This is a genomic window from Paraburkholderia dioscoreae (genome assembly GCF_902459535.1).
Lineage (GTDB): Bacteria > Pseudomonadota > Gammaproteobacteria > Burkholderiales > Burkholderiaceae > Paraburkholderia > Paraburkholderia dioscoreae.
The window spans coordinates 3,943,060-3,999,830 of record NZ_LR699553.1; the positions used below are offsets into that span (position 1 = coordinate 3,943,060).

Annotated in this window: 52 protein-coding genes and 1 tRNA gene (1 of these 53 running past the window's edge); 19 read left to right on the top strand and 34 right to left on the bottom strand. The window is 63.2% G+C overall.

Features of this window, described 5'->3' with window-relative positions; all coding sequences use genetic code 11:
* The 5 genes from prmA to PDMSB3_RS17780 form a co-directional block, all read left to right on the top strand.
* Positions 1-533 carry the 3' portion of a 50S ribosomal protein L11 methyltransferase gene (prmA, locus tag PDMSB3_RS17760; RefSeq protein ID WP_007180350.1) on the top strand. It extends 370 nt beyond the left edge of the window, so 533 of the gene's 903 nt are visible here — the last part of the coding sequence; its start codon lies off the left edge, out of view; its stop codon occupies positions 531-533.
* 48 nt (positions 534-581) lie between these two features.
* Entirely contained in the window at positions 582-1,874 is a 1,293-nt protein-coding gene (locus tag PDMSB3_RS17765) for a zinc-ribbon and DUF3426 domain-containing protein (protein WP_165187090.1), read from the top strand.
* A 73-nt stretch (positions 1,875-1,947) separates the two neighbouring features.
* Positions 1,948-2,448 carry a thiol peroxidase gene (gene tpx, locus PDMSB3_RS17770; RefSeq protein WP_007180348.1) on the top strand — a complete coding sequence of 167 codons (501 nt, stop codon included), beginning with the start codon at positions 1,948-1,950 and terminating at the stop codon, positions 2,446-2,448.
* 94 nt (positions 2,449-2,542) lie between these two features.
* Positions 2,543-3,481 carry a carbohydrate kinase family protein gene (locus PDMSB3_RS17775; protein WP_007180347.1) on the top strand — a complete coding sequence of 313 codons (939 nt, stop codon included), beginning with the start codon at positions 2,543-2,545 and terminating at the stop codon, positions 3,479-3,481.
* Positions 3,482-3,507: 26 nt separating this feature from the next.
* Positions 3,508-3,984: an outer membrane lipoprotein gene (locus PDMSB3_RS17780; RefSeq protein WP_007180346.1), complete on the top strand. Its 477-nt coding sequence runs from the start codon at positions 3,508-3,510 to the stop codon at positions 3,982-3,984.
* A 268-nt stretch (positions 3,985-4,252) separates the two neighbouring features.
* On the opposite strand, the gene PDMSB3_RS17785 is transcribed toward PDMSB3_RS17780, so the two are convergent.
* The 7 genes from PDMSB3_RS17785 to PDMSB3_RS17815 all read right to left on the bottom strand — a co-directional run bounded on the left by PDMSB3_RS17785 (position 4,253) and on the right by PDMSB3_RS17815 (position 12,570).
* On the bottom strand, positions 4,253-4,870 hold the full coding sequence (locus tag PDMSB3_RS17785) for a histone H1-like DNA-binding protein (protein WP_007180345.1): 618 nt from the start codon (positions 4,868-4,870) through the stop codon (positions 4,253-4,255).
* A gap of 30 nt (positions 4,871-4,900) precedes the next feature.
* Complete coding sequence (locus PDMSB3_RS17790) at positions 4,901-5,227, bottom strand: hypothetical protein (RefSeq protein WP_007180344.1); 327 nt, start codon at positions 5,225-5,227, stop codon at positions 4,901-4,903.
* An 86-nt stretch (positions 5,228-5,313) separates the two neighbouring features.
* Positions 5,314-6,549, bottom strand: a complete 1,236-nt coding sequence (locus PDMSB3_RS17795; RefSeq protein WP_035518486.1) for a ribonucleotide-diphosphate reductase subunit beta — start codon at positions 6,547-6,549, stop codon at positions 5,314-5,316.
* 634 nt (positions 6,550-7,183) lie between these two features.
* Positions 7,184-10,189 carry a ribonucleoside-diphosphate reductase subunit alpha gene (locus PDMSB3_RS17800; RefSeq protein WP_165187092.1) on the bottom strand — a complete coding sequence of 1,002 codons (3,006 nt, stop codon included), beginning with the start codon at positions 10,187-10,189 and terminating at the stop codon, positions 7,184-7,186.
* Positions 10,190-10,729: 540 nt separating this feature from the next.
* On the bottom strand, positions 10,730-11,326 hold the full coding sequence (ampD, locus tag PDMSB3_RS17805) for a 1,6-anhydro-N-acetylmuramyl-L-alanine amidase AmpD (protein ID WP_165187094.1): 597 nt from the start codon (positions 11,324-11,326) through the stop codon (positions 10,730-10,732).
* A complete protein-coding gene (locus PDMSB3_RS17810) occupies positions 11,323-11,643 on the bottom strand; it encodes a PP0621 family protein (RefSeq protein WP_007180340.1) in 321 nt (106 codons plus the stop codon). The genes ampD and PDMSB3_RS17810 overlap by 4 nt, the downstream gene beginning before the upstream one ends.
* Before the next feature lie 9 nt (positions 11,644-11,652).
* Positions 11,653-12,570 (bottom strand): cytochrome C assembly family protein, encoded by a 918-nt coding sequence (locus PDMSB3_RS17815; RefSeq protein WP_007180339.1) that lies wholly within the window; start codon positions 12,568-12,570, stop codon positions 11,653-11,655.
* Between the two features lie 81 nt (positions 12,571-12,651).
* On the opposite strand from PDMSB3_RS17815, the gene ffh reads away from it, so the two are divergent.
* Both ffh and PDMSB3_RS17825 read left to right on the top strand, forming a co-directional pair.
* Positions 12,652-14,019: a signal recognition particle protein gene (gene ffh / locus PDMSB3_RS17820; protein WP_007180338.1), complete on the top strand. Its 1,368-nt coding sequence runs from the start codon at positions 12,652-12,654 to the stop codon at positions 14,017-14,019.
* Positions 14,020-14,173: 154 nt separating this feature from the next.
* Positions 14,174-14,725 carry a hypoxanthine-guanine phosphoribosyltransferase gene (locus tag PDMSB3_RS17825; protein WP_007180337.1) on the top strand — a complete coding sequence of 184 codons (552 nt, stop codon included), beginning with the start codon at positions 14,174-14,176 and terminating at the stop codon, positions 14,723-14,725.
* A 116-nt stretch (positions 14,726-14,841) separates the two neighbouring features.
* Here the strand turns inward: PDMSB3_RS17825 and PDMSB3_RS17830 are convergent, their stop codons facing one another.
* Both PDMSB3_RS17830 and PDMSB3_RS17835 read right to left on the bottom strand, forming a co-directional pair.
* The gene (locus PDMSB3_RS17830; RefSeq protein ID WP_007180336.1) at positions 14,842-15,441 is read right to left on the bottom strand and encodes a MarC family protein; all 600 of its coding nucleotides are present in this window, start codon (positions 15,439-15,441) and stop codon (positions 14,842-14,844) included.
* Positions 15,442-15,453: 12 nt separating this feature from the next.
* The gene (locus PDMSB3_RS17835) at positions 15,454-17,190 is read right to left on the bottom strand and encodes a proline--tRNA ligase (RefSeq protein WP_165187096.1); all 1,737 of its coding nucleotides are present in this window, start codon (positions 17,188-17,190) and stop codon (positions 15,454-15,456) included.
* A 305-nt stretch (positions 17,191-17,495) separates the two neighbouring features.
* Between PDMSB3_RS17835 and PDMSB3_RS17840 the strand changes: the two genes are divergently transcribed.
* Entirely contained in the window at positions 17,496-18,245 is a 750-nt protein-coding gene (locus PDMSB3_RS17840; RefSeq protein WP_007180334.1) for an RNA pyrophosphohydrolase, read from the top strand.
* Between the two features lie 77 nt (positions 18,246-18,322).
* Positions 18,323-18,880 (top strand): CNP1-like family protein, encoded by a 558-nt coding sequence (locus PDMSB3_RS17845; protein WP_007180333.1) that lies wholly within the window; start codon positions 18,323-18,325, stop codon positions 18,878-18,880.
* Positions 18,881-19,016: 136 nt separating this feature from the next.
* On the opposite strand, the gene proB is transcribed toward PDMSB3_RS17845, so the two are convergent.
* The 4 genes from proB to rplU form a co-directional block, all read right to left on the bottom strand.
* Positions 19,017-20,135 carry a glutamate 5-kinase gene (gene proB, locus PDMSB3_RS17850; protein ID WP_007180332.1) on the bottom strand — a complete coding sequence of 373 codons (1,119 nt, stop codon included), beginning with the start codon at positions 20,133-20,135 and terminating at the stop codon, positions 19,017-19,019.
* A gap of 69 nt (positions 20,136-20,204) precedes the next feature.
* Positions 20,205-21,326 (bottom strand): Obg family GTPase CgtA, encoded by a 1,122-nt coding sequence (gene cgtA, locus PDMSB3_RS17855; RefSeq protein WP_007180331.1) that lies wholly within the window; start codon positions 21,324-21,326, stop codon positions 20,205-20,207.
* A gap of 223 nt (positions 21,327-21,549) precedes the next feature.
* Positions 21,550-21,813 carry a 50S ribosomal protein L27 gene (gene rpmA, locus PDMSB3_RS17860; RefSeq protein WP_007180330.1) on the bottom strand — a complete coding sequence of 88 codons (264 nt, stop codon included), beginning with the start codon at positions 21,811-21,813 and terminating at the stop codon, positions 21,550-21,552.
* Between the two features lie 25 nt (positions 21,814-21,838).
* Positions 21,839-22,150: a 50S ribosomal protein L21 gene (rplU, locus tag PDMSB3_RS17865; protein WP_007180329.1), complete on the bottom strand. Its 312-nt coding sequence runs from the start codon at positions 22,148-22,150 to the stop codon at positions 21,839-21,841.
* 246 nt (positions 22,151-22,396) lie between these two features.
* Here rplU and PDMSB3_RS17870 point away from each other — a divergent pair, with 246 nt between their 5' ends.
* The 9 genes from PDMSB3_RS17870 (at position 22,397) to yacG (ending at position 30,536) form a co-directional block, all read left to right on the top strand.
* Positions 22,397-23,389 (top strand): polyprenyl synthetase family protein, encoded by a 993-nt coding sequence (locus PDMSB3_RS17870; protein ID WP_007180328.1) that lies wholly within the window; start codon positions 22,397-22,399, stop codon positions 23,387-23,389.
* Between the two features lie 49 nt (positions 23,390-23,438).
* Positions 23,439-23,515 (top strand) — tRNA-Pro (locus PDMSB3_RS17875).
* A gap of 200 nt (positions 23,516-23,715) precedes the next feature.
* Positions 23,716-25,014: an HlyC/CorC family transporter gene (locus tag PDMSB3_RS17880; RefSeq protein ID WP_007180327.1), complete on the top strand. Its 1,299-nt coding sequence runs from the start codon at positions 23,716-23,718 to the stop codon at positions 25,012-25,014.
* A 130-nt stretch (positions 25,015-25,144) separates the two neighbouring features.
* Entirely contained in the window at positions 25,145-26,440 is a 1,296-nt protein-coding gene (locus PDMSB3_RS17885) for a GspE/PulE family protein (protein WP_007180326.1), read from the top strand.
* Positions 26,437-27,666, top strand: a complete 1,230-nt coding sequence (locus PDMSB3_RS17890) for a type II secretion system F family protein (protein ID WP_007180325.1) — start codon at positions 26,437-26,439, stop codon at positions 27,664-27,666. Before PDMSB3_RS17885 ends, PDMSB3_RS17890 begins: the two co-directional genes overlap by 4 nt.
* Before the next feature lie 27 nt (positions 27,667-27,693).
* Positions 27,694-28,650, top strand: coding sequence for a prepilin peptidase (locus PDMSB3_RS17895; RefSeq protein WP_007180324.1), 957 nt, complete (start codon positions 27,694-27,696; stop codon positions 28,648-28,650).
* Between the two features lie 3 nt (positions 28,651-28,653).
* Entirely contained in the window at positions 28,654-29,256 is a 603-nt protein-coding gene (coaE, locus tag PDMSB3_RS17900; RefSeq protein ID WP_007180323.1) for a dephospho-CoA kinase, read from the top strand.
* Between the two features lie 193 nt (positions 29,257-29,449).
* On the top strand, positions 29,450-30,205 hold the full coding sequence (zapD, locus tag PDMSB3_RS17905; protein ID WP_007180322.1) for a cell division protein ZapD: 756 nt from the start codon (positions 29,450-29,452) through the stop codon (positions 30,203-30,205).
* A 133-nt stretch (positions 30,206-30,338) separates the two neighbouring features.
* Entirely contained in the window at positions 30,339-30,536 is a 198-nt protein-coding gene (gene yacG, locus PDMSB3_RS17910) for a DNA gyrase inhibitor YacG (protein ID WP_007180321.1), read from the top strand.
* A 77-nt stretch (positions 30,537-30,613) separates the two neighbouring features.
* Here yacG and PDMSB3_RS17915 read toward each other — a convergent pair whose 3' ends face one another.
* From PDMSB3_RS17915 to secA, 4 genes are all read right to left on the bottom strand, one after another.
* Positions 30,614-31,042 carry an NUDIX domain-containing protein gene (locus tag PDMSB3_RS17915; protein ID WP_007180320.1) on the bottom strand — a complete coding sequence of 143 codons (429 nt, stop codon included), beginning with the start codon at positions 31,040-31,042 and terminating at the stop codon, positions 30,614-30,616.
* Between the two features lie 8 nt (positions 31,043-31,050).
* Positions 31,051-31,920, bottom strand: a complete 870-nt coding sequence (locus tag PDMSB3_RS17920; protein WP_007180319.1) for an ATP-binding protein — start codon at positions 31,918-31,920, stop codon at positions 31,051-31,053.
* Positions 31,921-31,974: 54 nt separating this feature from the next.
* Positions 31,975-33,216 (bottom strand): bifunctional glutamate N-acetyltransferase/amino-acid acetyltransferase ArgJ, encoded by a 1,242-nt coding sequence (argJ, locus tag PDMSB3_RS17925; protein WP_007180318.1) that lies wholly within the window; start codon positions 33,214-33,216, stop codon positions 31,975-31,977.
* Positions 33,217-33,367: 151 nt separating this feature from the next.
* Entirely contained in the window at positions 33,368-36,178 is a 2,811-nt protein-coding gene (secA, locus tag PDMSB3_RS17930; RefSeq protein WP_007180317.1) for a preprotein translocase subunit SecA, read from the bottom strand.
* A 291-nt stretch (positions 36,179-36,469) separates the two neighbouring features.
* Here secA and PDMSB3_RS17935 point away from each other — a divergent pair, with 291 nt between their 5' ends.
* Entirely contained in the window at positions 36,470-36,955 is a 486-nt protein-coding gene (locus tag PDMSB3_RS17935; RefSeq protein ID WP_035518485.1) for a DciA family protein, read from the top strand.
* Between the two features lie 71 nt (positions 36,956-37,026).
* On the opposite strand, the gene lpxC is transcribed toward PDMSB3_RS17935, so the two are convergent.
* The 17 genes from lpxC to mraZ form a co-directional block, all read right to left on the bottom strand.
* The gene (lpxC, locus tag PDMSB3_RS17940) at positions 37,027-37,944 is read right to left on the bottom strand and encodes a UDP-3-O-acyl-N-acetylglucosamine deacetylase (protein ID WP_007180314.1); all 918 of its coding nucleotides are present in this window, start codon (positions 37,942-37,944) and stop codon (positions 37,027-37,029) included.
* Positions 37,945-38,231: 287 nt separating this feature from the next.
* Entirely contained in the window at positions 38,232-38,735 is a 504-nt protein-coding gene (locus PDMSB3_RS17945) for a peroxiredoxin (protein ID WP_007180313.1), read from the bottom strand.
* Between the two features lie 252 nt (positions 38,736-38,987).
* Entirely contained in the window at positions 38,988-40,184 is a 1,197-nt protein-coding gene (ftsZ, locus tag PDMSB3_RS17950; protein WP_091798815.1) for a cell division protein FtsZ, read from the bottom strand.
* Between the two features lie 150 nt (positions 40,185-40,334).
* Positions 40,335-41,567, bottom strand: coding sequence for a cell division protein FtsA (gene ftsA, locus PDMSB3_RS17955; protein WP_007180311.1), 1,233 nt, complete (start codon positions 41,565-41,567; stop codon positions 40,335-40,337).
* A 27-nt stretch (positions 41,568-41,594) separates the two neighbouring features.
* Complete coding sequence (locus tag PDMSB3_RS17960; protein WP_007180310.1) at positions 41,595-42,347, bottom strand: cell division protein FtsQ/DivIB; 753 nt, start codon at positions 42,345-42,347, stop codon at positions 41,595-41,597.
* Positions 42,348-42,371: 24 nt separating this feature from the next.
* Positions 42,372-43,313, bottom strand: coding sequence for a D-alanine--D-alanine ligase (locus PDMSB3_RS17965; RefSeq protein ID WP_007180309.1), 942 nt, complete (start codon positions 43,311-43,313; stop codon positions 42,372-42,374).
* 5 nt (positions 43,314-43,318) lie between these two features.
* A complete protein-coding gene (murC, locus tag PDMSB3_RS17970) occupies positions 43,319-44,722 on the bottom strand; it encodes a UDP-N-acetylmuramate--L-alanine ligase (RefSeq protein WP_165187099.1) in 1,404 nt (467 codons plus the stop codon).
* Positions 44,719-45,837 (bottom strand): undecaprenyldiphospho-muramoylpentapeptide beta-N-acetylglucosaminyltransferase, encoded by a 1,119-nt coding sequence (murG, locus tag PDMSB3_RS17975; protein WP_007180307.1) that lies wholly within the window; start codon positions 45,835-45,837, stop codon positions 44,719-44,721. Before murG ends, murC begins: the two co-directional genes overlap by 4 nt.
* A gap of 246 nt (positions 45,838-46,083) precedes the next feature.
* Positions 46,084-47,361, bottom strand: coding sequence for a putative lipid II flippase FtsW (gene ftsW, locus PDMSB3_RS17980; RefSeq protein ID WP_007180305.1), 1,278 nt, complete (start codon positions 47,359-47,361; stop codon positions 46,084-46,086).
* Positions 47,358-48,872, bottom strand: a complete 1,515-nt coding sequence (murD, locus tag PDMSB3_RS17985; RefSeq protein WP_165187102.1) for a UDP-N-acetylmuramoyl-L-alanine--D-glutamate ligase — start codon at positions 48,870-48,872, stop codon at positions 47,358-47,360. Before murD ends, ftsW begins: the two co-directional genes overlap by 4 nt.
* Before the next feature lie 26 nt (positions 48,873-48,898).
* On the bottom strand, positions 48,899-50,068 hold the full coding sequence (mraY, locus tag PDMSB3_RS17990) for a phospho-N-acetylmuramoyl-pentapeptide-transferase (RefSeq protein ID WP_007180303.1): 1,170 nt from the start codon (positions 50,066-50,068) through the stop codon (positions 48,899-48,901).
* A 17-nt stretch (positions 50,069-50,085) separates the two neighbouring features.
* Positions 50,086-51,498 (bottom strand): UDP-N-acetylmuramoyl-tripeptide--D-alanyl-D-alanine ligase, encoded by a 1,413-nt coding sequence (locus tag PDMSB3_RS17995; protein ID WP_007180302.1) that lies wholly within the window; start codon positions 51,496-51,498, stop codon positions 50,086-50,088.
* Positions 51,495-53,051, bottom strand: coding sequence for a UDP-N-acetylmuramoyl-L-alanyl-D-glutamate--2,6-diaminopimelate ligase (locus PDMSB3_RS18000; RefSeq protein ID WP_007180301.1), 1,557 nt, complete (start codon positions 53,049-53,051; stop codon positions 51,495-51,497). The genes PDMSB3_RS17995 and PDMSB3_RS18000 overlap by 4 nt, the downstream gene beginning before the upstream one ends.
* Complete coding sequence (locus PDMSB3_RS18005; RefSeq protein WP_007180300.1) at positions 53,048-54,913, bottom strand: peptidoglycan D,D-transpeptidase FtsI family protein; 1,866 nt, start codon at positions 54,911-54,913, stop codon at positions 53,048-53,050. The genes PDMSB3_RS18000 and PDMSB3_RS18005 overlap by 4 nt, the downstream gene beginning before the upstream one ends.
* Positions 54,910-55,260 carry a cell division protein FtsL gene (gene ftsL, locus PDMSB3_RS18010; protein WP_007180299.1) on the bottom strand — a complete coding sequence of 117 codons (351 nt, stop codon included), beginning with the start codon at positions 55,258-55,260 and terminating at the stop codon, positions 54,910-54,912. The genes PDMSB3_RS18005 and ftsL overlap by 4 nt, the downstream gene beginning before the upstream one ends.
* Positions 55,257-56,210, bottom strand: a complete 954-nt coding sequence (gene rsmH / locus PDMSB3_RS18015) for a 16S rRNA (cytosine(1402)-N(4))-methyltransferase RsmH (protein ID WP_091798781.1) — start codon at positions 56,208-56,210, stop codon at positions 55,257-55,259. The genes ftsL and rsmH overlap by 4 nt, the downstream gene beginning before the upstream one ends.
* Positions 56,211-56,225: 15 nt before the next feature.
* Positions 56,226-56,654: a division/cell wall cluster transcriptional repressor MraZ gene (gene mraZ / locus PDMSB3_RS18020; protein WP_165187104.1), complete on the bottom strand. Its 429-nt coding sequence runs from the start codon at positions 56,652-56,654 to the stop codon at positions 56,226-56,228.
* Positions 56,655-56,771: the final 117 nt, after the last annotated feature.

A 56,771-nucleotide genomic window follows, 5' to 3' on the forward strand; every position in this document is an offset into this window, starting at 1 on the left:
CGTGGCACGATGCGCCGGACCCGGAAGCACTCGTGCTGGAACTCGATCCGGGACTCGCCTTCGGCACCGGCAGCCATCCCACCACGCGGCTTTGCATGGAATGGCTGGAGCAATCGGTGCAGCCCGGACAGTCCGTGCTCGATTACGGCTGCGGCTCCGGCATTCTGGCGATCCTCGCGAAGAAGTGCGGCGCCGATCCGGTGTACGGCATCGACATCGACCCGCAAGCGGTGGAGTCGGCACGTCATAACAGCGAGCGCAATCGCGCGGAAGTCACGTACGGTTTGCCCGACGAATGCCCCACCGGCGAGTTCGATATCGTAGTCGCCAATATCCTGTCCAATCCGCTCAAGCTGATGGCGTCGATGCTCTCGTCGAAGGTCAAGCCGGGTGGCCGGATCGCGCTGTCGGGCATTCTGGCGCGGCAGGCGGACGAAGTCGCGCAGGTCTACGCACGATGGATCGACATCAGCGTCTGGCGCGAACACGAAGGCTGGGTATGTCTGTCGGGAACGCGTCGCGAAAGCCATTAGAATAAGGCGTATTGTCCAACCAACGGCCCTTCGGCTCATCGGCTCAATATGCTCCTGGCGACGCGTTGCCCCTTCTGTGAAACCGTCTTCCGCCTGCAAACGGAACAGCTCGCGCTACGCCGCGGCCTCGTGCGCTGCGGGCATTGCCAGGAAGTGTTCGACGCGTCGAGCAGCCTGTTCGACATTACCGAAGGCGGCGACTTCTCCACCGCCAAACCGGTCGCCGCTGCCGCGGCGATCGAAGCGCTCTCGGGCGTGCGCCCGAAAGGTCCGGACTTCAGCGCCGAAGCATGGGATCCGTGGGCGCCGACACCCGATGCCGCAATCGACAACCGTCTGCGCCACAACGCCGGCAATGTGCCGCTCGCGCCGGTCTCCACCGGTGCAGGCATTGCGGTCACGCCGCGCCACGCTACGGAACCCGAATTGCCGGCCGGCGCATTCACCGCGCCCATTCCGCCTGACCACGAACCGATACTGGCGGACGCGCCGCTCGACCCCTTCGCCTATCCCGTCGATCCGCCCGTGGAAGAAGCGCCGCGCGTTTGGCACAAGACCGAGCGGGCTTCTGAATCGCCACTGGAGGAGCCGGTTCTGGATCAATCGGCTACCTTGCACGGCATCCCTGACAATGAGCCGCGTTTCGGTGCGGCCGGCATAGGCGCCGCCGGCATAAGCGCGACTGCGGGCACAGGCACGGTCGCCTTCGGTGCTTCCAGCCCCGCCGCTACCGCCGGCGCGGCGCCCGTCAGCAGCGCCCCCCCGCTCGCCGCCAGCGGCGAGCCCTTCTCCGTCCAGCCGGTCAACGACGGCGCCGATCCCTTCCCCGTCGTGCGCGAAACGCGCCCGGCCGAACCGCGGCGCATGGGCTGGATCATCGTCGGCTCGGTGGTGGCGGGGCTGTTGATCATCGCGCTGCTCGCGCAACTCGCGTGGTGGCAGCGCGAAACGGTGATGGTGTATTTGCCGCGCTCCCAGACGCTCTACGCGAAGGCCTGCTCGACGCTGGGCTGCCTCGTCACCCCACCGCACGACATCGACGGCTTGCAGGTCGAACCTTCCGATCTGCGGCAGATCGACGGCCCGCACAAGCTCGAACTGAAGATGCCGTTGCGCAACCGCTTCAATATCGCGCTCGCTTATCCGGCCATCGAACTCACGCTGCTCGACGACCAGAACAATGTCGCGGTACGCCGCGTGCTGTGGCCGCAAGACTATGTCCCGCCCGGCACGCCGATCGCGGCCGGCCTGCCCGCGCACACGACCCAGACCATGATCGTGCATCTCGACACGGGCAATGCGGTCGCTTCCAATTTCCGCGTGCAGATTTTTTATCCGTAACGCATTCTTGCGTGCCCGGCACCGACCGGGCGCGTCCACCGTCATCACTGACGAATTTTCGGAGCACAACAACATGAGTCAAGTCACGCTGGGTGGCAACCCGATTGAAGTAGCCGGCACGTTCCCGTCGGTGGGCCAGGCCGCGCCCGCTTTCTCGCTGGTCGGCAAGGATCTGAAGCCGGTTTCGCTGGCCGATTTCGCCGGCAAACGCAAAGTGTTGAATATCGTCCCGAGCCTCGACACGCCGACCTGCGCCACGTCGACCCGCAAGTTCAACGAAGCCGCCGCGAAACTGACCAACACGGCCGTGATCGTCGTGTCGGGCGATCTGCCGTTCGCCGCGTCGCGCTTCTGCACGACCGAAGGCATCGAGAACGTCGTCACCGCATCCACGTTCCGCGGCCATGAGTTCGCGCAAGCCTATGGCGTGGACGTGACGAGCGGCCCGCTGACCGGCCTGACGGCACGCGCCGTGGTGGTGATCGACGAGAACGACAAGGTCGTTCATGCCGAACTGGTCGGCGAGATCAAGAACGAGCCGGATTACGACGCAGCACTCGCCGCGTTGAAGTAACACCGTCGCATACGGACTCCAGCGCCGCGCTCCATGCGCGGCGCTGTCACATCGTCGTACCCATTCCCTTTATCGTTTTTACAGGACGCTCGCCTTGGCTACGCTGATTTGCGGCTCGCTCGCCTACGACAACATCATGACTTTCGAAGGCCGCTTCCGGGAGCACATCCTGCCGGAGCAGGTCCACATCCTGAACGTGAGCTTTCTCGTGCCGACCATGCGCCGGGAGTTCGGCGGCTGCGCGGGCAACATCGCCTACTCGCTGCATCTGCTCGGCGGCGACGCGCGCATCATGGGCACGCTCGGCTCGGTCGACGCGCAGCTCTACATGGACCGGTTCAGGCAACTCGGCCTGTCGACGGAAAGCGTGCTGGTGGTGCCCGACACCTATTCGGCCCAGGCGATGATCACCACGGATCTGGAAAACAATCAGATCACCGCGTTCCACCCGGGCGCGATGATGCAATCGCACCTGAATCGCGCCGATCAGGCCAAGGGCATTACGCTCGGCATCGTCGCGCCCGACGGCTACGACGGCATGATCCAGCATTCCGAGCACCTCGCGGCCGCGGGCGTGCCGTTCATCTTCGATCCGGGCCAAGGGTTGCCGCTCTTCGACGGTGCATCGCTGCGGCGCATGATTGAACTCGCTACCTATGTGGCTGTCAATGATTACGAAGCCAAACTGGTGAGCAACAAAACGGGTTGGTCGATCGAAGAAATCGCCGGCAAGGTCGAAGCGCTGATCGTCACGCTGGGCGAGCAAGGCGCGCAGATCCATCATGCCGGCGGCGTCGAAGAGATTCCTGCGGTCAAGGCACAGCAAGTGCTCGATCCCACAGGCTGCGGCGACGCATTTCGCGGCGGCCTGCTGTACGGCATCGAAAACAAGCTCGGCTGGGCCACCACCGGCCGGCTCGCAAGCCTGATGGGCGCGCTGAAGATCGAACACCAGGGCCCGCAAAACTACGCGCCCAGCCGGGCCGAGATCAACGAGCGGTTCAAGCAGGCGTTCGGATACGACCTGCCGTAATACCGAGAGCTATTGGAGTTTAGGGAATGAGAACAACGAGTCGCCTGATAGTGGCCGCCTTGATCGCCGGTTCGCTGGCCATGTCGGGGTGTGCGTACAACAGCAGCTCTGCGGACGTCTACACGGCGTCGCAGGCACAGCGGGAAGAAACGGTCCGCATGGGCACGGTGGACAGCGTGCGCGCGGTGAAGATCAGTTCGAACAACGGCCAGCCGAGCGGTCTGGGCGCGATCGGCGGCGGCGCGCTCGGCGCGGTTGCCGGCAGCGCGATCGGCGGCGGGCGCGGCTCGATCGTCACGGGCATTATCGGCGGTCTGGCGGGTGCCGTGGCCGGCAACTCGATCGAGAACGGCGTCGCCGTGCACGACGGCCTGGAGATCACCGTGCGCCTGGACAACGGCGACATGCGCGCCATCACCCAAAGCGCCACGGGCGAGATCTTCCGCGCCGGCGAGCGCGTGCGGCTGCTCTCCAGTGGAGGCGTCACGCGCGTCACGCACTAAGTTTCCCCTCTCGTGCGGCGAGGCTTTATGCCGCCGCGACGACCTCACACGCATGCCCTCCCCTGTGCATGCGTTTTTTTTCGCCTGCGGGTTTTGAAGCGTGCCTTAAAAGAAGGCGCCTGCGCCGGAGCAAAAAAAATCCCGTCGCCAGAAACCCGGCAACGGGACCCTGACCGAGTATCGCTCAGTCATGCTGCTACTTAAGCGCTACTCGATCATCGACACAGAGTACGATGTGCCGAAGTACTTCTACCGCTGATGCGCCAGCTTACGGACGGCTGCCCGTCGGGAACGGCCATGCTGCTGCCGGGTTCAGCGCGGTCTTCACCGTCGCCGCCGGTGCGCTCGAGACAGAAGTCGCAGCGGGTGCGGGAGCCGCCTTCTTGGCGACAGCCTTCTTCGCAGGGGCAGCCTTCTTGGCAGGAGCAGCGGCCTTCTTCGCGGCAGCCTTCTTGGCAGGCGCAGCCTTTTTAGCGGCAGCCTTTTTCGCGGGCGCAGCCTTTTTAGCAGCAGCCTTTTTCGCAGGCGCAGCCTTCTTGGCAGCAGCCTTCTTAGCCGGCGCAGCCTTCTTCGCTGCAGCCTTCTTGGCCGGTGCTGCCTTCTTTGCTGCAACCTTCTTCACTGCGGCTTTCTTGGCCGGTGCTGCCTTCTTCGCCGCAACCTTCTTCACTGCGACTTTCTTGGCTGCAACCTTCTTGGCCGGAGCAGCTTTCTTCGCTGCAACCTTCTTCGCCGGTGCTGCCTTCTTCGCTGCAACCTTCTTCACTGCGACTTTCTTGGCAGCGACTTTCTTCGCCGGAGCGGCCTTCTTAGCCGGAGCAGCCTTCTTTGCTGCGACCTTCTTCGCTACGGGTTTCTTCGCGGCGGCTTTTTTTGCAGTTGCCATCATTTTCTCCTTCAGGTTTTCAGATGAGAGTCAGTTCAAACTACACCCTTCGTCAAAACCCGCTTCCCGCGGACGCTTCTCAGGGCGCGCGCTACGAAGCGGGCTATTCATCGGCGTACGCAGGTGCTGCGCGCTTACGCTAATGAATGCGGTAAGGCGCGCCGTGCCACAAGGCACCGCGCGCCAGATCTGTTCGGCGTTGAATCTCAACGCCGGCAATTGCTTGATCGAGCCGCCGGCGATCGCGCCAGCGGCTTTTTCCGGGGGGAAGTTTGCCCATCCCACTGAAGGGTTCGCAAAGTGCCTGTCATAGTTGTGGGCCGCGAAGGCACGCGGCGCACCGGGCATGCTTTGCATCAGGCGATTCTGCTCCTAACCAAAATTGCCGCGGCCCGAGCCAACGGCATCCCCATCGATGAATGCATCTGCAGCACGAACCCGGATCACTCCCAGGTCAGCGCGCCGCCAGTCTGATATTCGATCACTCGCGTCTCGAAGAAGTTTCGTTCCTTCTTCAGGTCGATCATCTCGCTCATCCACGGGAACGGGTTTTCCTCGTTCGGGTACAGCGGATCGAGACCGATCTGCTGGCAACGGCGGTTGCAGATGAAGCGCAGATAGCTCTTGAACATCGACGCATTGAGGCCGAGCACCCCGCGCGGCATCGTGTCTTCTGCGTAACGATACTCAAGTTCGACCGCCTGCTGGAAGATCTCGCGGATTTCCGCGCGGAACTCAGCCGTCCAGAGTTGCGGGTTTTCGAGTTTGATCTGGTTGATCAGGTCGATGCCGAAGTTGCAGTGCATCGACTCGTCGCGCAGGATGTACTGGTACTGTTCCGCCGCGCCCGTCATCTTGTTCTGGCGACCCAGCGCCAGGATCTGGGTAAAGCCGACGTAGAAGAACAGCCCCTCCATCACACACGCGAACACGATCAGCGAGCGCAGGAGCGTCTGGTCTGCCTCGAGCGTGCCGGTCTTGAAGGCCGGATCGGTCAGCACGTGGATGTACGGAATCAGGAATTCGTCTTTCGCGCGGATCGAGGAGACCTCGTGATACGCGTTGAAGATTTCGCCTTCGTCGAGACCTAGTGATTCGACGATGTACTGGTAGGCATGCGTGTGGATCGCCTCTTCGAACGCCTGGCGCAGCAGGAACTGGCGGCATTCGGGCGCCGTGATGTGGCGGTAGGTGCCCAGCACGATATTGTTGGCGGCGAGGGAATCGGCCGTCACGAAGAAGCCCAGGTTGCGCTTGACGATGCGGCGCTCGTCTTCGGTCAGACCGTTCGGGTCTTTCCAGAGAGCGATGTCGCGCGACATGTTCACTTCTTGTGGCATCCAGTGGTTGGCACAACCAGCCAGATACTTTTCCCACGCCCATTTGTATTTGAACGGCACCAACTGATTGACGTCGGTCTGGCCGTTGATGATGCGCTTGTCGGCGACGTTGACCCGCGCTTCCGAAACGGCAGCCGTTCCAGCCGCAGCGTTGGTCACATGAGCGACGGGAGCGACAGCAATGTCGTTCGCGAAGACGTCTTGAGCCGAGGGAGCATGAGGAGCGGAACGCGTTCCGACTTGCGAACCGACAGCCGATCCCGCAGCGTTGCGCAACACATTCTGTTGCGTAGCGCTCGAGGGAGTTACGGCAGTGATCTCGTCATCCCAGTTGAGCATAAATGTCACCATCAATTTAGAACGGTTTGTACCATCTTTTCACGAGCGATAAAAGAGTTCGCTGATGAAAAATCCTGTTTTCGATTCGCGTTGCTACGTTCATACAACACTTTGTTCAACAGAGTGTGTGCGTCGCCTCGTGTGAAGCGTGTTGAACGTGTGTCGTCGAGGTGCTTCGCGAACTCGAAGAGCAACGTGCCGAAGCATCGTTTCGCTGCTCTATCTATCTGTATTGCGGAGCGTGCCTGTAGCGTCTTGCGACTGCTTGTATTGCGGAGCGTGCCTGTAGCGTCTTGCGACTGCTTGCCGCGATCCGGCCGGCGTGTCGATCGACCATCGATCGAAGCGTGTAGTGCGCGCACTGTGTCGCGCGCTTCGTCTGGTGCTGCCGACTGCTGACTGCTGATTGACCGGGTCACGATGGCCGCTTCGCCACTTCAGCGAACTGCGCTGCTTCGCTACCGGTGCGATGAGCGGCGCGCTTCGTACTTCACTCGCCGCGCCGCTCATCGACTCCACTTCCATTCACTTCTATCTGTCTTCTATCTGGTTCGCTGCTCGCTGCATGCGGGTCATTACCTACAACCCGTCAGCAAGCAGCGATCCTGCTGCCGGCTTCGTGCTTGCCTGCCTGTTACTGGCAAGCCTCGCACTCGTCGAAGCCAGGATCGCCCGGACGCATCATGCACACCGGACCATCCGCTTCCGGCGCTGCTTCAACCGCGACTGCTGGCGCGGCCGCTGCAGCCTGAAAGCCACCTGCGGCACCACCAGCCGCACCGTTGTTCGCACCGAAACCACCGGCTGCGCCACCCGCGGCACCGCCCGAACCTTCGCCGCCACCCGAGCTCACCGCATTCAGCGCGCCGTGCGCCACCGTCGATTTCTCGACGTGGGTCGCCGCCATCGTGCGGAGGTAGTACGTGGTCTTCAGGCCACGCACCCAGGCGAGCTTGTAGATCTCGTCGAGCTTCTTACCCGATGCGCCGCCCATGTAGATGTTCAGCGACTGCGCCTGGTCGATCCACTTCTGACGACGCGACGCCGCTTCGACCAGCCACTTCGGATCGACTTCGAACGCGGTGGCGTAGATCGCGCGCAGGTCGGCCGGAATACGGTCGATGCGCGAGAGCGTGCCGTCGAAGTACTTCAGGTCGGCGACCATCACTTCGTCCCACAGGCCGCGTGCCTTCAGGTCGCGCACCAGGTAGTCGTTGACCACCGTGAATTCGCCCGACAGATTCGACTTCACATACAGGTTCTGGAAGGTCGGTTCGATACAGGCCGACACGCCGATGATGTTCGAGATCGTCGCCGTCGGCGCGATCGCGACGCAGTTCGAGTTGCGCATGCCGTAGGTGGCGATGCGCGAACGCAACTCGGTCCAGTCCATCGACTCGCTCGAATCGACTTCCACATAACCGCCGCGTGCTTCGGCGAGCAGCTTCACCGAGTCTTGCGGGAGGATGCCGCGATCCCACAGCGAGCCACGGTAGCTGGAGTAACGGCCGCGCTCCTGCGCCAGTTCCGTCGACGCGTAGTAAGCGTAGTAACAGACCGCTTCCATCGACGTGTCGGCGAACTTGACCGCTTCTTCCGACGCGTACGGCGTGCGCAGCAGGTGCAGGCAGTCCTGGAAGCCCATGATGCCCATGCCGACCGGACGGTGCTTCAGGTTCGAGTTACGCGCCTTGGCGACCGCGTAGTAGTTGATGTCGATCACGTTGTCGAGCATGCGCATCGCCACGCTGACGGTGCGCTTGAGCTTGTCGTGGTCGAGCACGAGCGTGCCGTCGGCCTGTTCCTTCAGGTGAGCGACGAGGTTCACGGAGCCCAGGTTGCAGACGGCGATTTCAGCGTCGCTCGTGTTCAGCGTGATTTCCGTGCACAGGTTCGACGAGTGGACGACGCCGACGTGCTGTTGCGGCGAGCGCACATTGCACGGATCCTTAAACGTGATCCACGGGTGGCCGGTTTCGAACAGCATGCCCAGCATCTTGCGCCACAGTTGCGCCGCGGGGATCTTCTTGAACAGCTTGATCTCGCCGCGCGCGACCTTGTCTTCGTAAGCCGTGTAAGCCGTTTCGAACTCGGCGCCGAACTTGTCGTGCAGGTCCGGGCAGGTGGACGGCGAGAACAGCGTCCAGTCGCCGCCTTCCATCACGCGCTTCATGAACAGGTCGGGAATCCAGTTCGCCGTGTTCATGTCGTGGGTACGTCGGCGGTCGTCGCCGGTGTTCTTGCGCAGTTCGAGGAATTCCTCGATGTCCAGGTGCCACGTTTCCAGGTACGCGCACACCGCGCCCTTGCGCTTGCCGCCCTGGTTCACGGCGACCGCCGTGTCGTTCACCACTTTCAGGAACGGCACCACGCCTTGCGACTTGCCGTTGGTGCCCTTGATGTGCGAACCGAGCGCACGCACGCGCGTCCAGTCGTTGCCCAGACCGCCGGCGAACTTCGACAGCAGCGCGTTTTCCTTCAGCGCTTCGTAGATGCCGTCGAGGTCGTCGTCGACCGTGGTCAGGTAGCACGACGACAGTTGCGAGCGGCGGGTGCCCGAGTTGAACAAAGTGGGCGTGGACGACATGAAGTCGAAGGTCGACAGCACGTTGTAAAACTCGATCGCGCGCGCTTCACGGTCGATCTCGTTCAGCGACAGGCCCATCGCGACACGCATAAAGAATGCCTGCGGCATTTCGATGCGCACGCCGTCGTGATGCAGGAAGTAGCGGTCGTACAACGTTTGCAGACCGAGGTAGCCGAATTGCAGGTCGCGGTTGTTGTCGAGCGCGGCGCCGAGACGCTTCAGGTCGAACTGCAGCAGCTTGTCGTCGAGCAGTTCGGCTTGCACGCCGCGCTTGATGAACTGCGGGAAGTATTCCGCGTAGCGCTCGCCCATTTCCGTTTGCGTGACTTCCTCTTCGAGGATCTCGCGACGAATGGTGTGCAGCAGGATGCGCGCGGTGACCTGGCTATAAGCCGGATCCTTTTCGATCATCGTGCGGGCAGCCAGGATCGCCGAATCGTAGACCTGGCTCATCGGCACGCCGTCGTACAGATTCTTGACCGTTTCCGCGATGATCGGATCGGCGCTCACCGCGTCGCCCAGGTTCGAGCAAGCCAGTTCGATGATGCCGCGCAGCGCGGCCATGTCCAGCGGACGCGTGACGCCGTTGTCGGTCACGTTCAGACCCGGCGTGTTCGCCACGATCTGATCGTCATGACCGCGAGCCTGGGTGCGCTTCTCGCGATACAGCACGTACGCACGCGCGACGTTGTGCTCGCCGCCGCGCATCAGCGCGAGTTCCACCTGATCCTGAATGTCTTCGATATGGAACGTACCGCCGTTCGGGCGGCTGCGCACGAGCGCGCGCACCACGTTCTGCGTGAGTTGCTCGACCAGTTCGCGCACGCGCGCCGACGCGGCGCCTTGACCACCGTTGACGGCCAGAAATGCCTTCGTCACGGCGATGGCGATTTTCGACGGTTCGAACGACACGACACTGCCGTTACGACGGATCACCTTGTAGTCGGCGAAGGTCGCTTGCGGCGCGAGCGCTTGTGCGCCTTGTGCCTGGCCAAAGGCCTGGCCAGTCGGTGAGCCCTCATACCGGGTCGTCACGTTGTCGGTGGTTTGCATGTGCAAAGCTCCTGGTCCTGGAAATGTTGCGGGAAGATCCGCGGATTAAAACGACCGCTGCGCCGGCGCGTGCGCAAGCGATGGGGTGCAGGAAAAAGGCCGGCTGAGCCGGGTGGCGGGATGCGACAGCGATGAAGCCTGATTCGAATTGATAACGGTCTTCACGGTGTGTGTCGCGATCACTGGCTAAGCCCTTTTCCTGAAGGTTTTCTGGATGCCGCCGGTGGTCTCGCCGGCCGCGCCACAGGAATTTTTTCTCTGCCTGGAATGCTTGCGGCGCCGTGCTCGGGAGCGGGGCGCCGCTGACTTATTCACCCAGTTGTGCACCAGGTTATTCACATGGTTATGCACAGCACAACACAAGATATAGTGCACAACGGGTTTTGTGGCACCAAGTATAGTGGAGATTCGAGACAGGTCAAATCGTTTTATTTTGTTTCGAAAGGGTTGACAACGCATCGCGCGGCGCGAAGCCGACTCCCCGGAGAACAAGGCAGCGCCTTGTTCTCCTCGCATCACGCGAAGTCGCACGAAGGGCCGTTACCGCGTTTTGGAAAACTTGAGATAGGGGAAATACTGAGCGGCGAGCGAGGTGTCGCGCTGCAGACGCTGCCAGTCGAAATGCGGCCCCGGATCGGTCTTGCGACCGGGGGCGATGTCCGAGTGACCGGCAAGCGCCTCGACCGGATAGCGCGCCTTCAGCGCGTTCACCAAGGCGCCGAGCGTGCGGTATTGCGCCGCTTCGAAAGGCGTGGTGTCGCTGCCTTCCAACTCGATACCGATCGAGAAATCATTGCAACGCTGGCGGCCGAAAAAATTCGACGGCCCGGCGTGCCACGCGCGTTCGTTGCACGACACGAATTGCTCGAGCGCGCCGTCGCGATGAATCACGAAATGCGCCGACACCCGCACGCCGCGCAGGTGCGAGTCATAGTACGGGTGAGCGTCGCAATCGAGCGTGTTGAGGAACAGTTCGGCGATTGCGGTGCCGCCGAATTCGTTGGGCGGCAGGCTGATGTTGTGGACGACGATCAGCGTCGGCTCGGCCCCGTCGAGCCGCGCTTCGAAATTCGGCGATGGCAGTTTGCGTGCGGCGGCGACCCAACCGTCGGCGTCGACGGTGAACTCGACGCTCATCGAGCGTCGCGGCCCGTGGGTCGCGCGCCGTGACGCTGCGCGTGCGCGGCGCAGCAGAACGGCTGCCCCGCCACCACCACGGAATCGCTCTTCGGCGCGTGCACGCCGCATTCGACACAACGGATCATCGGCTCGGCGAGTTGCGCCGGCGCGGAAGCGCGCGCGCCGCCGTTCGGACCATTCGGGCCTTTTGCACCCGCGGCGCCATTGGCGCCGGTACCGTTGCGCTGGGACGCCTGCGCGTCATGACGACGCAGCGCCTTCACCAGCCACTGGCCGACGATGAACAACAGGATCAACAGAAATATTTGTCGCATGGGACACGCTCACACTACAGCACGGTGCAACAGCACCTCGAAAACAAAACGGCTGCCGACGTACGCCAGCAACAGCGCGACGAACGACGCCAGCACCCAGCGCAATGCCGCACGGCCGCGCCAGCCGGAAACCTTGCGCGCGGTCAGCAGCGCGCCGAACATCACCCAGGAAAGAATCGCGAACACGGTCTTGTGATCGAGTTGCAACGCACGGTCGACCAATTGCTCGCTGAACAGGATGCCCGACACCAGCGTGAGCGTCAGCAGGACGAAACCCGCGCCGATCAGACGGAACAGCAGCTTCTCCAGCGTGAGGAGCGGCGGCAGCGTATCGAGCCAGCTCGACAACCAGCCGTTGCCCGCCGCGGCCGCATGCCGCTGGGCGACGCCGCCGCGCATGGCGTGCAGACGCCGCTCGACCAGCAGCATCAGAACCGCATGCAGCGCCGCGATCGCAAACAGACCATACGCGATGTTGGCGATCAGGAAGTGCAGCTTGAACATTGGCGCGGCGGAATACGGCAGCACGCGCACGCCGTTGAACGCAAGCGGCAACAGCGAGGCGACGCACGCGAGCGGCAGAACCAGCAGGCGCAAACCGTCGAGCGGAAAGAAAAAACTCTCGATCCAGTAGATGCCGGCGCCCAGCCAGAACATAGCCGACAGCGCGAACGCGAAACCGAACACCATCGCGTTCTGGGGAAAGATGGTGGTATGCAGCAGCACGCCGTGAGCGAGCAGCGCCACGAACAGCAGCGCGCGGCCCGACGTGCTCATGCCCGAAGCGGCCGAACCGCCCGCGGCGGCCGGCACTGGCGGCACGCTTTCGAGCATGGGGCGCACGGCGGCGTGCCGGTGCGAGCGCCAGCCGGCCACGGCTAAACCGCCGTAGAGGAGCGCAGTGAGGGCATACAGTACAATATCCATATTCGAAGTTTACACTAGGCCCCTGCTCCGCGACGTCTCCTGCATCGCGCCCCGCTCCGGCCGCACTGTTCATCGCTCCCCATGCTCGACAATCTGACTCAACGGATGGCGCGCGTCGTCAAGACGCTGCGCGGCGAAGCCCGGCTCACCGAGGCGAACACCCAGGAAATGCTGCGCGAGGTGCGTCTCGCGCTGCTCGAGGCCGACGTGGCGCTGCCCGTCGTGCGCGAGTTCATCGCCAAGGTGAAGGAAAAGGCGCTCGGCGAGGAAGTCATCAGCAGCCTGTCGCCGGGCCAGGCGCTCGTTGGCGTGGTGCAGCGCGAACTGACCGCGATCATCGGCGGCGACTACGAAGGCAAGGCGGTCGAACTCAACCTCGCCGTCACGCCGCCGGCCGTCATCCTGATGGCGGGCCTGCAAGGCGCCGGTAAAACGACCACCGTCGGCAAGCTCGCCAAGCTGCTGCGCGAAAAGTACAAGAAGAAAGTACTGACCGTTTCGTGCGACGTCTACCGCCCTGCCGCTATCGCGCAGTTGAAGACGGTGACCGAGCAGGTCGGCGCGGATTTCTTCCCGTCCGAACCGGACCAGAAACCGGTCGACATCGCGCGCGCCGCCGTGGATTGGGCCAAGCGCCACTATCACGACGTGCTGCTGGTCGACACGGCCGGCCGTCTCGGCATCGACGAAGCGATGATGAAGGAAATCACCGCGCTGCACACCGAGCTGAAACCGGCGGAAACGCTGTTCGTGGTTGACGCGATGCTCGGCCAGGACGCGGTGAACACCGCCAAGGCCTTTAGCGACGCACTGCCGCTCACCGGCGTGGTCCTCACCAAGCTCGACGGCGACTCGCGCGGCGGCGCGGCGCTCTCCGTGCGCCATGTCACGGGCAAGCCGATCAAGTTCGTCGGCGTCGCGGAAAAGCTCGACGGCCTCGAAGTCTTCCACCCGGATCGCATGGCGAACCGGATTCTCGGCATGGGCGACATTCTTGCCCTCGTCGAAGAAGCGCAGCGCGGTGTGGACGTTCAGGCGGCGCAGAAACTCGCCGACAAGGTCAAGAAAGGCGGCGACTTCGATCTGAACGATTTCCGCGCACAGCTGACGCAAATGAAGGGCATGGGCGGCCTGTCGTCGCTGATGGACAAATTGCCCGCGCAATTCCAGCAGGCCGCCGCCGGCGCCGACATGGGCCAGGCCGAAAAGCAGATGCGCCGCATGGAAGGCATCATCAATTCCATGACGCCGCTGGAACGCGCGAAGCCCGACCTGATCAAGGCCACGCGCAAGCGCCGCATTGCCGCGGGCGCGGGCGTGCAGGTCCAGGAAGTCAACCGCATGCTGAATCAGTACGACCAGATGCGCACCATGATGAAAAAGCTCAAGGGCGGCAATCTGCAGAAGATGATGCGCGGCATGAAGGGCATGTTGCCTGGCATGCGCTAAGCTTTAGCAAGACAGTGGCGTGCGTTCCGCGCATGAACCACGGAACGCGACCCTGACTCCGCGCGGCTGACTTCAGCTTTGTGCGGGTTTATTCTGTACCGCGCACCGCCGTCCTCACTCACACTATGTATACAGTCACCGCCCGTCAGACGTCATGAACCGCGAAGAAGCTCTCCACATTTTTAGCCACTCCGAAGAAATCGTTTCGGCCGACGACGTCAACGCGTCGATCAGCGGCATGGCGGCCGCCATCCGCGACGAGATGAGCGAGGACTTCCCGCTCGTGCTGTCGGTCATGGGCGGCGCGGCGGTCTTCACCGGCATGCTGTTGCCGCACCTCGATTTCCCGCTCGAGTTCGACTACATCCATCTGACCCGCTACCGCAACACCACCAAAGGCGGCAACGAGATGCAATGGCGCGTGGCGCCGGCGGAGTCGGTGAAGGATCGCGTCGTGCTGGTGCTCGACGATATTCTCGACGAAGGCGAGACGATGGCCGCGATCCGCGACCGCATTCTCGCGATGGGCGCGAAGCGCTTCCTGAGCGCGGTGCTGTGCGAAAAGATCATTCCGAAGGCCAAGCCGCTGCGCCCGGATTACTGCGGGTTCGAAGTGCCGGACCGTTATGTGTTCGGCTGCGGCATGGATGCGAAGGGTTACTGGCGTAACCTGCCCACGATTCGCGCGCTGACTGAAGGCGCTTGAGGCTTCTTTGAAGCGGCCGCCAGCGGGCGGTGAATCGACACGGAAAAGCGGCCCACGACGGGCCGCTTTTCTTTGCGCTGTACTTTGTGGGGCTCAGCGCCCCGGCGGTTACCGCATCACAGTTGATGCACGAACGACCGGATACCGCCAAGCATCATCTCGACCGAAATCGCCACCAGCACGAGACCCATCAACCGTTCGAAGGCCATCATGGCACGCTCGCCGAGCCACGCCTGAATGCGTTCCGCCAGCATCAGCACGACCGCACAGACGATCATCGTGACGGTCAGCGCGGCGATCCACTCGAACATCTTGCCAGGCGCCTGCGACGTCAGCAGCATCACGGTAGCCAACGCGGACGGTCCCGCCAACGCCGGAATGGCGAGCGGCACGATCAACGGTTCGCCGCCGCGCGTGTCGCCGCCGAATGGACCGTCCGGGTGCGGAAACACCATCCTCAGCGCGATGAGAAACAGCACGATCCCGCCGCCAATGCGCAGCGACTGATCGGTCAGGCTCATCATGCGCAGAAAGCCGTCGCCGACCACCATGAAGATCAGCAGGATCGCGAAGGCGATCGCCACCTCGCGGAGAATGACGATCGTGCGCCGCTTCGGCGACACACCGCGCAGACAGCTGATGAAGAGCGGAATGTTGCCGAGCGGGTCGGTGATCAGAATCAGCAGGATGGTCGCGGACAGGAAGGTGTACTCCACCGTCCGCTCCGCTTAGCGGGCCAACGCTGCGCGAACCTTGCCGATCACCGTTTGCGCGGCGTCTTCGACCGGCAGCAGCGTCGCCTCAGCGTCGCGGCGGCCCTGATATTCGAGCTTGCCGTCCTTGAGGCCACGGTCGCCGATTACGAGGCGATGCGGCACACCGATCAGTTCCCAGTCGGCGAACATGACGCCGGGGCGCTCGCCGCGGTCGTCGAGGATCACGTCGATGCCCGCCTCGACGAGCGTTGCGTACAGCTTGTCGGCCGCCTCGCGCACGGCTTCGCTGCGGTCATAACCCATCGGGCACAGCACGACTTCGAACGGCGCGATCGATTCCGGCCAGATGATGCCTCTATCGTCGAAATTCTGTTCGATCGCGGCGCCCAGGATACGCGTGACGCCGATACCGTAGCAGCCCATTTCCATCGGGCGCGGCTTGCCGGTTTCGTCGAGGCAGGTCGCGTTCATGGCTTCGGAATACTTGGTGCCGAGCTGGAACACGTGGCCCACTTCGATACCGCGGCAGATGTCGATCACACCCTTGCCGTCCGGCGACGGATCGCCCTTCTTCACGTTGCGAATGTCGGCGACGACCGGTTCCGGCAGATCGCGGCCCCAGTTCACGCCGGTGGTGTGGTAATCCACCTCGTTCGAGCCGACCACGAAGTCGCTCATGTTCGCGACCGTGCGATCCGCCACGACCTTGACCGGCTTCTTCGTGTTGAGCGGGCCGAGGTAGCCCGGCGGCGTGCCGAAGGTTTCGATGATTTCAGCCTCGGTCGCCATACGGAAATCGGCCAGACCCGGCAGCTTGCTCGCCTTGATCTCGTTCAGATCGTGGTCGCCGCGTAGCATCAGCAGCCAGATAGTCGGCCCGGCGCCTTCGTTCTCGGTTGCGAGAATGATCGACTTGATGGTGCGCTCAAGCGGAATGTTCAGCAGCTCGGCCACGGCCTCGCACTTTGCCTTGCCGGGCGTGGCGGTCTTCTTCATTTCCTCGGCGGGCGCCGCGCGTTCCGCGTGGAGCGGCAGCGCTTCAGCCGCCTCGACGTTCGCCGCGAAGTCGGAGGTCGGGCAATAGGCAATCGCGTCTTCACCGGTCTCGGCAATCACGTGAAATTCGTGCGAGCCGCTGCCGCCGATCGAACCGTTGTCCGCCGCCACCGCGCGGAAGTCCAGACCGAGGCGCGTGAAGATGCGCACGTACGCGTCGTACATCTTGCGATACGACTCGCGCAGACCGTCCATGTCCTTGTCGAACGAGTAGGCATCTTTCATGATGAATTCGCGCCCGCGCATCACGCCGAAACGCGGACGGATCTCGTCGCGGAACTTTGTCTGGACCTGATAGAAGTTCACCGGCAACTGCCGATAGCTCTTGATCTGATTACGCGCAATATCAGTGACCACTTCTTCGTGGGTCGGTCCGATCACGAAATCGGACTGCTTGCGGTCCTTGAAGCGCAGCAGCTCGGGGCCGTACTTTTCCCAGCGGCCCGATTCCTGCCACAACTCGGCCGGCTGCACGGCCGGCATCAACAACTCGATCGCGCCTGCCCGGTTCATTTCTTCGCGCACGATGGCTTCCACCTTGCGGATCGAGCGCAGGCCGATCGGCAGGTAGTTATAGATACCGCCGGCGACGCGCCGGATCATGCCGGCACGCACCATGAGCTTGTGGCTGACGATCTCTGCGTCGGCGGGAGCTTCTTTGAGGGTACCGATAAAGAAACGGGAAGCTTTCATTCAGATTATCCAAAAGCGGCGGCTCCGGAGGGACCGCCCGAAAGGTGAAAACGGTGGGAAATCGACACAGATCCGGCTCTGAGCCGGCACGGCTCACCTGACAATGACACTGAGCGCTGGCCGCCCGCGGCGCCCAGGCCGCCGCGCAAAGCCTTTGCACAAGGGATAAGGCACGGAAAGACTGACAGGCTACCGCAAACACGGCGCCTTTTGCGGCGAATCGTTCCAATCTGGTGCGAATCGGTGCGTCAGGTCCGTTATCTGTTTATAATCAAAGCAATTTTAAAGGATTCGAAGGTGGTTGTATGCTGGATCGTGAAGGCTTTCGCCCGAACGTCGGCATCATCCTCTTGAACGCGCACAACGAGGTGTTTTGGGGCAAACGGCTCCGTGAACATTCCTGGCAGTTTCCGCAAGGGGGCATCAAGTACGGAGAGACCCCCGTGCAAGCGATGTATCGGGAGTTACACGAAGAAACCGGGCTGCTTCCTGAGCACGTCAAGGTGATTGGTCGCACGCGCGACTGGTTGCGTTACGAGGTGCCTGACAAGTTCATCAAGCGCGAAGTACGCGGTCATTACCGCGGCCAGAAACAAATCTGGTTTTTGCTCCGGATGGTTGGACGCGACTGCGACATCTGCTTGCGCGCCACCGACCACCCTGAGTTCGATGCGTGGCGCTGGAACGAGTACTGGGTGCCGCTCGACTGTGTGATCGAGTTCAAGCGGGATGTGTATCAGTTGGCGCTGACGGAGCTGTCCCGTTTCATGCGCCGGGCTGCGCCGCGTGCGGAAAAACCTGGCGGGCATCATGGGCCGCGTTATCCCCGGATAGCGTCGTCAATGGAAAATCCGCCGGATTCCACGGTAATGACGGTGACCACCGTAACCTCGGTGACATCCGTCAGCATCGAAACATCGGTTCACGCAACGATCGCGTCCGATTGCGGTCCGGGCTCCGGGTCAACGGCCGAGGTAGGTGCCGCGCCGGAACACGAAGACGAATCGGCGCGCGAAACGGCCGGCTCGCTGTTCCGCCCGGGCGTGCGCAATTAACAACTCTGTGCGGCTGTCCACGCCGCCTCTCTCTGGCGCGGCTCGTCGAGCCGCGCCAGTGTTTCGAGGAAATCATATTGAAAGCACTTGCTCTCGTCGTGGCGTGCGTCGCCACCGGCGCCCTGCTGGCTGGCTGTTCGAGCGCCGGCAAACCTACCAATAAAGACGACAGCGCGTTCACGTATTTGCTGGACCGGCAGAGCAACTGGGTTGAGAACAAGGTGGGCACTCTGCCGCCGTTGCCACAAGACTCGAATCTGCTGCCCTTCGAAGTTTCCGGCAATACGCCGCTGCAGTTCGCGGTCGATCGCAACTCGCTCACCGTCGGCTCCGACGGCGTGGTCCGCTATACGGTGGTCGTGACGAGCGCGAGCGGCGCTCGCAACGTGAACTACGAAGGGATCCGCTGCGACACATACGAATGGCGCCTGTATGCCGGCCTCAATGCGGACCACGACGGGTGGGACACAACGGTCGCGAATGATTTCACGCGCATCGAGAACGGCACGCTGAACGCTTACCATGCCGCGCTGTATCAGGATTATCTGTGCGCGAACAAGATGCCGATGGGGAATGCAAAGACGATTCTGGAGAACATCCGCTACAAGCGCACGGCGAGTTCGTTGATCCACTGAGGTACTTTACTGAGCGCGCCTTGAATTTGAGCGCGTTTGAGTAGCAGACGAGAAAAAGCCGTTCCAGCTTCCTGCTGGAACGGCTTTTTTGTTTGCCGTGCTTGTGCGCGCGCCTGCGCCCGCGCCGATTAGTGACTCAGACCAACACCAGGTTGTCGCGGTGAATCAACTCAGGCTCCAGCATATAGCCGAGCACCGATTCGATTTCGCCACTCGGACGCCGTTGGATCAGCTTGGTTTCAGCGCTGCTGTAGTTCGTCAGGCCGCGCGCCACTTCTCGGCCCGCGGCGCTCAGACAGGCAATCACCTCACCGCGCGCAAACGCGCCCTGAACACCGACGATGCCAATGGGCAGCAGGCTCTTGCCGCCTTCAGTGAGCTTTTCGACTGCGCCGTCGTCGATCACGACATGGCCACGCACCTGCAGATGATCCGCCATCCATTGCTTGCGCGCCGCTATCCGTGCCGTGCGCGCGATCAACTGCGTGCCGATCGCCTCGCCCGATGCAAGCCGCGACAACACGTCCACTTCGCGCCCGCTCGCGATCACCGTATTCGCGCCGCTGTGAGCCGCGCGCTTAGCGGCCAGAATCTTGGTCAGCATGCCGCCGCGCCCAAGGCTCGAGCCCGCGCCGCCCGCCATTGCTTCCAGTTCTGGCGCGCCGGCATCGGCCTGCTGGACGAGGGTGGCGGCCGGATCCTTGCGCGGGTCGGCGGTAAAGAGCCCTTGCTGATCGGTGAGGATGACAAGCGCGTCCCCTTCGATCAGGTTCGCGACGAGCGCGCCCAGTGTGTCGTTGTCGCCGAATTTAATTTCGTCGGTGACGACCGTGTCGTTCTCGTTGATGATCGGCACCACGCCCAGGCGCAAAAGCGTGAGCAGCGTGGAGCGCGCATTCAGATAGCGTTCGCGGTCGGCCAGGTCCGCGTGAGTCAGCAGAATCTGCGCGGTCTGAATGGAATGCTCGGCAAAGCGGCTTTCGTAGACTTGCGCAAGACCCATTTGACCGACGGCCGCAGCCGCTTGCAGTTCGTCGATCTCGCGCGGCCGCTTGGTCCAGCCGAGCCGTTGCATCCCTTCGGCAATGGCGCCCGAACTCACGAGCACCACCTCCTTGCCTTGCGCGCGCAGGGCGGCAATCTGTCCGGCCCACCGGCCGATAGCGGCATGATCGAGGCCGCGCCCGTCATTCGTGACGAGGCTCGAACCCACTTTCACTACCAATCGCCGTGAATCTGCGATGACGGAACGCATTGTGCGCAGTCTCCAAGATGACGCGTGGTGCAGACCGGCAACCCACTCAGGCGCCGGTGCTCGAGCTTCTTATTGTTGCGGGTCGGCGCTGGAATCGTCCGCTGCAACAGGGTCTTGCGGCTTTGCACGGAAACGGACGTCGGCGGCGAGATCTTCGGCTTCGGCCGCGCGCTGTGCGTCCGAATGCGCGGCGATGTGATCGAACACCGCGTAGCAAAGATTTTCACAGCCCTGGCCGGTCAGCGCCGAGATTTCGAACACCGGACCATCCCAGCCGAAGCCTTCGATGAATGCCGAGACCCGCGCTTCACGCTCGTCTTCCGGCACCATATCCAGCTTGTTCAACACGAGCCAGCGCGGCTTTTCATACAGCAGTTCGTCGTACTTGCGCAGTTCGTTGACGATCGCCTTGGCTTCCGCGACCGGATCGACAGATTCGTCGAACGGCGCGAGGTCGACGATATGCAGCAACAAGCCCGTGCGCTGCAGATGGCGCAGGAACTGGTGACCGAGGCCCGCGCCCTCCGCCGCGCCTTCGATCAGTCCGGGAATGTCCGCGATCACGAAGCTGCGGCTCGGCCCGACACGCACCACGCCGAGATTCGGCGCGAGCGTGGTGAACGGGTAATCGGCGATCTTCGGCCTTGCGTTCGACACCGACGCGATAAAGGTCGACTTGCCCGCGTTCGGCATGCCGAGCAGACCGACGTCCGCTAGCACCTTCAGCTCGAGGCGCACCATGCGGCGCTCGCCCGGCTTGCCGTCGGTCTTCTGACGAGGCGCGCGGTTCGTACTGGATTTGAAATGCAGGTTACCGAGACCGCCCGCACCGCCCTGAGCGATCTGCACGCTCTGGTTGTGCTCGGTCAGATCGGCGATCAGCTCGCCGGTCTCCATGTCGGTGATCGTGGTGCCCACCGGCATGCGCAGCGTGATGTCGTCGCCGCCCTTGCCGTAGCAGTCCGCGCCGCGGCCGTTTTCGCCGTTGCGCGCCAGGTGCTTCTTGGCGTAGCGGTAATCGATCAGCGTATTGATGTTGCGGTCCGCGACCGCGATCACGCTGCCGCCCCGGCCGCCGTCCCCGCCATCCGGGCCGCCGAACGGAACGAATTTCTCGCGGCGCATCGACGCGCTGCCATCCCCTCCGTCGCCGGCGATGACTTCAATCCTCGCTTCGTCAATGAACTTCATGCGTAACTCCGTCCCGTGGTGTGCTGCTAGATTGGGTTGCTACTGGATGATGCTATTTTGCCGCGCCCGGCGCGTGCTGATCAATCGACCGAACAGCATAGGCGCGCGGCCTGAGCGCATGCATTCGCGTTCATTCATCCGGCAAAAAAATGTCGGAATAAAAAAAGCCCCGCTAACTTCGCGGGGCCTTTTTTCCGGTCCTGAAGCCCGTGCCTGAGTAAGCTCAGACTGCTGCCGGGACGACGTTGACCATGTGCTTCTTCGCTGCGCCCTTCGTCGAGAAATTGACGTGGCCGTCCGTCAGCGCGAACAAGGTGTGATCCTTGCCGATACCGACGTTTTCGCCCGGGTGCATACGCGTGCCGCGTTGGCGAACGATGATGCCGCCAGCGTTGATAGCCTGACCGCCGTAAACCTTCACGCCGAGGCGCTTCGATTCGGAGTCGCGGCCGTTGCGGGATGATCCGCCTGCCTTTTTGTGTGCCATTTGATTTGCTCCTTAACCGGTGCGCTTACGCGTTGATCGCGTCGATGCGCAGTTCGGTATAGTTCTGGCGGTGGCCGCCATGCTTCTGGTAGTGCTTCCGGCGACGCATCTTGAAGATGGTCACTTTTGCGTGACGACCTTGCGACACGACGGTAGCCTTGACGGAAGCCCCACTGACCAGCGGCGTACCGAACTTAATCGATTCGCCTTCGCCCACTGCGAGAACCTGGTCGAGCGTGATTTCAGCGTCAATGTCTGCCGGTATCTGTTCTACTTTAAGTTTTTCGCCGACGGCAACTTTATACTGCTTGCCACCGGTTTTTATGACCGCGTACATTGAGAACCTCACTCTGTGTTCATTTTTCCCACGCACCGCGCGCGGAAACCCGTGATTATACATAGAGTTAGCTGCTCGGTCAAAACTCGTTGAGAGCCGCCGCGCGCCGCGCGCCGCGCCCGGCGCCTTGCCGCAAAGCTGCGGCGCGCGGCTCTGCCGCAGCCCGGAACGCCCCGCGCCGCAGCCTGCGACCCGGAACTGCCGCGATTCGCCTTATAATTCGCGGCACTACCCAACTCAGCCATCATGTCGTCGACTGCCACTCCCTCCTCCAACGCCGCCAGCCTGCTCGCTCCGATCGCCGAAGACATGCAGCAGGTCAATCGCGTCATACGGCACCGTCTTGCGTCCGACGTGATGCTGATCAACCAGATTTCCGAGTACATCATCAGCGCCGGCGGCAAACGGCTGCGGCCCGCGCTGCTGTTGCTGGTGGCCGGCGCGCTGGGTGAAACCACGGGGCACCGGCATGAACTGGCGGCGGTCGTCGAATTCATCCATACGGCCACGCTGCTTCACGACGACGTGGTCGACGAATCCGACCTGCGGCGCGGCCGTCAGACGGCCAACGCGCTGTTCGGCAACGCCGCGAGCGTGCTGGTGGGCGATTTCCTGTACTCGCGCTCGTTCCAGATGATGGTCGGCGTGGGCAAGATGCGCGTCATGGAAATTCTGTCGGAGGCGACCAACATCATCTCCGAAGGCGAAGTGCTGCAGCTCCTCAACATGCACGACGCCGACGTGGACGAAGCCCGCTACATGCAGGTGATTCGCTACAAGACAGCCAAGCTGTTCGAGGCCGCGGCCCAACTCGGCGCGGTGCTGGCCGGTTCGGACGCGAAAACCGAAGCGGCGGCGGCGGAATTCGGCCGGCGCATCGGCACAGCGTTCCAGATCATGGACGACTGGCTCGACTACACGGGCACGGCCGAATCGATGGGGAAAAATGCCGGCGACGACCTTCGCGAAGGCAAACCCACGCTCCCGCTGATCTATCTGATCGAACGCGGCACGCCGGAGCAATCGGCGCTGGCACGGGAAGCAATCGAGCAAGGCGGCACGGATCGTTTCGACACCATTTTCGAGGCGATCACGCGTTCCGGCGCACTGGATCACACGCTCGAATGCGCGAAACAGGAAGCCCAGGCCGCCGCGACCGCAATTTCTTCGTTTCCGGATTCCATTTTCAAAGATAGCCTGCTAGAATTATGTTCTTACTCGACGGCAAGACAGTCTTGAACGAGACTGAAAGGCCGGGTTAGTCTGAATCGAGTCCGCAGTACAAAATCGGGGTGTAGCTTAGCCTGGTAGAGCGCTACGTTCGGGACGTAGAGGCCGGAGGTTCGAATCCTCTCACCCCGACCAGATTCGCCTTGTTAGTTCGAGGCTCAAAAAACCGCCCAGCTTGCTCGGCGGTTTTTTGTTTTGGATCACGCAAGTTGCTAGTTTCACGCGCAACGCCCTGTGCCGCTGCCGCCCGCCCTGTCTTTAGCCGCCAGCCGCGAAGGCTCTGGCAAACCCCTCTGCTATATTCTCTCCATCCTTTCCCCTATCCTTCACGACGCGTGGAACAACTTCCCTTATGGGCGCAGATCGGCGCCGTCTTTCTGCTGCTTATCTGCTCGAGTTTTTTTTCGAGCTCCGAAACGGCGATGATGGCGATCAACCGCCATCGCCTGAAACATCTCGCCAACCAGAATGCGCTCGGCGCCAAAACCACTCAGGGTCTGCTCGCGCATACCGATCAGTTGCTGAGCGTCGTGCTGATCGGCAACAACCTGTTCAATACGATCATTCCGGTGCTCACCACCTCGATCGCGCTGCACACGTTCGGCCGCAATAACCTGGTGCTGTCGATCGCGACCGGTATCGTCGCGTTTCTGATCATCGTGTTCGCGGAGATCACGCCGAAAATCGTCGGCGCAACGTTCCCGGAAAAGATCGCGCTGCCGGCCAGCCTGCTGATCGCGCCGATGATGCGCGTTGCCAAACCGCTCATCTGGTTCGTCAATCTGTTTGCGAATGGCATCCTGCGCGTGCTGCATATCAATACGAAAGGCGTGCGCGATCAGCGCCTGTCCACCGAAGAGTTGCGCACCATCGTGCTCGAGTCCGGCAGCTTCATGCCGACCAAGCACCGCAGCATTCTGCTGAACCTGTTCGACCTCGAAAACATTTCCGTCGACGACGTGATGATCCCGCGCCGCCGCATCGAGGCGCTCGACTTCGACGCGCCGTTCGAACAGATCCTGCATCAGTTGGAAACCTGCTATCACAACAAGCTGATCGTTTATCAAGGCGACATCGACCGGGTGCTCGGCGTGCTGCACGTACGCAAGACGCTGGCCGCCCTGCACAACCAGGAACTGGAGCGCGAGACGCTGCGCGAGTTGCTCGCCGAACCGTATTTCGTGCCGAGCGGCACGCCCGTGTTCCAGCAATTGCAATACTTCCAGGAGAGCCGTCACCGCACGGCGCTGGTTGTCAACGAATATGGCGAGTTGCAAGGCCTCGTCACGCCGGAAGACATCATCGAAGAACTGATCGGTGAATTCACCACGTCGATTCCGCGTAGCGCCAATTCGCGCGGCGGCTGGAACGACAACGGCGAATGCATCGTGGCAGGCAGCATGCCGCTGCGCGAATTGAACCGCTGGCTGCAACTCGCGCTGCCCACCGACGGGCCGAAAACGCTCAATGGCCTGATTCTCGAAATCCTCGAAGATATCCCCGACGGCGACGTGTGCGTGCAGATCGGCGAAGTCAAACTGGAAGTGATGCGTAGCGACGATCAGGCGATTCGCACCGTCAAGCTGTTCAGGCCGCCGGTGCGCGCGAAAGCCGCCAAGGTCTTGCGCAGCTAGGCGCGACACGGCACAGCATCGCATAGGCGCGCAGCGCGCGCCATTAGCCGAATGGCTGAATGGCGGCGCCCCCCGCCGTACCGGAAGATGAAGCTGTCGTGTACTACAGGCGGCTCATCACCGGTCTCTCATGCAAGCTTCTTTTCAACCCGCGGCGGCATTGCCGCGTCCCACCGCGACCTCGCAGGAGAGCGCGGTCCGGGCGAAGCCGGGCCCATTCGCACGCGAGCCCGGCGCGGCAAGTCTCGCCGATCCCGACGACGGCCCCGCCGTGCGTCTGCTGACCGACACATTGCAGGAAGCGACCCGCCGCAATGCGTCGGATCTTCACATCGAGCCAGTGGAACACGGCTGGCGCGTGCGCTTGAGAATCGACGGCGTGCTGCACGAGATCCCGCCGCCGCCCGCGCATCTGCGCGATGCATTCATTACGCGTGTAAAGGTGCTCGCTCGCATGGATATCGCCGAGCGGCGCGTGCCGCAGGACGGCCGTCTGCGTATTTCCACGTCGCCCGGGCGCGTTGAAGACTATCGCGTCAATTCGCTGCCTACGCTGTTCGGCGAAAAACTCGTGCTGCGCAGACTCGACGCGCTGCCCGCCGATCTTTCACTCGACTCGCTCGGCCTCGATCCGCACCAACGCGAAACAGTCGACGCCGCGATCCGCGCGCCGCACGGCCTCGTGCTCGTCACCGGGCCCACTGGGAGCGGCAAGACGCTGTCGCTGTACTGCTTTCTGAATCTGCTCAACGGCGAAGCGCGTAATCTGTGTTCGGTGGAAGATCCCGCCGAGATCCAGTTGGCCGGCATCAATCAGGTCAGCGTGCGCGAAAAAGCCGGGCTGACCTTCGCCGTGGCGTTGCGCGCCTTTCTGCGCCAGGATCCCGACGTCATCATGGTCGGCGAAATCCGCGACGAAGAAACCGCCGACGTCGCCGTGAAGGCCGCGCAAACCGGCCACCTCGTGCTGTCGACCCTGCATACGAACGACGCGCCCGCCGCGGTCGCGCGCCTGATCGATATCGGTGTCGAACCGTACAACCTTGCGGCTGCGTTGCGCATGGTGACCGCGCAACGGCTGGTGCGGCGTCTCTGCACTGCCTGTCGGGTGCCCGCGCCGCAGTCGGCGGCGGCGCTTCGGGCAGCGGGTTTCAGCGAGCATCAACTCGACGGCTGGCAGCCCTACGCCGCCCGCGGCTGCGCGGCGTGCCACGGCATCGGCTATCGGGGGCGCCTCGGCGTTCACCAGGTGATGCCCGTGTCCGACGCGATGCGCGAGCTGATCGTGGCAAGCGCGGGCACGCACGAACTGGCGCGGCTCGCGCAAACCGAACGGGTGGCCACCTTGCGTGACGCAGCGCTGGCGCGCGTGCGCGACGGCTCCACCAGTCTCGCCGAAGCGCTCGCTGCGACCGAGGTCGCATGAATACAGTCACGACTCATCGGCCTCTGGCCACCGATATGCGTTTCAAATGGCGGGGCGTCGACGCCGACGGCGTGCGAAAAAACGGCGCGCTCATCGCAGCCGACGCGGCCACCGCACGCACGGTGCTCAAACGCGACAACCTGTTTGTCATCGAATTGACGGCGCTTGGTCCGGCACCGCGCCCGCGCGCCCGCGCCGCGGACATCACGCTGTTCACCCGGCAGCTCGCCAGCCTACTGCGCGCCGGCCTGCCGCTCGCGCCCGCGCTGGATCTGCTCGCGCAAGCACAGGCTTCACGCCGCCAGGGCATGCCGAGGATCGTCGGCGCTCTTGCGCGCGACATCACCGGCGGGCTGCGTTTCTCGGCGGCATTGCAGCGGCACCCCGCGCAATTCAATGCGCTGTACTGCCAGCTCGTCGAAGTCGGCGAGGCGGCCGGCGCGCTTGCGGCCGTCCTCGCCCGCATCGCCGAGGACCGCGAACGCGCTGCCGCGCAGCGTGCGAAAGTGCGCGCGGCACTCACCTATCCCGTCGCGATACTCGTGCTGGCCCTGGCGATTACCGCGGCTTTGCTCGTGTGGGTCGTGCCGACGTTCCAACAGATCTTCGATGGCTTCGGCGCCAGACTGCCCGCGCCGACGCAGTTCGTGCTGGCGTTGTCGGCCGGCCTCGCGCGATGGAGCGTACCGGCGTTCGCCCTGATCTTTGCAGCGAGCTCGGCAGCGACATTTCTGCTGCGACGCTCCGAAGCGGCGCGCATCCGCTTTGCACGCGTATCGCTGACAATACCGGTCGCCGGTCCGCTGCTGCGCACGTTGTGCGCGGCGCGCTGGAGCCGTGCGCTCGGCACCTTGCTATCTGCCGGCACGCCGCTCGCCGACGCTTTCGGTTCACTGACTCACGCCACCGGCAACGCCTTCTTCGACCGTGCTACCGTGGAAATCGCCGCGCGGCTTCGGCGCGGCGAACGGCTAGCCGCCGCCATGCGCGAAGCGCGCTGCTTCCCGCCCGAGGTCGTACAGCCGATCGCGGTTGCCGAGGAGTCCGGAGCACTCGACACCATGCTGATCGATGTCGCGTCGCTCGCCGATCGTCAGGTAGACGAAAAGATCGGCACGCTCTCGAGCCTGTGCGAGCCGCTCGTCATCATCGTGCTGGGCGCGCTGGTCGGCGGCCTCGTGATCGCGATGTATCTTCCCATTATTCAACTCGGCAACGTGGTGTAGGATCGCAGCCGAATCCATCCTTTATCCATGCGGGCAACAACTCTCCTCGTGCCAGACACCTCTCCCAGCCTGCTGTCGGGCTTACTGCCCGGCCGTATCGATCACTTCGCAACCGGTCTCGGTTTCGCGTTCGGCAGCTTGCCTACCGGTCTGCAGATGACGTTCGCCATCCTGTTCGGCCTCGTGATCGGCAGCTTCCTGAACGTGGTCGTGCACCGGCTGCCGATCATGCTCGAACGTGCATGGCAAGCGGAATTCAACGACGCCGCCGGTGAACCGCCGGAACAGGAACCAGACGGCCTGCCGGCGCGCTACAACCTGTGGGTGCCGCGCAGCGCGTGTCCTCACTGCGGCCATGTGTTGAGCGCGCGGGAGAACCTGCCGGTGCTGAGTTATGTGTTGTTGCGCGGGCGCTGTTCCGCATGCAAGGCTCATGTGAGCCTGCGTTATCCGCTTCTCGAAATCGCCAGCGCGGCGCTCGCGGCCGGCTCGCTTGCGCTGTTCGGCCCGACCCTCACGGCGCTCGCTGCTTTCGGACTGTGCGCCGCACTGCTCGCAATGAGCGCGATCGACATCGACACCCACCTGCTACCCGACTCGTTGACGCTGCCGTTGCTGTGGGCGGGCATCATCGTCAACTTCAACGGCATGTTTGCGAATCTGCACGATGCGGTGCTCGGCGCGATCTTCGGCTACCTGGTACTGTGGGTCGTGCATTGGGTGTTTCGCCTCGTACGCGGCGTCGAAGGCATGGGTTACGGCGATTTCAAACTGCTCGCTGCGCTCGGCGCGTGGCTCGGCTGGGCGGCACTGCCGCAGATCGTGCTGATCGCAGCGGTGGCGGGCGCCGTCATCGGCCTGCTGGCGACATGGCGCGGCCGCATGCGTTTCGAAGAGCCGCTGCCTTTCGGGCCGTTTCTCGCGGCAGGCGGCGCACTCACGCTGTTTCTCGGCACACCGCTTTATCTGGCTCTGGGGGGCTGAAGCATGTTTGCTGTGGGATTGACCGGCGGCATAGGCAGCGGCAAATCGACCGTGGCCGACCTGTTTGCCGCGCACGGCGTGCCGCTGGTCGATACCGACCTGATCGCGCACCGGGTTACCGCGCCGCGCGGCATGGCGATGCCGCAGATCGCCGCCGAGTTCGGCGAGGCGTTCGTCGCCGCCGACGGTTCGCTCGACCGCGCCCGCATGCGAACGCTCGTATTCAGCGACGACAGCGCGCTCAAACGACTCGAAGGCATCACGCATCCGTTGATTCGTGCGGAGACCGAACGCGAGCAGCGCGAGGCACAAGGCCCTTACGTGATCGTGGTGGTGCCGCTGCTGGTCGAGTCCGGCACGTGGAAAAACCGCGTGAATCGCGTGCTGACGGTCGACTGCAGCATGGAAACACAGATCTCGCGCGTGATGAGCCGCAACAATTTCAGTCGCGCACAGGTGCTGGCGATCATCGCCCGCCAGGCCACACGCGAAGCGCGTCTCGCCGCAGCCGACGACGTGATCGACAACGACAACGTGTCGCTCGAAGCGCTCAGGGCGCAAGTCGACGCGCAGCATCGCGTGTATCTGTCGCTCGCCGGCGCATGAGGCCGACGCGTCGTTCAGGAAACGCCGGTTGAACTTCGCGGCCATGCGCCTGCCAAAAGCGCGTTGAAAACCGCCCGCAACATGTGAAAAAAGTTGCGAATGCGCGCTGAAAAAGTGCGTGATTGCTAGGGTAGTCTCACGGCATTAGAATGTTCTGCATTCCCGTCACCGACCACGCCCGAGGCGAGCCCGCTTGATCCTTTACGAGTATCCCTTCAACGAGCGAATCCGGACGCTATTGCGCCTCGAAGACCTGTTCGAGCGCTTCACGTTCTTTCTGACCCAGGAAGACGCCAGGGAACATCACGTCGCACTGACCACGCTGTTCGAAATCTCGGAGGTTGCGGGTCGCGCGGATCTGAAGTCGGATCTGATGAAAGAGCTCGAACGCCAGCGGCAAACGCTGGCGCCGTTTCGCGGCAATCCGGGAATCGAGCAGAACGCGCTTGAGGCCGTACTCGGCGAGATCGAGCAAACCCTGTCGGGGCTTTCGCAGATGCAGGGCAAGACCGGCCAGCATCTTGCGGACAACGAGTGGCTCGCCAGCATCCGCAGCCGCGCAATCATTCCGGGCGGCACCTGCAAATTCGATTTGCCGTCCTACTACGCGTGGCAGCAGCTTCATCCCGATCAGCGCCGCCAGGATATTGCCAAGTGGGTGACCCCGCTGCTGCCGTTGCGCGACGCAGCCACCATCGTGCTGCGGCTCGCGCGCGAATCCGGCCAGGCGTCCAAGGTCATGGCCATGCAGGGCAGCTATCAGCAGATGCTGTCCGGCCGTTCGTATCAATTGATGCAGGTAAGGGTGGCACCGGAATTGCGCGTGATCCCCGAGGCCAGCGCCAACAAGTACATGCTGTGGGTGCGCTTCACGGTGCAGGACGGCGATCTGCGTCCGCGTGCGGTGGATGTCGACGTACCTTTCCAGCTCACGCTCTGCAGCCTGTAAGTCGCGCTCGCAGGGCCTGTCACGTTTACCTAACCTTACCTGGTTGGTCCGAACCGAAGGGACATGCCTTTAAAGCGGCGAAAAATGCCCCTATATTCGTTACTTGTCCGTTTGCGATTAACTGCCTGACCGTATGCCTACTGTCGTCAAATGCCCCACTTGCGGAAAGGACGTCCGCTGGACACCTGAAAACCGCTTCCGTCCCTTCTGCTCAAACCGCTGCAAGCAGATCGATCTCGGCGCCTGGGCCACTGAGAAGTACAAGATCGGTGGATCCGACCAGGAAGCGTCGTCGGACGAGACGCCTGACGGGGATTACACCCCGCATTGAGCGCGGCCCGCTGTCCGGGTCACGCGGGCCGGTGCTGCTAATGCAGCGCCCGTTATCGCGCGCCCGTCTCTTTCGTTTCAGTTCTTCTTTTCGGCCGCGAGCCATTCCAGCACGGGAATGGTCGCCGGCAACAGCGGCTCGACATCCGCGGGCAGCGTTTGCCAGACAAAAGCCTGACCTTCGCGGCCGTGCGGCTTGCCGGACCACTGCGTGACCTTGCAGAAAAAAAGCCGCACATAGGCGTGCGGGTAGTCATGTTCGAGCGTATGCCAGAGATGGCTCGCCTTAACCTCGATACCCAGTTCCTCGTGCAGTTCACGGGCGAGCGCGGCCTCGACCGACTCGCCCGCTTCCAGCTTGCCGCCCGGAAACTCCCAGTAACCCTCGTACGGCTTGCCGGCGGGGCGCTGCGCCAACAGATAGCGCCCATCGGGCTGAACCAGCACGCCAACGGCGACTTCCGTCACCTTGCGGCCAGCGGCGTTCTTCTGCGTGCCGTCGCTCATGCCGAGGCTCACGCTGAGGTCTTGCGGCCGGACCAGTCGCGCGCGAACTGCCACGCGACACGTCCCGAACGCGAGCCGCGCTCCAGCGCCCACACCAGTGCATCGCCGCGCGCCGCTTCCACTTCGGCGTCGTCGCAGCCGAAATGCCGCAGCCAGTGGCCGATGATCGACAGGTAGTCGTCCTGTTTGAACGGATAGAAGCTGACCCACAGCCCGAAACGCTCGGACAGCGAGATTTTTTCTTCCACCAGTTCGCCGGGGTGAATCTCGCCGTCCGACGTGTGCTTGTACGTCTCGTTGTCGCTCATATACTCGGGCAACAGATGGCGGCGGTTCGACGTCGCGTAAATCAGCACGTTGTCCGACTGCGCGGCGATCGAGCCGTCGAGCGCGACCTTCAGCGCCTTGTAGCCCGACTCGCCGTCTTCGAACGACAGGTCGTCGCAAAACACCACGAAGCGCTCCGGCCGCTGCGCGATCAAATCGACGATATCGCCGAGGTCGTGCAGATCGTCCTTGTCCACTTCGATCAGACGCAGGCCGTCTTTCGCATACGCGTTCAGGCACGCCTTGATCAGCGACGATTTGCCGGTGCCGCGCGCACCCGTCAGCAGTACATTATTGGCCGGCTGCCTGTGCACGAATTGACGCGTGTTCTGCTCGATCAACCCTTTCTGGCGATCGATATTCTGCAGGTCGTCGAGCGTGATCGCCGAGATGGCCGGCACCGGCTGCAGGTAGCCGCGCCCCTGGCGCTTACGCCAGCGAAACGCGACCGCCGCCGACCAGTCGATCTCCGGCGCGGCGGGCGGAAGCATGGCCTCCAGGCGGACGAGCACGGCTTCGGCTCGGGTCAGAAACTGTTCGAGTTTGTCCATGACTATGAGGTAAGCGGCCAGCAGGCCGCGTTAAAACCCTGATGAGGAACCTGGTTACGAACGATAGTCGGCGTTGATGCTCACGTAGTCGTGCGACAGGTCGCAAGTCCAGATCGTGGCTTGCGCATCGCCGCGGCCGAGCACGACACGAATGCCGATCTCGCTCTTTTTCATGACGCGCTGGCCGTCTTCTTCACGGTAGGCCGGATTGCGGCCGCCGGCAGTCGCAACCAGCACGTCGTCGAGATACAGATCGATCTTGCCGACGTCGAGATCGTCCACGCCGGCATAGCCGATGGCCGCCAGAATGCGGCCGAGATTCGGGTCCGATGCATAGAAGGCCGTCTTCACGAGCGGCGAGTGGCCGATCGCATACGCGATCTGGCGGCATTCGCCGACGCTCGACCCGCCTTCGACATGCACGGTCATGAATTTGGTCGCGCCTTCGCCGTCGCGCACGATCAACTGTGCGAGGGTCTGGGCGACCTCGGTCACCGCGTCGCGCAGCGCTGCATAAGCGGGCGAGTCGGTGGACGTGATCGCCGGCAGGCTCGATTTGCCCGATGCGATCAGGATGAACGAATCGTTGGTCGACGTATCGCCATCGATCGTAATGCAGTTGAACGAGCGGTCGGCCACGTGCTTGACCAGCGCGTCGAGCACCGGCTGGGCGACGGCGGCGTCGAACGCGAGAAAGCCGAGCATGGTCGCCATGTTCGGCCTGATCATGCCGGCGCCCTTGCTGATGCCGGTCAGCGTGACCGTGTGGCCGTCGATCGTGACCTGGCGCGACGTAGCCTTGGGCAGCGTGTCCGTGGTCATGATCGCCTGCGCGGCGTCGTACCAGTTCGCTTCCTTGCGATTTGCGAGTGCAGCCGGCAGCCCCGCCTTCAGACGATCCACCGGCAGCGGCTCCAGAATCACACCCGTCGAAAACGGCAGCACCTGTTCCGGCGTGATGTCCGCCAGACGCGCGAGTTCGGCGCAGGTTTCGCGCGCCGCCACGAGGCCCGGCTCGCCCGTGCCTGCATTCGCGTTGCCGGTGTTGATCACCAGCGCGCGGATCGGCTTGCCTCCCGCGCGCACGCGTTCCAGATTCTCGCGGCACACGGTGACAGGCGCCGCGCAAAAACGGTTCTGCGTGAACACGCCGCCGACCGTAGCGCCTTCGCCCACGGAAATGACGAGCACGTCCTTGCGGTTCGGCTTGCGGATATTCGCCTCTGCCCAGCCGAGCGAAACGCCGGCGACGGGATGGAGTTGAGCGGGATCGATCGAGGGGAAATTGACAGCCATGGTCGCGACCTGTCGAAGAAAATGCCGGCAGGCGCCGGCATTCAGGGAAACGGAAACTGATGGCCCGGGCGTGCTGCCGGACCACCGCGAAATCAAGATAAGGTACAACGTAAAACGACGCGGCGCGCCTTGCATCGCGCCGCCTTCGGCATTACACGATCTTGCCGTGGCACTGCTTGTACTTCTTGCCGCTGCCGCACGGGCATGGGTCGTTACGGCCGACTTTCGGCACGTTGTCCGCGCTCATGCTCGCTGCGGCCGCCTGCGACGAGCCGTGGCTCATGGCGTCGCCGATCATGGCAGCCGTTGCCGCCTCTGCGGCGACCGGCGCCGCCGCTGCGGCTTCGGCGAATTCGGCGTGGCGGAATTCGACGTTTTCGAGGTGGCCGCCCTGCTCTTCGAGCTGTTCCGCGGCCTGCTCCAACTGCTCCGGCGACTGGATCTGCACGTTCATCACCACGCGGGTGACTTCGAGCTTCACGGCGTCGAGCATCGCGGCGAACAGTTCGAACGCCTCGCGTTTGTATTCCTGCTTCGGGTTCTTCTGAGCATAGCCGCGCAGATGGATGCCCTGGCGCAGATGGTCGAGCGCGGCCAGATGTTCGCGCCAGCTGCGATCCAGCGTTTGCAGCATGATCGAGCGTTCGAACGCGCTGAACGACTCGCGGCCGACCAGTTCGACCTTCGCTTCGTACGCTTCGTCTGCGGCGGCTTCAACTGCTTCGAGAATCTCGTCGGCGCTGATCGAGTTCGACTCGTTGATCATTTCCTGGATCGCGAGGTCGAGCTGCCACTCGTTGCGCAGCACTTCCTCCAGCTCGGGCACGTCCCACTGCTCTTCAATGCTACCGGCCGGCACGAACTGGTGGACGATGTCGGCGATCACGCTCTGGCGCATCGCACCGATGGTTTCGGTGATGTCGTTCGCTTCGAGCAATTCATTGCGCTGCTGGTAGATCACCTTGCGCTGATCGTTCGACACGTCGTCGTATTCGAGCAATTGCTTGCGAACGTCGAAGTTGCGCGCTTCCACTTTGCGCTGCGCCGATTCGATGGAGCGCGAGACGATGCCGGCCTCGATCGCTTCGCCTTCCGGCATTTTCAGGCGGTCCATGATCGCGCGCACACGGTCGCCGGCGAAAATGCGCAGCAGCGGATCTTCCAGCGACAGATAGAAGCGCGACGAACCCGGGTCGCCCTGGCGGCCGGCACGGCCACGCAACTGGTTGTCGATCCGGCGCGATTCGTGACGCTCGGTGCCGATGATGTGCAGACCGCCCGCGGCCTTCACCTGATCGTGCAGCGCTTGCCATTCGTCGTGCAGTTTCTGGATACGGCGCCGCTTTTCGTCTTCCGGCAGCGTTTCGTCCAGTTCGAGAAACGACGCCTGCTTTTCCGCATTGCCGCCGAGCACGATGTCCGTACCGCGACCGGCCATGTTGGTGGCGATCGTGATGCGCTTGGGACGGCCGGCTTCGGCGACGATCTCGGCTTCACGCGCGTGCTGCTTGGCGTTCAGCACTTCGTGCGGCAAGCCGGCTTGCTTCAGCAGATGCGACAGCAACTCGGAGTTTTCGATCGACGTAGTACCGACCAGCACCGGCTGACCGCGCTCGTAGCAATCGCGAATGTCGCGGATCACCGCGTCGTAGCGTTCCTTGGCGGTCTTGTAGATCTGATCCTGCTTGTCGATCCGCTTGGGCGGACGGTTGGTCGGGATCACGACCGTTTCGAGCCCGTAGATCTCGTTGAATTCGTAGGCTTCGGTATCCGCCGTGCCGGTCATACCGGACAGCTTCGCGTACATGCGGAAGTAGTTCTGGAACGTGATCGACGCGAGCGTCTGGTTCTCGCTCTGGATCTTGACGTGTTCCTTCGCCTCGACAGCCTGGTGCAAGCCGTCCGACCAACGGCGGCCAGACATCAGGCGGCCGGTAAATTCGTCGACGATCACCACCTCGCCGTTCTGCACGACGTAATGCTGGTCCTTGAAGAACAGCGTGTGCGCGCGCAGCGCGGCGTACACGTGGTGCATCAGCGTGATGTTCTGCGGCGCGTACAGGCTTTCGCCCTCGCCGATCAGGCCCCACTCGGAGAGCAGGCGCTCGGCCTTTTCGTGGCCCGATTCCGTCAGGAACACCTGGCGGCCCTTTTCGTCCAGCGTGTAGTCGCCCGGCTTTTCGACGCCGGTGCCGTCCGCTTTCTCTTCGCCGATCTGGCGCTCCAGCAGCGGCGGCAGCGCGTTCATGCGCACGTAGAGTTCGGTGTGATCTTCGGCCTGGCCGGAGATGATCAGCGGCGTACGGGCTTCGTCGATCAGGATCGAGTCGACCTCGTCGACCACCGCGAAATTCAGGGCTCGCTGCACGCGCGCGTCGGTCTCGTAGACCATGTTGTCGCGCAGGTAGTCGAAGCCGAATTCGTTGTTCGTGCCGTAGGTGATGTCCGCCGCGTAGGCTTCCTGCTTCGCGGCATGATCCATCTGCGACAGATTGATGCCGACCGACAGACCGAGGAAGTTGTACAGGCGCGCCATCCATTCGGCGTCGCGCTGGGCCAGGTAGTCGTTGACCGTGACGACGTGCACACCGCGGCCCGACAGCGCGTTCAGGTACACCGGCAGCGTGGCGACGAGCGTCTTGCCCTCGCCAGTGCGCATTTCGCCGATCTTGCCGTAGTGCAGAACCATGCCGCCGATCAGCTGCACGTCGAAGTGGCGCATTTTCAGCACCCGCTTGCTGGCTTCGCGGCACACCGCGAAGGCTTCGGGCAGGAGCTTGTCGAGCGACTCGCCGCTCGCGACGCGCTGGCGGAATTCACCCGTTTTGGCGCGCAGTTGATCGTCCGTCAATTGCTCGATCTGCGGTTCGAGCGCATTGATCGCCGCGACGGTCTTTTGATATTGCTTGACTAGCCGCTGGTTGCGGCTGCCAAAAATCTTCTGTAGAAAACCGGTGGTCATCGGATCGGTGTCTGCGTCGCGGCTTCGGCTGGGTCGCGCCGTGCAGTTCGTGCACGTGCGCTCCCGGGGTCAGAAGGGCCTCGGCGGCTTAGTCCAAGAGTGAATTCGAATCGCGCATTTTAGCACGCGCCCCCGCCCACGCCTGTGTCAGCAATGAGACGGCGGCAGGGCATCCGAAGCCTGCGGCAGCGCGCCCGGAGAGTGCGCATGAGGCGGGTCCGCGTGCATCCCGCGCGGTACAATCGCGGCGTGAACGCGCATAGGGTGCGAACACGCCGCTACCTACCGAAAATGAGCCGTTTTCCTTCCTTTTCAAGGCCGCCGCCCAAGCAGTTCAAGGCGCGCCGCCCGCAGCCGGTCGCCGAAGTGCTCAACCGCACGGATGCGTTCGCGGCCCTGCGCGCGGGCGTCGAGCAGATTGCGGCGCTGGAGAAGGACCTGCGTGCGCTGCTGCCCGACTACCTGGCAACGAGCGTCGAGCCCAGCTTTATCAAGGAAGGCGTGCTCGCCCTGTTTGCCGGCCATAACGCGCTGGCGGCACGGCTTCGGCATCTGGAGCCACGGCTGCTGTCAGATCTGCAGCAGCGCGGCTGGCCCGTCAATGCACTGCGGATTCGGGTGCGGCCGCAACCCGTCAAGGAACCGCCGCCGGTCAAGCAGGCCCGCATGACGCCGGTCGGCGCCGACGCGCTCCACGCGCTGAGCGAATCACTGGCGCCGTCGCCATTACAGGAAGCCCTGGCGAAAATGGCGGCCCGGCATCGGAGAAATCGCTAGGCAGAAAAAAAGCGGCCCGACTGGGCCGCTTGCTTTTCATGCGCTTGTTTCGGAAATTTCGCCAGAAGGCGTCAGGCGAAAGCCGTCTGGGTTTCGTAGGCAAAGCCCCGCGGTGCTTTCTGCGTGTCGTCGAAGGTGACGATTTCGTACGAATCTTCGTGCGCCAACAGTTCGCGCAGCAACGCGTTGTTCAGGCCGTGACCCGACTTGTACGCGGTGTACGACGCCAGCAACGGATGGCCGACCACATACAGATCGCCGATCGCGTCGAGCATCTTGTGCTTCACGAACTCGTCGTCGTAGCGCAGGCCGTCGTTGTTCAGAATGCGGTACTCGTCGAGCACGATCGCGTTGTCCATGCTGCCGCCGCGTGCGAGACCCAGTTCGCGCATCATTTCCACTTCATGCGCAAAACCGAAGGTACGGGCACGCGCGATTTCGCGCACGTACGATGTATTGGCAAAATCCACTTCCAGCGCCTGGCCGGTTTTATCCACAGCCGGGTGACGGAAATCGATCGTGAATTTGAGCTTGAAACCGAAATACGGATCGAGACGCGCGAACTTATCGCCGTCGCGGATTTCCACCGGCTTGGTGACCTTGATGAATTTCTTCGCCGCGTTCTGCTCTTCAATACCTGCCGATTGAATCAGAAACACGAACGAACCGGCACTGCCGTCCATGATGGGAATTTCTTCGGCGGTGACGTCGACATACAGGTTGTCGATGCCAAGACCGGCGCAGGCGGACATCAGATGCTCGATGGTCGAAACGCGCGCGCCGTCTTTCTGCAAGACAGAAGCCAGACGCGTATCGCCAATCGCCATCGCCGACGCGGGAATGTCTACCGGCGTGGCCAGATCCACGCGCGAAAACACAATGCCCGTATCCGGCCCGGCCGGACGAAGCGTCAGTTCGACTTTACGGCCCGAGTGCAGGCCAATGCCGACTGTCTTGACGATTTGTTTGATAGTGCGCTGCTTCAACATGGTGATCTTCTATTCGATTGAAAATCCCAATCGGGACTTTTTATTCCATAGCGCGAAGTATACTCCAATACCCTAAAGAGCGTCTTTGCGCGGAACGTATCAATCTGTTTCGCTGCATTACCCTTGGGCGCCCATCAGGGGAAGCGTGACGGGCCGATGTCCCGGAACGGAGGCGTTTCCGGTCATCGGCCCGCGTAACGGCCTGTCACAAAAGCGTCTTATCGACCGTTGCCCTGGCACAACGCGCAAAGCGTATGCCCAAGGTGAAGGCCGCGACGCCAACGTGCTTAGCTCAACGTGGCGAGAATACTCCCTGCATCGCTGACTTCGAATTTGCCGGCAGCCTCGACGTTCAACGTCTTGACCACGCCGTCGTCGACCACCATCGCGTAGCGCTGGGAACGGATTCCCATGCCGCGCGCCGACAAATCCTGCTCGAGACCGAGCGCCCGCGTGAAAGCCGCACTACCGTCCGCCATCATGCGCACCTTGCCCGAGGCGTGCTGATCGCGTCCCCACGCGCCCATTACGAACGCGTCGTTGACGGACACGCACCAGATTTCGTCGATGCCGAGAGCGCGCAACTGCTCGGCATGCTCGACATAACCCGGTACATGTTTGGCTGAACAGGTCGGCGTGAACGCGCCCGGCAATCCGAAGATCACCACGCGCTTGCCCGCCGTCTGCTCGCGCACGTCGAAGCTGTTAGGCCCGATCGTGCAGCCCGGCCGCTCGTCTTCGATCAACTCGAAGAGCGTTGCGTCGGGCAGCTTGTCACCTGCCTGAATCATGCTCAGTCCTTTGCATCGATGCGAAGCACGCTCGCACGTCGTCGTGTCGCAGTGAAAAATCCGGCGTGAACCCCACTACACGCTCCGCCGTCCGGCGACAGTCGCCCACTCCGCTTCGCGAATCCGAAGAGGGCAGTCGTCCTTGTCGCGAATCCTTAAAGATACGCGACTTGTTCGCCGTTCACCCGCCACGCTCGTGCATTCGTCCGCCAGCGCCTGAATCGGCGCGGCAACGAAAGCCTGCCCGTGCGCTCAGTCCGCCTGCTTGCGCAGGAATGCCGGAATGTCGTACGTATCGACGCCCTTTTCCTGCAGCGCCTGTACGTGCGAAGCGGCCGTATCGCGCGACGTGCGCCACACTGCCGGCGTATCCAGCGCACCGTAGTCGGCGGTGCTGGCGTGCGACGTTTGCGGTGCATAAGCAGCGTGTGCGTTGATCGGCTGGTTGTCGGTGCCGGTGCGCAGCAGCGTCATCGGTGCCGATTGCTGCTTCTTCGCCGCACGGCCCAGACCCGTTGCCACGACCGTCACGCGCAGCGCGTCGCCCATTGCATCGTCGTACACCGCGCCGAAAATCACGGTGGCATCTTCCGCAGCATAGCTCTTGATGGTGTTCATCACTTCGCGCGTTTCCGACAGACGCAGCGAACGGCTCGACGTGATGTTGACCAGCACGCCACGCGCACCCGACAGGTCCACACCTTCCAGCAGCGGGCTGGCGACAGCCTGCTCGGCGGCCAGACGCGCGCGATCGACACCGGCAACCGTCGCCGTGCCCATCATCGCCTTGCCCTGCTCGCCCATCACCGTCTTCACGTCTTCGAAGTCGACGTTCACCAGACCGTCGACGTTGATGATTTCCGCGATGCCGGCAACTGCGTTGTTCAGAACGTCGTCTGCGCACTGGAAGCACTTGTCCATCTCGGCGTCATCGCCCATCACCTCGAACAGCTTGTCGTTCAGGACGACGATCAGCGAGTCGACGTGATCCTCCAGTTGCTGCGAACCGGCTTCCGCGACGCGCATGCGCTTGCCGCCTTCGAATTCGAACGGCTTGCTGACGACGCCAACGGTCAGAATCCCCATTTCCTTGGCGATCTGCGCGACCACGGGTGCTGCGCCCGTGCCCGTGCCGCCGCCCATGCCGGCCGTGATGAAGACCATGTGCGCGCCGCGCAGTGCGTCGGCGATGCGCTCACGGGCTTCTTCCGCCGCGGCGCGGCCCATTTCCGGCTTCGCGCCGGCGCCCAGACCCGTGTTGCCGAGCTGGATCACCGCGGAGGCGCGCGAACGCGACAGCGCCTGCGCGTCCGTGTTCATCACGATGAAGTCGACGCCTTGCACGCCTTTGTTGATCATGTGCTGAACGGCATTGCCGCCAGCGCCACCTACTCCGATCACCTTGATGATGGTGCCGTTCGTTTCGGTTTCCAGCATTTGGAAATCCATGATGCCTCCGTCAAGATAAAAAATTACAGCCACTCGGCCGTTATTCGGCGGGAGATCGGGCAACCTCCTGTCGCGCGCCGGCCGCCGGCACCAGCGCGTATTCCTACAACCCGTTCGAAACCTGTTCTGTGCAGCGATACAGCGAATGCGTTAGAAGTTGCCGAGGAACCAGTCCTTCATGCGGGTGAAGACCTGTCCCATGGAGCCCGACTGCACGGCGACCTTGCGGCCGCGCATGCGTTGCGAGCGTCCTTCGACGAGCAGGCCCATCGCCGTCGAGTAGCGCGGATTGCGCACTACATCGGCGAGACCGCCCGCGTATTCCGGCACGCCGATTCGCACCGGCTTCAGGAAAATGTCCTCACCCAGTTCGACCATGCCGAGCATCATCGACGCGCCGCCGGTCAGCACCACGCCGGAGCTGAGCAGTTCCTCGTAACCCGACTCGCGCACCACCTGCTGCACGAGCGAAAACAGTTCTTCGACGCGCGGCTCGACCACCGCCGCCAGCGCCTGGCGCGACAGCGTGCGTGGACCGCGTTCGCCGAGACCCGGCACTTCGATCATTTCGTCCGGATCGGCGAGCGCCTGCTTGGCGATGCCGTAATCCACCTTGATGTCTTCCGCGTCCGGCGTCGGCGTGCGCAGTGCCATCGCGATGTCGCTGGTGATCTGATCGCCGGCGATCGGAATCACCGCCGTATGACGAATCGCGCCTTCGCTGAAAATCGCGATGTCCGTCGTGCCACCGCCGATATCGACCAGCACCACGCCGAGTTCTTTTTCGTCTTCCGTCAGCACCGCGAGCGACGACGCAAGCGGTTGCAGAATCAGATCGTTCACTTCGAGCCCGCAGCGGCGCACGCACTTCACGATGTTCTGCGCCGCGCTCACCGCGCCGGTGACGATATGCACCTTCACTTCGAGGCGAATGCCGCTCATGCCGATCGGCTCGCGCACATCCTCCTGCCCGTCGATGATGAATTCCTGCGTCAGGATATGCAGCACCTGCTGATCGGTCGGGATGTTGATCGCCTTCGCCGTTTCGATCACGCGCGCCACGTCCGTCTGCGTGACTTCCTTCTCCTTGATCGCCACCATGCCGCTGGAATTGAAGCTGCGGATATGGCTGCCGGCAATCCCGGTAAATACGTTCGTGATCTTGCAGTCGGCCATCAGCTCGGCTTCTTCGAGCGCGCGCTGAATGGACTGCACAGTGGCTTCGATGTTCACCACCACGCCTTTCTTGAGCCCCTTCGATTCGCTCTGGCCGAGGCCGATCACCTCGTAGTGACCTTCGCCCTTCAACTCGGCGACGATGGCCACGACCTTCGACGTCCCGATGTCGAGGGCGACCAGCAGATCTTTATAGTCTTTACTCATAGCGTGCTCATTGCGTGTGATGTCCGTTTACTTCTTGCCCTTGTCGGGTTCGGTGATAAAGCGCATCCCTGCCGCGCGAATCGCGAAACCGTTCGGATAGCGCAAGTCCGCATACTCGATATCCTTTCCCCAACGTTGCGTCACCGCGCTCCACGCCGCGCTCAGGCGGCGGCTCCGATCGAGCAGCGTGTCCTGATTGCGCTCGCGCCCAAGTTCCACCTGCGTGCCGTTCGAGAGCTTCACCGTCCACGCGTAGCGCGGCGACAGCGTCACTTCTTCAGGCGTCGCGCCCAACGGCGCAAACCATTTCTGGAAGTCGTGATAACGCGCGACCACCTCTTTTGCCGTGCCGTCCGGACCGTCGAACGCGGGCAGATCCTCCTCGAGCTCGCCCTGATTCGCGGTAAACAACTCGCCGTCGACGCTCACCAACTGATCGCTGCCCCACGTCCCCAGCGGTTTGTACTCTTCGAGCGTGACAGCCAGCGCGTTCGGCCAGACACGCCGCACGCTCGCATGACGCACCCACGGCATCTGCTCGAACGCCTGACGCGCCAGGTCGAGATCCACCGTAAAAAAGTTGCCCTTCAACCGGCCTACTACACCCGCGCGCACCGTCGGCGAATTGATGTGCTCGGTGTCGCCGTCGATCTGGATTTCGCGCAGCGCGAAATTCGGGCGCTGGATCAGCCAGTAACCGCCTGCCGCCAGCAGCACGAGCACCAGCAACACATGCAATGCGTTGGCGGCGAAATTGAGCTGGCGAACGTTGTTCCACATGGTGTTGCTTTCGGGTCGCCCCGGTTAGTCCTTAAGCGTCAGCGCCAGCACGGCGACAACGAGTTCCTGATAGCTGATGCCCACCGCGCGCGCCGCTTTCGGCGGCAGCGAGTGATCGGTCATGCCAGGCGCTGTGTTCACTTCGAGGAAATACGGGTTGCCATCGGCGTCGAGCATGAAATCCGCGCGACCCCAGTCGGTGCAACCGAGCACGTCGAAGGCACGGCGCGCCAGCACTTTCAGACGCGCTTCCTCGTCCGCCGCCAGACCGCACGGGATCAGATACTGGGTATCGTTCGCAATGTACTTCGCGTGATAGTCGTAAAACTCGCCGGCCGGCACGATGCGGATCACCGGCAGATCGAGATTGCCGGCGATGCATGCGGTGTATTCGCCGCCGCCTTCAATGCTCTTTTCGACCACCACGATCCTGTCGAACTTGACCGCCTCGATCAGCGCGGCGGGCAGTGCGTCGGCGCTCTTCACCTTGATCACCGCGACGCTCGACCCTTCGCTCGCCGGCTTCACGAAGAGCGGCAAACCGAGCTTCGCGACGATGTCTTTGGCGCGCGCTTCGTAGTCGTCGCCACGCAGCACCGTTTCGAACGGCGGCGTCGGAACGCCGAGTTGCTGCCACACGAGCTTGGTGCGGAACTTGTCCAGACCGAGCGCCGAGCCGAGCACGCCGCTGCCCGTGTAGCGGATGCCGTAAAAGTCGAGCGCGCCCTGGATCTGGCCGTTCTCGCCATAGCCGCCATGCAGCGCATTGAACGCGCGCACGAAACCCTCTTCCTTCAATGCGGCGAGCGGACGCTCGGCCGGATCGAACGGATGCGCGTCGATGCCGGCGTCGCGCAGACCTTGCAGCACGAGACGCCCGGAATTGAGCGACACCTCGCGCTCGGCGGAGTTGCCGCCGAGCAGCACTGCCACCTTGCCGAATTGTTTGGGGTCGATACTGCTCATCTCACTCACACCTTTGTTTCCTGCGCGAGGCGAGCCGGCACACCGCCGATCGAACCTGCGCCCATCGTGATCACCACATCGCCGTCGCGCACTATCGCCGAGAGCGCGTCCGGCACTTCATCCACCGTATCGACAAACACCGGTTCGACCTTGCCCGCCACCCGCAGCGCACGCGCGAGAGCACGGCCGTCCGCGGCGACGATCGGCGACTCGCCAGCTGAATAGACTTCGGTCAGCACAAGCGCGTCGACGGTCGACAGCACTTTCACAAAATCTTCGAAGCAGTCACGCGTACGTGTGAAGCGGTGCGGCTGGAAGGCCAGCACCAGACGCCGGCCCGGAAATGCGCCGCGCGCCGCCGCCACCGTGGCCGCCATTTCGACCGGGTGATGACCGTAGTCGTCGACCAGTGTGTACGCGCCGTTCGTCTTGCCTTCGCTAGACACCGGCACCTCGCCGTAACGCTGGAAGCGTCGGCCCACGCCGTTGAAATCCGCCAGCGCTCGCTGGATATCGGCATCTTTCACTTCAAGTTCAGTCGCAATGGCAATGGCTGCCAAAGCGTTCTGCACGTTGTGCTCGCCGGGCAGGTTCAGCACGATGTCGAGCGGCGCCGCGTCTTCGCGCATCGCCGTGAAATGCATCTTGCCGTCACGCGCCTGTACGTTCACCGCGCGCACTTGCGCATCCGGCGCGAAGCCGTAGCGGATGATCGGCTTCGACACGAACGGCAGGATCTCCTTCACGTTCGGATCGTCGACGCACAGCACCGCGATACCGTAGAACGGCAGACGGTGCGTAAATTCGATGAACGCCTGCTTGAGCCGCGCGAAGTCGTGGCCGTAGGTGTCCATGTGATCGGCGTCGATGTTCGTGATGACTTCGATCACCGGGAACAGATTCAGGAACGACGCATCCGACTCGTCGGCTTCCGCGACGATGAAGTCGCCCGTACCGAGCCGCGCATTCGCGCCCGCGCTGATCAGCCGGCCGCCGATCACGAAGGTCGGGTCGAGTCCACCGGCCGCGAGCACGCTCGCCACCAGCGAGGTAGTCGTGGTCTTGCCATGCGTGCCGGCAATCGCGATGCCCTGCTTCAGGCGCATCAGTTCCGCGAGCATCACCGCGCGCGGCACGATCGGAATGCGGCGATGACGCGCGGCCAGCACTTCCGGATTGTCGCTACGCACGGCGGTAGAGACGACCACCGCGTTCGCGCCTTCGATGTTCTCCGCCGCGTGACCGATCGCGATCCGCGCGCCGAGTGCGGCGAGGCGATCGGTAATCGCGTTGCTCGTCAGATCCGAGCCGCTCACCTGATAGCCGAGGTTGACCAGCACCTCTGCGATGCCGCTCATGCCGACCCCGCCGATGCCGACAAAGTGAATGTGTTTGACGATGTGTTTCATTGCTTTCCTTCTGGGCTCGCGCCCGAAATCGAACCCGCCACGGTCGCGCAAATCTGCGCGACCTGCTCCGTGGCGTCGGGTTTCGCGAGCGAGCGCGAACGCTCCGCCATCTCCGCGAGGGTTGCTCGCGTCTGGCTGCGCAACCAGTCGGCGAGGGTTTCCGCCGACAGGTCGCGTTGCTGCACGACCAGCGCCGCGCCGTTGTCGGCGAGGAACGCTGCATTAGTGGTTTGATGATCGTCTACTGCATACGGGAACGGCACGAAAAGCGCCGCCACGCCTACTGCCGAAATCTCGGAAACCGTCATCGCGCCGGACCGGCAGATCACCAGGTCCGCGTTCGCGTAGGCGCTCGTCATGTCGTCGATGAACGGCACGAGTTCGACATCAGCGCCTGCTTGCAAACCGGCTGCCGCGTAGTTCTCGCGCAGCGCTTCAATGTGCTTCGCGCCCGCCTGATGCACGATGCGCGGCCGTTCGTTCGGCGCCAGCAAAGCCACCGCGCGCGGCACGACTTCATTCAATGCCGCCGCGCCCAGACTGCCGCCCACCACCAGCACGTTCAACGGACCGCTGCGCTGCGCGTAGCGTGCTTTGGGTGCAATTGCGCCCGCAAGTTCCGCACGAATCGGATTTCCCGTCCATTCGCCGTGCGGCAGTGCATTCGGGAACGCAACCAGCACGCGTTTAGCGACTTTCGCGAGCACCTTGTTCGCGAGACCGGCAATCGAATTCTGTTCATGCAGCACCAGCGGACGGCCGCTCAACGCGGTCATCAAACCGGCCGGAAACGTAATGTAGCCGCCCATGCCGAGCACCACATCAGGCTTCACGCGGCGCAGCACGCTGAGGCTTTGCGTGCATGCGCGCAGCAGATTCAGCGGCAGCATCAGCTTGGTCTTCAGGCCTTTGCCGCGCAGGCCGCCAAAGCGCACGTATTCCATCGGGATGCCGTGCTTCGGCACCAGCGTCGCTTCCATGCCCGCGGGATTGCCGAGCCATACGACCTTCCAGCCCCACGCCTGCATCAGATGAGCGACCGCGAGCCCCGGGAACACGTGTCCCCCGGTGCCACCGGCCATCACCATCAGCGTGCGTTGCTGCATGGGGGTCATACCTTCCCCCCACGCATCAGCATGGACGAAAACCCGTTTTGGCTTCGGCCGCTGCGCTTAACTTCGCGCGCCTTGCGCACGAAGTTAGCCTTCGCCGAAATCGTGCGCTGCTGCATGGGGGTCATACCTTCCCCCCACGCATCAGCATGGACGAAAACCCGTTTTGGCTTCGGCCGCTGCGCTTAACTTCGCGCGCCTTGCGCACGAAGTTAGCCTTCGCCGAAATCGTGCGCTGCTGCATGGGGGTCATACCTTCCCCCCACGCATCAGCACACGATTTTCATAATCCACGCGCATCAGCACGGCCACTGCGACGCAGTTCAGCAAAATGCCCGAGCCGCCGTAACTGACGAGCGGCAACGTGAGACCCTTGGTCGGCAGCAAGCCGAGGTTCACGCCCATGTTGATGAAAGTCTGCGCGCCGAACCAGATGCCGACGCCCTTCGCCACAAGGCCCGCGAACGTGCGATCAAGCGCAAGCGCCTGGCGGCCGATCTCGAACGAGCGCCGCACGATCCAGTAGAACATCAGGATCACGACCAGCACGCCGACAAAACCCAGTTCCTCGCCGATCACCGCGAGGATGAAGTCGGTATGCGCTTCCGGCAGATAGTTGAGCTTCTCGACGCTGCCGCCGAGTCCCACGCCGAACCATTCGCCGCGCCCGAACGCGATCAGCGAGTGCGTCAATTGATAAGCCTTGCCCTGGGCATAGCGGTCGTCCCACGGATCGAGGTACGCGAAAATCCGCTCACGACGCCACGGCGACGCCCACACCAGCAAGCTGAACGTGCCGACCGCGGTCGCCACCAGTCCGCCGAACAGCTTGCCGTTCACGCCGCCGAGAAACAGCACGCCCATTGCGATCGCCGCGATCACCATGAACGCGCCCATGTCCGGCTCGAGCAGCAGCAACGCGCCGACGAGTCCCACCGCCACCGCCATCGGCAAAAAGCCTTTGGCGAAGCTATGCATGTATTCCTGCTTGCGCACCGTGTAGTTCGCCGCGTAAATCGTCACGGCGAGCTTCATGATTTCCGACGGCTGCATGTTCGTGATGCCGAGCGGAATCCAGCGGCGCGCGCCGTTCACGCCCTTGCCGACGTGTGGAATCAGCACGATCACCAACGCGGCCAGCGAAATCAGAAACAGCTTCGGCGCGTACTTGTCCCACGTCGCGATTGGAACGCGGAACGCCACGACGCCGATCACCGAGCCCATCACCACGAAGATGATCTGGCGCACGAGGAATGCGTAGTCGCGGTACGACGCGTATTTCGGCGAATCGGGCATGGCGATCGACGCCGAATACACCATCACCACGCCGAGTCCGAGCAGCGCGACGACCACCCACAGCAGCGAATGATCGTAGTCGAGCATGCGCGAGCGCAGCGGACGCACGCCGTTGACGGCGCTCGCGAGACCGCTGCCGCCCGTGCGGCCACCGACCCGACCCGCGCCGCCCAAACCGCCTGCGTCGCTGGCGGCAGCCTGACGCGAACCGAAACGTTCCGACCAGCTCATATCATCGTCCCCCGTTCGGCTGCGATCTCTTCCACCGTGCTGCGGAACACCGCGGCGCGGTGCGCGTAACCCTTGAACATGTCGAAGCTTGCGCAAGCCGGCGACAGCAGTACGGCGTCGCCCGGCTGCGCCAGCGCTGCCGCGGCGCGCGTTGCTTCTTCGAGCGTGGCGTGGTCCGTCATCGCGATACCGGTGTCTTCCAGCGCGGCGCGAATCTGCGGCGCGTCACGGCCGATCAGCATCACGGCGCGGCACCAGCGCATGACCGGCGCCGCGAGCGGTTCGAAATCCTGGCCCTTGCCGTCGCCGCCGGCGATCAGCACCACGCGCTGCGCGAGTCCGTCGAGCGCGGCGACCGTCGCGCCGACATTGGTGCCCTTGCTGTCGTCCACATAATCGATACCGTCGATCGACGCGATCAATTCCACGCGATGCGGCTCGCCGCGATATTCGCGCAGACCGTGCAGCAGCGGCGCACCCGGCAGGCCGACCGCGCGGGCGAGCGCGTAGGCGGCGAGCGCGTTGGCGGCGTTGTGCAAACCGCGAATGCGCAAGGCGTCCGCCGGCATCAGGCGCTTCAACGCAATGTTCGGCGGCGTCGCCACTTCGTTCTTGCGGCGGCGCTTCGGCACAGGTTCGTCGCTCGCGTCGCGATCGTGCGCTTCGACCAGCCAGATCATGCCGTTGTCGCGCAGCAAACCGTAGTCGCCGTCGTTCTTCGGCTCGGTGACGCCGAACGTGATCACCTCTGCTTCGCTGTCTTCCGAAGGCGCCAGCGCCATGACGCGCGAGTCGTCCCGATTCAGCACACGCACCGTTTGTGTACCAAAGATGCGGCCCTTCGCGGCAGCGTATGCGTCGAGTCCGCCGTGCCAGTCGAGGTGATCCTGGGTGATGTTCAGCACAACCGCCGCATCCGGCGAAAACGTGTGCGCGGTTTCGAGCTGGAAGCTCGAGAGCTCCAGCACCCACACGTCCGGCAACGCGGTGTTGTCGATCGCTTCCGAGAGCTTGTCGAGCAGCGCCGGGCTGATATTGCCCGCCACCGCGACCTTCCTGCCGGCGCGCTCGCAGAGCAGTCCAGTGAGGCTCGTGGTCGTGGTCTTGCCGTTAGTGCCGGTAATCGCGATCACTTTCGGCGCATAGCCGCTTTCGCCGAGCGTCTTCAGCGCTTGCGAGAAAAATTCGAGTTCGCCCCACACGGGGATGCCCTGCTCGCGCGCCGCCGCGATCAGCGGCAACAGATCCGCGGCAAGCGGCGACAAACCCGGGCTGATGGCGACGAGTTCGACGCCTTCGAGCAGCACCGGAGAAAACGGGCCGCCGACGAATTGCGCGTCGACGCCGTGTGCTTCGAGCGCGGACAGGTTCGGCGGCACTTCGCGCGTATCGGCCACACGCAGCCGACAGCCGTGCCGCGCGCACCAGCGCGCCATAGCGAGACCGGATTCACCCAGTCCCAGCACGAGCACCATCGGCTTTTGCCGATCCCGAAACTTCTCGCCGAACATCGCCTGCTTCCCCTAATACCTGCTGCTTAACGCAGTTTGAGCGTGGACAAACCAAAGAGACACAACATCAACGTGATGATCCAGAAGCGCACGACCACTTGGGTTTCCTTCCAACCCGACAATTCGAAGTGGTGATGCAGCGGCGCCATCTTGAAGAGACGCCGCCCTTCGCCGAAACGACGCTTGGTGAATTTGAACCAGGTCACCTGCAACATCACGGAGAGCGTCTCCGCGACGAAAATGCCGCCCATGATGAAGAGCACGATTTCCTGGCGCACGATCACCGCGACCGTGCCGAGCGCGCCGCCGAGCGCCAGCGCGCCGACGTCGCCCATGAACATCTGCGCCGGGTGCGTGTTGAACCAGAGGAACGCGAGCCCCGCCCCACCCATTGCCGAACAGAAGATCAGCAGTTCGCCCGCACCGGCAATATGCGGAAACAGCAGGTATTTCGAGTAGACCGAGCTGCCCATCACGTAAGCGAACACGCCGAGCGACGCGCCGACCAGCACGACCGGCATGATCACGAGACCGTCGAGGCCGTCGGTGAGATTGACCGCGTTGCTCGCGCCGACGATCACCAGATACGTCAGTACGATGAAGCCCCACACGCCGAGCGGATAGCTGATCGATTTGACGAACGGCAGCATCAGGTCGGCGTGGGGAGGCAGGCCCATCGACAGGCCGCTGCGCACCCACGCCATGAACAGGTCATACACGCGCACATTGCTCGCTTCGGACACGCTGAACGCGAGGTACACGGCGGCGAACAGGCCGATCACCGACTGCCAGAAATACTTTTCGCGCGACGACATGCCGCGCGGATCCTTGTAGACCACCTTGCGGTAATCGTCGACCCAGCCGATCACGCCGAAACCGAACGTGACGAGCATCACGATCCAGATGAAGCGATTGGTCAGATCGGCCCACAGCAACGTGGCCACGGCAATGCCGAGCAGAATCAGCACACCGCCCATGGTCGGCGTGCCGGATTTGACGAGGTGAGTCTGCGGGCCGTCTTTACGAACGGCCTGACCGACCTTCATGGCGGTCAGCTTGCGGATCACCGCCGGGCCGCAGACGAGCCCGATCAGCAGCGCGGTGATGGTCGCCATCACCGCACGGAAAGTCAGATAACTGAACACGCGCAAGAAGCTTGCGTCATTCTGCAGCCATTGCGCCAGCGCCAGTAGCATGCTTCGGTCCTTCTATTTCAATGTGCGGCGGGCGTGCTGCCCGCTGCGTTGGGTTGTGGACTCGTTACGGCGTCCACCACGCGCTCCATCTGCATGAAGCGCGAGCCTTTCACGAGAAGCGTTGCGGCAGGACCGAAACCGGCCTGCTGCAATTGCGCGACCAGCGTGCCGACGTCGGCGACGTGGTGCGCGTTCGCGCCATACGCGGCGCAGGCGTCGCGCGAGGCGTCGCCCATTGCGTACAGCGCGTCGATACCGCGTTCCCTCGCGTACGCGCCGATTTCGCGGTGGAACGCCGGACCGTTGTCGCCGACTTCGCCCATGTCACCCATCACCAGCACGCGGGGCGCGGGGCGCGGGGCGAGCACGTCGATTGCGGCGCGCATCGAATCGGGGTTAGCGTTGTAGGTGTCGTCGATCACGGTTGCGCCGGCGAGCGTGCCGAGTACGGCTTGCTTCACCTGCAAGCGGCCCTTTACTGCGCCGAACGACTCGAGGCCGCGCCTGATCGCGTCGAGCGACACGCCTGCGGCGAGAGCGGCTGACGTTGCGGCGAGTGCGTTGTGCGCATTGTGGTCGCCGAGCACTTGCAGCGTGACTTCGATATGGCCTTCCGGCGTGTCGATGCTCAAGATGTTGCCGGCGAACGTGCCTTTTACCGCAGCTTCAGTGGTGCGCTCCGCGGAGTTCAGCGCGAAGTCCATGATGCGGTTGCCGGTTGCGGCCACTCGCCAGATGCTCGCGTAAGCGTCGTCGGCGGGGAACACGGCGATACCTTGGGGCGAGAGCGCGTGAATCACGCTTGCGTGTTCCAGCGCGACGGCTTCGACAGTCGCCATGAATTCCTGGTGCTCGCGCTGTGCGTTGTTTACTACCGCGACGGTCGGCTCGGCGATTTTCGCGAGGTCAGAGGTTTCGCCCGGATGGTTCATGCCGAGTTCGACTACCGCCAGTTGATGTGCTGCGTGCAGACGGAACAGCGTGAGCGGCAAGCCGATGTCGTTGTTGAAGTTGCCCGCAGTGGCGAGACGTGCGTCGGCGCCGACCGCGGCCGCGAAGATCGACGCGATCATTTCCTTGACCGTGGTCTTGCCGTTGCTGCCCGTCACGGCGACGAGCGGCATGCTGAACTTGCGGCGCCAGCCGCGTGCGAGCGCACCCAGACCTACACGCGTGTCGGTGACTTGCAGCGTGGGCACGTTCCAGTCTTGCGGCGTGCGCGAGGCCAGTGCCGCCGTGACGTTACGCGCGGCCACGTCCGGCAGGAAGTCGTGCGCGTCGAACCGGTCGCCCTTGATCGCGACGAACAGATCGCCCGGGCCGGCGCTGCGGCTGTCGGTCGAGATGCGTTCAAAAGCGACGCTGTCGTCGCCGAGCACGGTCGAGCCCGGGATCAGCGCCGCAGCTTCACGCAGCGAGAACATGCTCATTCGCCACCTCCGCGTGCCTGCGTCGCGCGCGCGGCCAGCGCGAGGCGAGCGTGATCCTGATCGGAGAAAGCGCGTTTCTTACCCATGATTTCCTGTGTTGCTTCATGCCCCTTGCCGGCCAGCACGATAACGTCTTCGCGCGCGGCGCTGCGGATCGCCTGCAGGATCGCGCTTGCGCGGTCCTCGATACGGCGTGCCTTCGACGCGTCTTTCATACCCGCCGCGATCTGCTCGATGATCGATTGCGGATCTTCGCTGCGCGGGTTGTCGCTGGTCAGCACGACGCCGTCGGCGATCTTCTCGGCGATCGCGCCCATCAGCGGACGCTTGGTCGCATCGCGATCGCCGCCGCAGCCGAACATGCAGATCAGTTCGCCACCGCGTGCGGCGGCCATCGGGCGCAGCGCCTCCAGCGTCTTTTCCAGCGCATCCGGCGTGTGCGCGTAATCGATCACGACGAGCGGTTCGTCGTTCTGCAAGCGGCCGCCCAGACGCTGCATGCGGCCGTTCACCGGTTCGAGCTTCGCCAGTTCGGCCAGCGCGGCTTCGAACGGCACGTCGGCGGCAAGCAACGCGCCCAGTACGCCGAGCAGATTGCTCACGTTGAACGCGCCGAGCGTTTGCACTTCGACTTCGGCATCGCCCCACTCCGAGGTGCTCAGATGGAACGCGGTGCCCGTGGCCGTGGCGCGCACATTCGAGGCCAGCAGCAACGCGTCAGCTCGCGGCGCGTCCTGCAGCGCGCCTTGTTCGCTGTCGAGGCCGTAGGCAATCGTGCGCGCATGGCCTTGCGTGCTGGCGAGCAAACGGCGGCCGGCTGCATCGTCGCGATTGATCACGGCCGCACGCAGTTCGGGCCAGGCGAAGAGGCGCGCTTTGGCGGCTTCGTAGGCTTCGAACGTCTGGTGATAGTCGAGATGGTCCTGCGTGAGATTCGTGAACACGGCGATGTCGAACGCCGTGCCGTTCACGCGCCCCTGGTGCAGCGCGTGCGACGACACTTCCATGGCGACCGCCTGCGCGCCCGCGTCGCGCAATTGCGCGAGGCTGCGTTGCAGTTGCGGTGCGTCGGGCGTGGTGAAACCCGTGTGCACCAGGTGACCGGGCAAACCCGTGCCGAGCGTGCCGATGATCGCGCAACGCGTGCCGAGCGCCGTCAGCGCCGCCGAGATCCACTGGCTGCACGAAGTCTTGCCGTTCGTGCCGGTAATGCCGACCGTCAGCATGCTGTCGCTTGGGTCGTTGTACCAGCCGCTCGCGATCGAACCCGCGAGTTCGTTCAACGCCGGCACGGCGAGCGTGTTCGACGGATCGATCGCGCCGCTGAAGCCCTCGGGCTGAACCAGCACGGCGGCGGCGCCACGTTCGATCGCACCCTCGATGAACGGATGGTTGTCCGCGCCGTCCACTGCGTAGGCGAAAAACACGTCGCCGGCCGCGAGCGAGCGCGTGTCTGCGTGCAGATGCGCGCCTGGCTGCACGTGAGCGTGCAGCCAGGTTAGAGCGTCGGCGATCTGCCGCTGCGCGGGATGCTTGTGACGCAGCGCGCTCATCGCACGACTCCCGGATGGCTTTTCGCGTTCGCGGAAATCGTCATCTTCTTCGCGCCGGCGCTAGTGGAGAGTTTCTTGACCGTGGCAGGCGTGGCGGGCGCAGTCGGTGCGGGCGGGGCCGAGTCGTCGGACACCACCATTTGCTTGACCGGCATGTCCGGCGGCACATTCAGCGAGCGCAGCGTATCGCCGACAATGCTCGAGAACACCGGGCCCGACACCTGACCGCCGAAGTGGCTGCCCGCCGTCGGTTCGTCGACCGAAACGGCCACGACGATGCGCGGATTCGGCATGGGCGCCATGCCGACGAACGACGCGCGATATTTGGAGTGGTCGTAACCGTGCGCGCCGTGCTTGTACGCCGTACCGCTTTTGCCGCCCACGCGATAGCCCGGCACCGCCGCATCCGGCGAGGTGCCGCCCGGCGCCGTGACGGTTTCGAGCATGGCGCGCACTTCGCGCGCTGTAGTGGGCGCGAAGATCTGCGGGCCGGTGGCCGGCTGATCGCCTGGCGTGCGGAAGATCGACACCGGCATGATCTCGCCGTCATGCGCGATCGCGGTGTAAGCGCGGCCCAACTGGAACAGCGACACCGACAGACCATAGCCATACGACATGGTTGCCTGCTCGATGCGGCGCCAGCTCTTCCACGGACGCAGACGGCCAGCCGCCGCGCCCGGGAAGCCGACCTTCGGCGCCTGGCCGAGACCGATGCTGGTGTACATGTTCCACATCTCTTCGGGCTTGAGCTGCATGGCGATCTTCGTCGCGCCGATGTTGCTCGACTTCTGGATCACGCCGCCCACCGTCAGTACGCCGAACGCGCTGTCGTCGGTAATCGGCGCGCCGTCAAGCACGAAACGGCCGCCGCCTGTATCAACCAGTGTAGTCGGCGTGACGCGGTGCAGATCGAGCGCGAGCGAGACCGTGAACGGCTTCATGATCGAGCCGGGTTCGAACGTGTCGGTCAGGATGCGGTTGCGCAACTGGTCGCCGGTCAGGTGGGTGCGGTCGTTCGGGTTGTATGTGGGGTAATTGACGAGCGCCAGCACTTCACCGGTGCGCACGTCGATCACCATTGCCGCGCCGGCCTTCGCCTTGAATTTTTCGACGGCCGCCTTCAGGTTCGTATAAGCGATGTACTGAATCTTGCTGTCGATCGAGAGATCCACGTCCTGGCCGTTGTGCGGCACGACCTGCTCGTCCACGTCCTCGATGATGTGGCCCATGCGGTCTTTAATCACGCGCCGGCTGCCCGACACGCCGGCGAGCAGCTTCTGGTCGCCGAGTTCGACGCCTTCCTGGCCTTCGTCTTCCACGTTGGTGAAGCCGATCAGGTGAGCCGTGATCTCGCCTTCCGGGTAGAAGCGCTTGTACTCGTCGCGCGCGTAAATGCCGGGAATCTCCAGCGCGGAGACTTTTTCGGCAATGTCCACCGGCACCTGGCGCTTCACGTAGACGAAGTTTTTGTCCTCCGACAGCTTGGTGCGCAATTCCTTGTTCGTCATGCCGAGCAGCTTGCCGAGCGAAGTCAGCTTGTCGGCGCCGAGGTCGTCCGGCACCGATTCCGGAATCGCCCAGATCGCGCGCACCGGCAGACTCGTGGCCAGCACGAGACCGTTACGGTCGAGAATCTTGCCACGCGTGGCCGGCAGTTCGAGCCGGCGCTGATAGCGGATTTCACCCTGCTTCTGATAGAACGCGTTGCCCGGGCCCTGAATCCAGAAGGCGCGCGCGGTGAGCGCGACGAACGCCATGAAAAGCATGAACACGACGAGCTTGGAGCGCCACATCGGCAGGCGCACCGACAGGATCGGATTGGCCGAGAAAGCCACGCTCTTGCGAGCCGACGATTTTTTCATCGCACGCCTCCGCGACGGGTCGCCGCCGGCGTCGATGCGGGGCCGGAAGTCGGGATCGGCGCATCTTCGGCTTTCGCCGCGCCCGGATCGAGCGTGAGGTACTGGGTGCGGCCGGTCGTAACCGATTGCATCTTCAGGGAATCAGTGGCGATCTGCTCGATGCGCGACGTTTTCGACAGTGCGCTCTGCTGATATTGAAGTTGCGAATAGTCCTGCTGCAACTGGCGCTCCTGCGATTGGGCGCGCTGCAACTGGATAAAGATCTGACGCTGCTGATTGGTGGCGTTGACGACCGACAAGGCGCAGCCCATCACGATAATCAGCAGGAAGATATTGAGGCGGTTCATGGTGCGATCCGCTCCGCCACGCGCATCACGGCAGAACGGGCGCGCGGGTTCGCGGCGACTTCAGCGTCGCTCGCGAACACGCGGCCGATGATCTTGAGCGGAGGGCTCGGCAGATCGACTGCGCGAATCGGCAGACGGCGATCCACCGCAGGCGTACTGGCGTGCGCCTGCATGAATCGCTTGACGATCCGATCCTCGAGCGAATGAAAGCTGATGACCACCAGCCGCCCCCCTTGCTCCAACAGCGACAACGCCGCTTCTAAAACGACTTGCAGCTCCGCAAGCTCTTGATTGATGTGAATCCGTATAGCTTGAAAGGTGCGGGTTGCCGGATCCTTGCCCTTCTCACGGGTTTTGACGACGTTAGCCACGATTTGGGCAAGCTCGCCCGTGCTGACGAGAGGCCCAAGACGGTCGGACTCTGCCCGGCGAGCAACAAGCGCCTTTGCAATCTGAAAAGCAAACCGTTCTTCCCCATAATCTCGTATCACCTCCGTCAATTCCTGCACCGTGGCCCGCGCCAGCCAGTCAGCAGCCGATTCGCCGCGCGTCGGGTCCATCCGCATATCGAGCGGGCCGTCGGCGCGGAAGCTGAAGCCCCGCTCCGGATCGTCGACTTGTGGCGACGACACGCCCAGATCCAGCAAAACGCCCGACACCCGTCCTACGCCGCGCTCCGCAATCGCGGTGCGCAGTGAAGCAAAACTCTCGTGCACGATGCCAAAGCGCGGATCCGTGATTTGCTGAGCCGTGGCGATGGCGAGCGGGTCTTTGTCGAAAGCGATCAGACGTCCCGACTCACCCAGCTTCTCCAACACCAGCCGGCTATGCCCCCCGCGCCCGAACGTGCCGTCCACATACACGCCGTCCGCGCGGGTGACCAGCGCCTGAACCGCTTCTTCCAGCAGCACCGTGCGATGCTGCAATTCATTTCCCATCGCAGGTGCCATATATGTAAACCGCGATCAGAACGTGAAATCTTTCAAGGCATCGGGCATGCCCTCTGCCATTGCCGCCTGTTCCTTCGCGGTGTATGTCTGTGCATCCCACAACTCGAAGTGACGGCCCATGCCGAGCAAGGTCACTTCTTTTTCCAGCCCGCCGGCCGTGCGCAATTCCGGCGACACGAGCACGCGCCCTGCGCCGTCCATATCCACGTCCATTGCGTTGCCGAGAAAAATGCGCTTCCACCAGGTCGCGTTCATGGGCAGCTTGTCGACCTTGTCGCGAAAGATTTCCCACTCCGGGCGAGGAAAGAGCAACAGGCAGCCGTCCGGGTGCTTGGTGATCGTCACCCGGCCCTCTGCCTGTGTTTGCAGCGCATCCCGATACCGAGAGGGAATAGACATCCGCCCTTTCGCATCGAGCGTCAGCGCCGACGCCCCTTGGAACACTTCGCTCTCCCCTGTCGACCGGAGTTGGCGCTTTTGCGCTTTACTCCGGTCCCATGCAACCTGGTTGCTCGTGGCGCTTTTGCGCCCGCTGTCCGATTCGTGAAAATCTACCCGAAA

Bases quoted from the DNA above. Each gene is read 5' to 3' on its own strand.
- rsmH (WP_091798781.1), bottom strand. From the start codon at position 56,210: ATGGCACCTGCGATGGGAAATGAATTGCAGCATCGCACGGTGCTGCTG.
- ftsL (WP_007180299.1), bottom strand. From the start codon at position 55,260: ATGAACCGCCTCAATATCTTCCTGCTGATTATCGTGATGGGCTGCGCC.
- ftsA (WP_007180311.1), bottom strand. From the start codon at position 41,567: ATGAGTAAAGACTATAAAGATCTGCTGGTCGCCCTCGACATCGGGACG.
- ampD (WP_165187094.1), bottom strand. From the start codon at position 11,326: ATGAGCGTCGAGTTCACCGTCGACGCCGACGGTTGGGTCGCCGCCGCA.
- PDMSB3_RS17885 (WP_007180326.1), top strand. From the start codon at position 25,145: ATGCAAGCTTCTTTTCAACCCGCGGCGGCATTGCCGCGTCCCACCGCG.
- murD (WP_165187102.1), bottom strand. From the start codon at position 48,872: ATGTTCGGCGAGAAGTTTCGGGATCGGCAAAAGCCGATGGTGCTCGTG.
- PDMSB3_RS17935 (WP_035518485.1), top strand. From the start codon at position 36,470: ATGAGCCGTTTTCCTTCCTTTTCAAGGCCGCCGCCCAAGCAGTTCAAG.
- proB (WP_007180332.1), bottom strand. From the start codon at position 20,135: ATGCGTTCCGTCATCGCAGATTCACGGCGATTGGTAGTGAAAGTGGGT.
- mraY (WP_007180303.1), bottom strand. From the start codon at position 50,068: ATGCTACTGGCGCTGGCGCAATGGCTGCAGAATGACGCAAGCTTCTTG.
- PDMSB3_RS17960 (WP_007180310.1), bottom strand. From the start codon at position 42,347: ATGTGGAACAACGTTCGCCAGCTCAATTTCGCCGCCAACGCATTGCAT.
- PDMSB3_RS17815 (WP_007180339.1), bottom strand. From the start codon at position 12,570: ATGGATATTGTACTGTATGCCCTCACTGCGCTCCTCTACGGCGGTTTA.
- PDMSB3_RS17840 (WP_007180334.1), top strand. From the start codon at position 17,496: ATGCTGGATCGTGAAGGCTTTCGCCCGAACGTCGGCATCATCCTCTTG.
- rpmA (WP_007180330.1), bottom strand. From the start codon at position 21,813: ATGGCACACAAAAAGGCAGGCGGATCATCCCGCAACGGCCGCGACTCC.
- PDMSB3_RS17915 (WP_007180320.1), bottom strand. From the start codon at position 31,042: ATGAGCGACGGCACGCAGAAGAACGCCGCTGGCCGCAAGGTGACGGAA.
- PDMSB3_RS17870 (WP_007180328.1), top strand. From the start codon at position 22,397: ATGTCGTCGACTGCCACTCCCTCCTCCAACGCCGCCAGCCTGCTCGCT.
- PDMSB3_RS17765 (WP_165187090.1), top strand. From the start codon at position 582: ATGCTCCTGGCGACGCGTTGCCCCTTCTGTGAAACCGTCTTCCGCCTG.
- PDMSB3_RS17920 (WP_007180319.1), bottom strand. From the start codon at position 31,920: ATGGACAAACTCGAACAGTTTCTGACCCGAGCCGAAGCCGTGCTCGTC.
- PDMSB3_RS17890 (WP_007180325.1), top strand. From the start codon at position 26,437: ATGAATACAGTCACGACTCATCGGCCTCTGGCCACCGATATGCGTTTC.
- PDMSB3_RS17795 (WP_035518486.1), bottom strand. From the start codon at position 6,549: ATGCTCAACTGGGATGACGAGATCACTGCCGTAACTCCCTCGAGCGCT.
- PDMSB3_RS17825 (WP_007180337.1), top strand. From the start codon at position 14,174: ATGAACCGCGAAGAAGCTCTCCACATTTTTAGCCACTCCGAAGAAATC.
- PDMSB3_RS18005 (WP_007180300.1), bottom strand. From the start codon at position 54,913: ATGAAAAAATCGTCGGCTCGCAAGAGCGTGGCTTTCTCGGCCAATCCG.
- PDMSB3_RS17835 (WP_165187096.1), bottom strand. From the start codon at position 17,190: ATGAAAGCTTCCCGTTTCTTTATCGGTACCCTCAAAGAAGCTCCCGCC.
- ftsZ (WP_091798815.1), bottom strand. From the start codon at position 40,184: ATGGATTTCCAAATGCTGGAAACCGAAACGAACGGCACCATCATCAAG.
- ftsW (WP_007180305.1), bottom strand. From the start codon at position 47,361: ATGAGCTGGTCGGAACGTTTCGGTTCGCGTCAGGCTGCCGCCAGCGAC.
- tpx (WP_007180348.1), top strand. From the start codon at position 1,948: ATGAGTCAAGTCACGCTGGGTGGCAACCCGATTGAAGTAGCCGGCACG.
- secA (WP_007180317.1), bottom strand. From the start codon at position 36,178: ATGACCACCGGTTTTCTACAGAAGATTTTTGGCAGCCGCAACCAGCGG.
- yacG (WP_007180321.1), top strand. From the start codon at position 30,339: ATGCCTACTGTCGTCAAATGCCCCACTTGCGGAAAGGACGTCCGCTGG.
- coaE (WP_007180323.1), top strand. From the start codon at position 28,654: ATGTTTGCTGTGGGATTGACCGGCGGCATAGGCAGCGGCAAATCGACC.
- lpxC (WP_007180314.1), bottom strand. From the start codon at position 37,944: ATGTTGAAGCAGCGCACTATCAAACAAATCGTCAAGACAGTCGGCATT.
- ffh (WP_007180338.1), top strand. From the start codon at position 12,652: ATGCTCGACAATCTGACTCAACGGATGGCGCGCGTCGTCAAGACGCTG.
- PDMSB3_RS17895 (WP_007180324.1), top strand. From the start codon at position 27,694: ATGCGGGCAACAACTCTCCTCGTGCCAGACACCTCTCCCAGCCTGCTG.
- PDMSB3_RS17785 (WP_007180345.1), bottom strand. From the start codon at position 4,870: ATGGCAACTGCAAAAAAAGCCGCCGCGAAGAAACCCGTAGCGAAGAAG.
- PDMSB3_RS17965 (WP_007180309.1), bottom strand. From the start codon at position 43,313: ATGAGCAGTATCGACCCCAAACAATTCGGCAAGGTGGCAGTGCTGCTC.
- PDMSB3_RS17810 (WP_007180340.1), bottom strand. From the start codon at position 11,643: ATGCGACAAATATTTCTGTTGATCCTGTTGTTCATCGTCGGCCAGTGG.
- cgtA (WP_007180331.1), bottom strand. From the start codon at position 21,326: ATGAAGTTCATTGACGAAGCGAGGATTGAAGTCATCGCCGGCGACGGA.
- PDMSB3_RS17945 (WP_007180313.1), bottom strand. From the start codon at position 38,735: ATGATTCAGGCAGGTGACAAGCTGCCCGACGCAACGCTCTTCGAGTTG.
- PDMSB3_RS17995 (WP_007180302.1), bottom strand. From the start codon at position 51,498: ATGAGCATGTTCTCGCTGCGTGAAGCTGCGGCGCTGATCCCGGGCTCG.
- rplU (WP_007180329.1), bottom strand. From the start codon at position 22,150: ATGTACGCGGTCATAAAAACCGGTGGCAAGCAGTATAAAGTTGCCGTC.
- PDMSB3_RS17790 (WP_007180344.1), bottom strand. From the start codon at position 5,227: ATGCAAAGCATGCCCGGTGCGCCGCGTGCCTTCGCGGCCCACAACTAT.
- murC (WP_165187099.1), bottom strand. From the start codon at position 44,722: ATGAAACACATCGTCAAACACATTCACTTTGTCGGCATCGGCGGGGTC.
- argJ (WP_007180318.1), bottom strand. From the start codon at position 33,216: ATGGCTGTCAATTTCCCCTCGATCGATCCCGCTCAACTCCATCCCGTC.
- PDMSB3_RS18000 (WP_007180301.1), bottom strand. From the start codon at position 53,051: ATGAGCGCGCTGCGTCACAAGCATCCCGCGCAGCGGCAGATCGCCGAC.
- PDMSB3_RS17780 (WP_007180346.1), top strand. From the start codon at position 3,508: ATGAGAACAACGAGTCGCCTGATAGTGGCCGCCTTGATCGCCGGTTCG.
- murG (WP_007180307.1), bottom strand. From the start codon at position 45,837: ATGACCCCCATGCAGCAACGCACGCTGATGGTGATGGCCGGTGGCACC.
- PDMSB3_RS17800 (WP_165187092.1), bottom strand. From the start codon at position 10,189: ATGCAAACCACCGACAACGTGACGACCCGGTATGAGGGCTCACCGACT.